The organism is Agreia sp. Leaf283 (genome assembly GCF_001422485.1).
Taxonomy (GTDB): domain Bacteria; phylum Actinomycetota; class Actinomycetes; order Actinomycetales; family Microbacteriaceae; genus Agreia.
Map to the genome: position 1 here is coordinate 454,467 of NZ_LMNF01000003.1, position 57,058 is coordinate 511,524.

At 67.7% G+C, this 57,058-nt stretch carries 56 protein-coding genes (2 of these 56 only partly in view); 43 read left to right on the top strand and 13 right to left on the bottom strand.

Going from position 1 to position 57,058, the window contains the following annotated elements:
• The 4 genes in view from ASF51_RS15800 to ASF51_RS15815 are tightly spaced (at most 2 nt apart) and all read left to right on the top strand, a layout consistent with a single transcriptional unit that may run on beyond the window.
• Positions 1-703 carry the 3' portion of an ABC transporter ATP-binding protein gene (locus ASF51_RS15800; protein ID WP_055931946.1) on the top strand. The gene continues 143 nt to the left of window position 1, outside the view, so the window shows 703 of its 846 coding nt (coding positions 144-846); its start codon lies off the left edge, out of view; its stop codon occupies positions 701-703.
• On the top strand, positions 700-1,386 hold the full coding sequence (locus ASF51_RS15805) for an ABC transporter permease (RefSeq protein WP_055931949.1): 687 nt from the start codon (positions 700-702) through the stop codon (positions 1,384-1,386). Before ASF51_RS15800 ends, ASF51_RS15805 begins: the two co-directional genes overlap by 4 nt.
• On the top strand, positions 1,383-2,120 hold the full coding sequence (locus tag ASF51_RS15810) for an ABC transporter permease (protein ID WP_055931952.1): 738 nt from the start codon (positions 1,383-1,385) through the stop codon (positions 2,118-2,120). Before ASF51_RS15805 ends, ASF51_RS15810 begins: the two co-directional genes overlap by 4 nt.
• A gap of 2 nt (positions 2,121-2,122) precedes the next feature.
• Positions 2,123-3,049, top strand: a complete 927-nt coding sequence (locus ASF51_RS15815) for an ABC transporter substrate-binding protein (RefSeq protein WP_055931955.1) — start codon at positions 2,123-2,125, stop codon at positions 3,047-3,049.
• Positions 3,050-3,110: 61 nt separating this feature from the next.
• On the opposite strand, the gene ASF51_RS15820 is transcribed toward ASF51_RS15815, so the two are convergent.
• The 4 genes from ASF51_RS15820 to ASF51_RS15835 are packed head-to-tail and all read right to left on the bottom strand — an operon-like array spanning position 3,111 to position 5,980.
• Positions 3,111-3,962, bottom strand: a complete 852-nt coding sequence (locus ASF51_RS15820; protein ID WP_055931958.1) for a CPBP family intramembrane glutamic endopeptidase — start codon at positions 3,960-3,962, stop codon at positions 3,111-3,113.
• Positions 3,910-4,593 (bottom strand): DedA family protein, encoded by a 684-nt coding sequence (locus ASF51_RS15825; RefSeq protein ID WP_055931961.1) that lies wholly within the window; start codon positions 4,591-4,593, stop codon positions 3,910-3,912. Before ASF51_RS15825 ends, ASF51_RS15820 begins: the two co-directional genes overlap by 53 nt.
• 58 nt (positions 4,594-4,651) lie before the next feature.
• Complete coding sequence (locus tag ASF51_RS15830) at positions 4,652-5,596, bottom strand: M56 family metallopeptidase (RefSeq protein ID WP_055931964.1); 945 nt, start codon at positions 5,594-5,596, stop codon at positions 4,652-4,654.
• 3 nt (positions 5,597-5,599) lie between these two features.
• A complete protein-coding gene (locus ASF51_RS15835) occupies positions 5,600-5,980 on the bottom strand; it encodes a BlaI/MecI/CopY family transcriptional regulator (RefSeq protein WP_055931967.1) in 381 nt (126 codons plus the stop codon).
• Positions 5,981-6,076: 96 nt separating this feature from the next.
• Between ASF51_RS15835 and ASF51_RS15840 the strand changes: the two genes are divergently transcribed.
• From ASF51_RS15840 to cydC, 4 genes are read left to right on the top strand one after another with little or no spacing between them, the layout of a single operon-like run.
• Positions 6,077-7,513, top strand: a complete 1,437-nt coding sequence (locus tag ASF51_RS15840) for a cytochrome ubiquinol oxidase subunit I (RefSeq protein WP_055931970.1) — start codon at positions 6,077-6,079, stop codon at positions 7,511-7,513.
• Between the two features lie 2 nt (positions 7,514-7,515).
• Positions 7,516-8,526: a cytochrome d ubiquinol oxidase subunit II gene (gene cydB, locus ASF51_RS15845; RefSeq protein WP_055931973.1), complete on the top strand. Its 1,011-nt coding sequence runs from the start codon at positions 7,516-7,518 to the stop codon at positions 8,524-8,526.
• Positions 8,527-8,530: 4 nt separating this feature from the next.
• The gene (cydD, locus tag ASF51_RS15850) at positions 8,531-10,225 is read left to right on the top strand and encodes a thiol reductant ABC exporter subunit CydD (RefSeq protein WP_055931976.1); all 1,695 of its coding nucleotides are present in this window, start codon (positions 8,531-8,533) and stop codon (positions 10,223-10,225) included.
• Entirely contained in the window at positions 10,225-11,880 is a 1,656-nt protein-coding gene (gene cydC, locus ASF51_RS15855) for a thiol reductant ABC exporter subunit CydC (RefSeq protein ID WP_055931979.1), read from the top strand. Before cydD ends, cydC begins: the two co-directional genes overlap by 1 nt.
• Positions 11,881-11,887: 7 nt before the next feature.
• Here the strand turns inward: cydC and ASF51_RS15860 are convergent, their stop codons facing one another.
• The gene (locus ASF51_RS15860; RefSeq protein ID WP_162236970.1) at positions 11,888-12,673 is read right to left on the bottom strand and encodes an aminotransferase class IV; all 786 of its coding nucleotides are present in this window, start codon (positions 12,671-12,673) and stop codon (positions 11,888-11,890) included.
• Between the two features lie 18 nt (positions 12,674-12,691).
• On the opposite strand from ASF51_RS15860, the gene ASF51_RS15865 reads away from it, so the two are divergent.
• Entirely contained in the window at positions 12,692-14,050 is a 1,359-nt protein-coding gene (locus ASF51_RS15865) for an anthranilate synthase component I family protein (RefSeq protein WP_055931982.1), read from the top strand.
• A gap of 12 nt (positions 14,051-14,062) precedes the next feature.
• Here ASF51_RS15865 and ASF51_RS15870 read toward each other — a convergent pair whose 3' ends face one another.
• Complete coding sequence (locus tag ASF51_RS15870; RefSeq protein ID WP_255354446.1) at positions 14,063-14,662, bottom strand: DNA-3-methyladenine glycosylase I; 600 nt, start codon at positions 14,660-14,662, stop codon at positions 14,063-14,065.
• 251 nt (positions 14,663-14,913) lie between these two features.
• Here ASF51_RS15870 and leuS point away from each other — a divergent pair, with 251 nt between their 5' ends.
• The 5 genes from leuS to holA all read left to right on the top strand — a co-directional run bounded on the left by leuS (position 14,914) and on the right by holA (position 22,481).
• Positions 14,914-17,394 (top strand): leucine--tRNA ligase, encoded by a 2,481-nt coding sequence (leuS, locus tag ASF51_RS15875; protein WP_369797326.1) that lies wholly within the window; start codon positions 14,914-14,916, stop codon positions 17,392-17,394.
• Between the two features lie 99 nt (positions 17,395-17,493).
• Positions 17,494-18,153 (top strand): helix-hairpin-helix domain-containing protein, encoded by a 660-nt coding sequence (locus tag ASF51_RS15880; RefSeq protein ID WP_055931994.1) that lies wholly within the window; start codon positions 17,494-17,496, stop codon positions 18,151-18,153.
• Positions 18,150-20,630 carry a ComEC/Rec2 family competence protein gene (locus ASF51_RS15885; protein ID WP_055931997.1) on the top strand — a complete coding sequence of 827 codons (2,481 nt, stop codon included), beginning with the start codon at positions 18,150-18,152 and terminating at the stop codon, positions 20,628-20,630. Before ASF51_RS15880 ends, ASF51_RS15885 begins: the two co-directional genes overlap by 4 nt.
• Before the next feature lie 7 nt (positions 20,631-20,637).
• Positions 20,638-21,168, top strand: coding sequence for a hypothetical protein (locus ASF51_RS15890; RefSeq protein ID WP_055931999.1), 531 nt, complete (start codon positions 20,638-20,640; stop codon positions 21,166-21,168).
• 284 nt (positions 21,169-21,452) lie between these two features.
• Positions 21,453-22,481 (top strand): DNA polymerase III subunit delta, encoded by a 1,029-nt coding sequence (gene holA / locus ASF51_RS15895; protein WP_055932002.1) that lies wholly within the window; start codon positions 21,453-21,455, stop codon positions 22,479-22,481.
• 74 nt (positions 22,482-22,555) lie between these two features.
• Here holA and rpsT read toward each other — a convergent pair whose 3' ends face one another.
• Positions 22,556-22,816 (bottom strand): 30S ribosomal protein S20, encoded by a 261-nt coding sequence (gene rpsT / locus ASF51_RS15900; protein ID WP_055774365.1) that lies wholly within the window; start codon positions 22,814-22,816, stop codon positions 22,556-22,558.
• Positions 22,817-23,029: 213 nt separating this feature from the next.
• On the opposite strand from rpsT, the gene ASF51_RS15905 reads away from it, so the two are divergent.
• Positions 23,030-24,688 carry an aminotransferase class I/II-fold pyridoxal phosphate-dependent enzyme gene (locus ASF51_RS15905; protein WP_162236971.1) on the top strand — a complete coding sequence of 553 codons (1,659 nt, stop codon included), beginning with the start codon at positions 23,030-23,032 and terminating at the stop codon, positions 24,686-24,688.
• 47 nt (positions 24,689-24,735) lie between these two features.
• On the opposite strand, the gene ASF51_RS15910 is transcribed toward ASF51_RS15905, so the two are convergent.
• A complete protein-coding gene (locus tag ASF51_RS15910; protein WP_055932324.1) occupies positions 24,736-25,629 on the bottom strand; it encodes an NAD-dependent epimerase/dehydratase family protein in 894 nt (297 codons plus the stop codon).
• Positions 25,630-25,744: 115 nt separating this feature from the next.
• Between ASF51_RS15910 and lepA the strand changes: the two genes are divergently transcribed.
• From lepA to hemW, 3 genes are read left to right on the top strand one after another with little or no spacing between them, the layout of a single operon-like run.
• Entirely contained in the window at positions 25,745-27,598 is a 1,854-nt protein-coding gene (gene lepA, locus ASF51_RS15915; protein WP_055932005.1) for a translation elongation factor 4, read from the top strand.
• A gap of 3 nt (positions 27,599-27,601) precedes the next feature.
• Positions 27,602-28,255: a DUF1990 family protein gene (locus ASF51_RS15920; RefSeq protein WP_055932008.1), complete on the top strand. Its 654-nt coding sequence runs from the start codon at positions 27,602-27,604 to the stop codon at positions 28,253-28,255.
• Between the two features lie 28 nt (positions 28,256-28,283).
• Positions 28,284-29,507 (top strand): radical SAM family heme chaperone HemW, encoded by a 1,224-nt coding sequence (gene hemW, locus ASF51_RS15925; protein ID WP_055932009.1) that lies wholly within the window; start codon positions 28,284-28,286, stop codon positions 29,505-29,507.
• 16 nt (positions 29,508-29,523) lie between these two features.
• On the opposite strand, the gene ASF51_RS15930 is transcribed toward hemW, so the two are convergent.
• Together ASF51_RS15930 and ASF51_RS15935 are read right to left on the bottom strand one after the other, a co-directional pair.
• A complete protein-coding gene (locus ASF51_RS15930; protein WP_082480281.1) occupies positions 29,524-29,904 on the bottom strand; it encodes a DUF4870 domain-containing protein in 381 nt (126 codons plus the stop codon).
• A 97-nt stretch (positions 29,905-30,001) separates the two neighbouring features.
• Positions 30,002-30,574: a DUF4870 domain-containing protein gene (locus ASF51_RS15935; protein ID WP_055932016.1), complete on the bottom strand. Its 573-nt coding sequence runs from the start codon at positions 30,572-30,574 to the stop codon at positions 30,002-30,004.
• A gap of 180 nt (positions 30,575-30,754) precedes the next feature.
• On the opposite strand from ASF51_RS15935, the gene hrcA reads away from it, so the two are divergent.
• The 10 genes from hrcA to ASF51_RS15985 all read left to right on the top strand — a co-directional run bounded on the left by hrcA (position 30,755) and on the right by ASF51_RS15985 (position 40,600).
• Entirely contained in the window at positions 30,755-31,777 is a 1,023-nt protein-coding gene (gene hrcA / locus ASF51_RS15940; protein WP_055932020.1) for a heat-inducible transcriptional repressor HrcA, read from the top strand.
• 96 nt (positions 31,778-31,873) lie between these two features.
• The gene (dnaJ, locus tag ASF51_RS15945) at positions 31,874-32,980 is read left to right on the top strand and encodes a molecular chaperone DnaJ (protein ID WP_055932023.1); all 1,107 of its coding nucleotides are present in this window, start codon (positions 31,874-31,876) and stop codon (positions 32,978-32,980) included.
• A gap of 2 nt (positions 32,981-32,982) precedes the next feature.
• Entirely contained in the window at positions 32,983-33,723 is a 741-nt protein-coding gene (locus ASF51_RS15950; protein WP_055932024.1) for a 16S rRNA (uracil(1498)-N(3))-methyltransferase, read from the top strand.
• Positions 33,724-33,806: 83 nt separating this feature from the next.
• Positions 33,807-34,169 (top strand): histidine triad nucleotide-binding protein, encoded by a 363-nt coding sequence (locus tag ASF51_RS15955; RefSeq protein ID WP_055932027.1) that lies wholly within the window; start codon positions 33,807-33,809, stop codon positions 34,167-34,169.
• Positions 34,170-34,215: 46 nt separating this feature from the next.
• The gene (locus tag ASF51_RS15960; RefSeq protein WP_082480284.1) at positions 34,216-35,199 is read left to right on the top strand and encodes a PhoH family protein; all 984 of its coding nucleotides are present in this window, start codon (positions 34,216-34,218) and stop codon (positions 35,197-35,199) included.
• Positions 35,196-35,663 carry an rRNA maturation RNase YbeY gene (gene ybeY, locus ASF51_RS15965; RefSeq protein WP_055932033.1) on the top strand — a complete coding sequence of 156 codons (468 nt, stop codon included), beginning with the start codon at positions 35,196-35,198 and terminating at the stop codon, positions 35,661-35,663. Before ASF51_RS15960 ends, ybeY begins: the two co-directional genes overlap by 4 nt.
• Positions 35,660-36,949 (top strand): hemolysin family protein, encoded by a 1,290-nt coding sequence (locus ASF51_RS15970; RefSeq protein ID WP_055932036.1) that lies wholly within the window; start codon positions 35,660-35,662, stop codon positions 36,947-36,949. The genes ybeY and ASF51_RS15970 overlap by 4 nt, the downstream gene beginning before the upstream one ends.
• Positions 36,946-37,863, top strand: a complete 918-nt coding sequence (gene era / locus ASF51_RS15975; RefSeq protein WP_055932041.1) for a GTPase Era — start codon at positions 36,946-36,948, stop codon at positions 37,861-37,863. Before ASF51_RS15970 ends, era begins: the two co-directional genes overlap by 4 nt.
• 48 nt (positions 37,864-37,911) lie before the next feature.
• On the top strand, positions 37,912-38,889 hold the full coding sequence (gene dapA, locus ASF51_RS15980) for a 4-hydroxy-tetrahydrodipicolinate synthase (RefSeq protein WP_055932044.1): 978 nt from the start codon (positions 37,912-37,914) through the stop codon (positions 38,887-38,889).
• A gap of 34 nt (positions 38,890-38,923) precedes the next feature.
• Positions 38,924-40,600 (top strand): ribonuclease J, encoded by a 1,677-nt coding sequence (locus ASF51_RS15985; protein WP_055932047.1) that lies wholly within the window; start codon positions 38,924-38,926, stop codon positions 40,598-40,600.
• Between the two features lie 49 nt (positions 40,601-40,649).
• On the opposite strand, the gene ASF51_RS15990 is transcribed toward ASF51_RS15985, so the two are convergent.
• On the bottom strand, positions 40,650-41,231 hold the full coding sequence (locus ASF51_RS15990; protein WP_055932050.1) for a hypothetical protein: 582 nt from the start codon (positions 41,229-41,231) through the stop codon (positions 40,650-40,652).
• 77 nt (positions 41,232-41,308) lie between these two features.
• Between ASF51_RS15990 and ASF51_RS15995 the strand changes: the two genes are divergently transcribed.
• From ASF51_RS15995 to dapF, 10 genes are all read left to right on the top strand, one after another.
• Complete coding sequence (locus ASF51_RS15995) at positions 41,309-44,173, top strand: DNA translocase FtsK (protein WP_055932052.1); 2,865 nt, start codon at positions 41,309-41,311, stop codon at positions 44,171-44,173.
• A gap of 6 nt (positions 44,174-44,179) precedes the next feature.
• Entirely contained in the window at positions 44,180-44,770 is a 591-nt protein-coding gene (gene pgsA / locus ASF51_RS16000; protein ID WP_055932055.1) for a CDP-diacylglycerol--glycerol-3-phosphate 3-phosphatidyltransferase, read from the top strand.
• Positions 44,767-45,282, top strand: coding sequence for a CinA family protein (locus ASF51_RS16005; RefSeq protein ID WP_235497286.1), 516 nt, complete (start codon positions 44,767-44,769; stop codon positions 45,280-45,282). Before pgsA ends, ASF51_RS16005 begins: the two co-directional genes overlap by 4 nt.
• A 229-nt stretch (positions 45,283-45,511) precedes the next feature.
• On the top strand, positions 45,512-45,820 hold the full coding sequence (locus ASF51_RS16010) for a helix-turn-helix domain-containing protein (RefSeq protein WP_055932059.1): 309 nt from the start codon (positions 45,512-45,514) through the stop codon (positions 45,818-45,820).
• Positions 45,821-45,921: 101 nt separating this feature from the next.
• Positions 45,922-46,146: a DUF3046 domain-containing protein gene (locus ASF51_RS16015; protein WP_055932328.1), complete on the top strand. Its 225-nt coding sequence runs from the start codon at positions 45,922-45,924 to the stop codon at positions 46,144-46,146.
• Positions 46,147-46,408: 262 nt separating this feature from the next.
• Complete coding sequence (gene recA / locus ASF51_RS16020; RefSeq protein WP_055932063.1) at positions 46,409-47,479, top strand: recombinase RecA; 1,071 nt, start codon at positions 46,409-46,411, stop codon at positions 47,477-47,479.
• A 40-nt stretch (positions 47,480-47,519) separates the two neighbouring features.
• The gene (locus ASF51_RS16025; protein WP_055932066.1) at positions 47,520-48,203 is read left to right on the top strand and encodes a regulatory protein RecX; all 684 of its coding nucleotides are present in this window, start codon (positions 47,520-47,522) and stop codon (positions 48,201-48,203) included.
• Between the two features lie 47 nt (positions 48,204-48,250).
• Positions 48,251-49,795 carry a tRNA (N6-isopentenyl adenosine(37)-C2)-methylthiotransferase MiaB gene (miaB, locus tag ASF51_RS16030; protein ID WP_055932069.1) on the top strand — a complete coding sequence of 515 codons (1,545 nt, stop codon included), beginning with the start codon at positions 48,251-48,253 and terminating at the stop codon, positions 49,793-49,795.
• Entirely contained in the window at positions 49,785-50,750 is a 966-nt protein-coding gene (gene miaA, locus ASF51_RS16035; protein WP_157412188.1) for a tRNA (adenosine(37)-N6)-dimethylallyltransferase MiaA, read from the top strand. Before miaB ends, miaA begins: the two co-directional genes overlap by 11 nt.
• Complete coding sequence (gene dapF, locus ASF51_RS16040) at positions 50,740-51,621, top strand: diaminopimelate epimerase (protein ID WP_055932071.1); 882 nt, start codon at positions 50,740-50,742, stop codon at positions 51,619-51,621. Before miaA ends, dapF begins: the two co-directional genes overlap by 11 nt.
• Positions 51,622-51,628: 7 nt before the next feature.
• Here dapF and ASF51_RS16045 read toward each other — a convergent pair whose 3' ends face one another.
• Positions 51,629-52,240 (bottom strand): class I SAM-dependent methyltransferase, encoded by a 612-nt coding sequence (locus tag ASF51_RS16045; protein WP_055932073.1) that lies wholly within the window; start codon positions 52,238-52,240, stop codon positions 51,629-51,631.
• Between the two features lie 41 nt (positions 52,241-52,281).
• Between ASF51_RS16045 and hflX the strand changes: the two genes are divergently transcribed.
• Complete coding sequence (gene hflX / locus ASF51_RS16050) at positions 52,282-53,814, top strand: GTPase HflX (protein ID WP_055932076.1); 1,533 nt, start codon at positions 52,282-52,284, stop codon at positions 53,812-53,814.
• Positions 53,815-53,918: 104 nt separating this feature from the next.
• On the opposite strand, the gene lexA is transcribed toward hflX, so the two are convergent.
• Positions 53,919-54,599: a transcriptional repressor LexA gene (gene lexA / locus ASF51_RS16055; protein WP_055932079.1), complete on the bottom strand. Its 681-nt coding sequence runs from the start codon at positions 54,597-54,599 to the stop codon at positions 53,919-53,921.
• 283 nt (positions 54,600-54,882) lie between these two features.
• Here lexA and ASF51_RS16060 point away from each other — a divergent pair, with 283 nt between their 5' ends.
• The 4 genes from ASF51_RS16060 to hisH form a co-directional block, all read left to right on the top strand.
• Positions 54,883-55,230: a LysM peptidoglycan-binding domain-containing protein gene (locus ASF51_RS16060; protein WP_055932081.1), complete on the top strand. Its 348-nt coding sequence runs from the start codon at positions 54,883-54,885 to the stop codon at positions 55,228-55,230.
• 56 nt (positions 55,231-55,286) lie between these two features.
• Positions 55,287-56,360, top strand: a complete 1,074-nt coding sequence (locus ASF51_RS16065; RefSeq protein ID WP_055932082.1) for a histidinol-phosphate transaminase — start codon at positions 55,287-55,289, stop codon at positions 56,358-56,360.
• Between the two features lie 62 nt (positions 56,361-56,422).
• Positions 56,423-57,031 (top strand): imidazoleglycerol-phosphate dehydratase HisB, encoded by a 609-nt coding sequence (hisB, locus tag ASF51_RS16070; RefSeq protein ID WP_055932084.1) that lies wholly within the window; start codon positions 56,423-56,425, stop codon positions 57,029-57,031.
• Positions 57,028-57,058 carry the beginning of an imidazole glycerol phosphate synthase subunit HisH gene (hisH, locus tag ASF51_RS16075; RefSeq protein WP_055932089.1) on the top strand. Its footprint extends 602 nt past the window's final position, so 31 of the gene's 633 nt are visible here — the first part of the coding sequence; its start codon is at positions 57,028-57,030; the stop codon falls past the right edge of the window. Before hisB ends, hisH begins: the two co-directional genes overlap by 4 nt.

A 57,058-nucleotide genomic window follows, 5' to 3' on the forward strand; every position in this document is an offset into this window, starting at 1 on the left:
CAACCGCATGATCGACCGCACGTCTGGTTCGATCGAGATCGATGGCGAAGACATCGTCGGACTCGACAAGGTGAAGCTCCGTCGGCGCATCGGCTACGTTATGCAGAACTCCGGCCTGCTGCCTCACCGCAAGGTCATCGACAACGTGGCGACCGTTCCCCTGCTGAACGGCGTGCCGAAGAAGCAGGCCCACGCACGGGCCCTCGAACTGCTCGACACGGTCGGCCTCGACCGTTCCCTCGCGAACCGCTACCCGAGTCAGCTCTCGGGCGGGCAGCAGCAGCGTGTGGGTGTCGCGCGCGGGCTCGCGGCCGACCCGAACATCCTGCTCATGGACGAGCCGTTCGGCGCCGTCGACCCCCTGGTGCGCGCCGAACTGCAGCAGGAGCTGATCCGCCTGCAGCGCGAACTCGACAAGACCGTCGTCTTCGTCACCCACGACATCGACGAGGCCTTCCTCCTGGGCGACCAGGTCGTCATCCTGCAGAAGGGCGGCGTCATCGTGCAGAAGGGGTCTCCGACCGAGATCCTCAGCGCCCCGGCGAACGACTTCGTCGCCGACTTCATCGGGGCGACGAAGGGCAAGCGGGCACTGCACATCGACAGGCGAGACGGCCGTGAGGTCGTACTCGACAGCGAGGGCCGCGCGGCCGGGGTGCTGGTAGACGGCCCCACCGGCGGCAGCAAAGACGCGCCCGCATGAACTGGGTCATCGAGAACCTGCCCCTCATCGGCCAGCGCACCCTCGAGCACCTCGCCCTCAGCATCCCGCCGATCGTCCTGAGCTTCGTGCTCTCGGTTCCGCTCGGCTGGCTGGCCAACCGCTACCGACCGAGCCGCGGCGTGCTGCTCACCGTGCTCGGCCTGCTGTACGCGGTCCCGTCGCTGCCCCTGCTCATCGTTCTTCCGATCATCCTCGGAACCGGCGCGCGGGACTCGATCAACGTCGTCGTCGCGCTCACCCTCTACGGCATCGCACTGATGGTGCGCACGACGTCGGATGCGCTCGGCTCGGTCTCGTCGGACATCAGCCAGTCGGCCACCGCGATGGGATTCTCGCCCTGGACGCGCTTCTGGAAGGTCGATCTGCCGTTGGCGGGGCCGGTGCTGCTCGCCGGCATCCGGGTCGTGGCCGTCAGCACCGTCAGCCTGGTGACCGTCGGCGCGGTCCTCGGCATCAAGAGCCTCGGCCTGCTCTTCACCGACGGTCTGCAGCGCAACATCGTGGCCGAGGTGTTCGCCGGCATGGTCGCCACCATCGCCCTCGCCCTGGTGATCGACGCCGTGCTCGTGCTCATCGGCAGACTGGTGATGCCATGGACGCGCGCGACACGCGTCGCCCCGACCCGCCGCGCACGTCTGACTGCAGAGGCGGCCGCATCGTGAACCTCCTCATCGAGGCATTCGCCTGGATCTTCGATCCCGCACATCAAAGCGGTCCGAACGGTATTCCGATCCGTCTGGTGCAGCACCTCACCATCAGCCTCGTCGTGCTGGTGATCTCGAGCGTCATCGCCATCCCCCTGGGCTATCTCATCGGCCACACCGGTCGCGGTCGTAGCCTCGCCGTGAGCCTCACCGGAGGATTCCGGGCGCTTCCGACCCTCGGACTGCTCATCATCCTCGCGCTCTGGCTCGGCATCGGAGTCGAGGCGCCCGTCATCGCCCTGGTGGTGCTGGCAGTCCCGCCCATCCTGGCCGGCGCCTACTCCGGTTTCGAGGCGATCGATCGTCGCACGATCGACTCCGCCAGGGCCGTGGGAATGACGGAGTGGCAGATCGTGCGCAAGGTCGAGATTCCTCTCGGCCTGCCGCTTCTGATCGGCGGCCTCCGTTCGGGCACGCTGCAGATCATCGCGACGGCCACGCTCGCCGACTACGTGGGCGCCGGCGGGCTGGGGCGGTTCATCTTCGTGGGCTTGAAGTCCAACGACTACCCGCAGATGCTCGCGGGTTCTGTTCTCGTGATCGCGCTCGCGTTGCTCAGCGAGGGAATCTTCGCGATCATCCAGAAGTTGGTCGTACCACGCGGCGTCGTCGCGAACCAGAACACAGACGTCCGCACGCCGTCATCCCGACGCGTGGCGGTGGTGGGGTCTCCCACCGAAGAGAGGAAATAACGATGTTCACAGCAAACATTAAGAAGGGCCGGGTCGTCGCAGGCGTTATCGCGGTCGGCGCCGTGGTGGCGCTGGCAGGGTGCGCAACGAGCGATCCGCTGGACGCCGGATCGAGTGACTCGGCCAGCACCGACTCCATCGTCATCGGTTCGCAGGACTACTACTCGAGCGAGATCATCGCCGAGATCTACGCCCAGGCGCTCGAGGCCAACGACTACACCGTCGACCGCCAGTTCCGCATCGGTCAGCGCGAGGTCTACCTGCCCGAGATCGAGGCCGGCAAGATCGACCTGTTCCCCGAGTACACCGGAAGCCTGCTGCAGGCGCTCGAGCCCGACACGACGGCCACGACGAGCGACGACGTCTACACCGCGCTCGAGTCGGCCCTGCCCGACGGCCTGCGCGTGCTCGACAAGTCGGAGGCATCCGACCAGAACTCCTACACGGTCACCGAGGCGTACGCCTCCGAGAACAACCTCACCGATATCGCGTCGCTCAAGAACGTGAAGACCCCGATCGTCGTCGGCGGCAACGCCGAACTCGAGACCCGTCCCTACGGTCCCGCCACGCTGAAGGAGAAGTACGGCATCGACACGACGTTCCAGTCGATCGAGGACTCCGGCGGACCGCTGACCGTGAAGGCGCTCGTCGACAACACGATCCAGCTGGGAAACATCTACACGGCCGACCCCAACATCAAGTCCAACAACCTCGTGGCCCTCACCGACCCCGATGGACTGTTCGTCGCCGACAACGTCGTTCCCGTCGCATCGACCAAGGTCGACGACAAGGCGGCCGACATCATCAACAAGGTCAGCGCGGCACTGACGGAAGACGACCTGGTCGACCTCAACTCGCAGAGCGTCAACGACCAGAAGTCGGCCGAGGTCATCGCCAAGGCCTGGCTCGACGACAAGAAGCTGTTCTAAGCACCGAATCCTGCTCGAGAGGAGCCCGTCGACCCGTGGTCGGCGGGCTCCTCTTCGTGTGTCAGGAGACGGCGAGCAACCCGAGGAGTGCCACGCCGTTGAAGACGGCGTGCGCCACGATTCCCGGCCCGAGCCTGCCCGTCCGGGTGGCCAGAACCGCGTTCGCCAGACCGAGGAGCAGCGTCGAGCTGCCGAGCACGAGGAGCGTGGTCACGTCGGGCGCCTGGTAGAGATGGATGGCCATGAACAGCACGGACGAGGCCACGATGCTGCCCACGAGCGCCGCACGGATGCGCGCAGCGCTCGGCCTGGTCGTGCGGGGGCGCGAGGCCCGTCCCCGGAGCACCCCGTTGCGGATCGCTCGAAGCAGAAGGCCACGGAAGAAGAGCTCCTCGACGACGGGAGCGACGAGAGTGGTGGCGACGACCGTGTTGAGCACGATCCAGACGACGTCGTTCTCGACCGGTACGTTGCTCGTCGGAGCTCCGCCGGTCATCGACACGAGCGGGACGGCCACGACCACGCCCGCGATCTTCGCAGCCACCCCCACGCCGAGTCCGATGGCCAGGTCGACCGGTGCGATACGCAGTCCGAAATCACGGGCGAGCGACCCTGTTCCGTGACGCCGGGACGCGACCAGTACCGTCGCGAACAACGCTCCGTACCCGAGGATCACGGCTGCGAACAGGAGAAACCCCTGGGCTTCCAGCGGCACGAACAGTGAGACGACATTGACGGCGACGACCATCACAACGAAGGCCAGCAGTCCGATCGCGAACTGCGGCAGTCCCCACCGGATCACCGGGCTCGGAAAGTAGTCCGCCGTGCTGTAGTCGACCGAAGCGCGCTCGAGAGGATCCTCAGCGGGGGAGGGTGCGTCCGGCGGCGGAGTCGGAGGGGTCTGCTGCGTCATGCATGTGCCTTTCCTCGCCATGGGCGATGAGCTTCTTCACGATCACGACCACGATGACGAAGGCGACGATCACCCCGACGAAGATGTAGCCGGCGAAGTGAAGGCTGTCGGCGAGCTCGCGGTAGCTTCCGGCGGCGAGCGACCCCGCCGTCACGTAGGCGAACGACCACAGGATGCACGCCGGCAGCGTCCAGGCGATGAAGCGTCGATACGGCATGGGGCTCATGCCCACCGTGACAGGGATGAGGGAGTGCAGCACGGGCAGGAACCGCGACAGGAAGACGGCGATGCCGCCGCGTCTGGCGAGATAGCGCTCCGCCCGCTGCCACTGACGCTCTCCGATGCGCCGTCCCAGCCGAGAGTGTCGGATGCGCGGCCCGAAGTAGCGTCCGAGCATAAAGCCGATGCTCTCGCCGGCCAACGCCCCGATGATCGACGCGAGTGCGAGCGATATGTACTGCACGGGCCCCTGCACCCCGGTGGCGGTGACCAGCAGCACGGTGTCGCCGGGCACCACGAGGCCGAGAAGAATACTGGTCTCGAGGAGCATCGCGACGCCCGCGATCAGCGTTCTCCACACGGGATCGACGCTGGACACCGTGTCCAGGATCCAGGTGAGAATCTCGTTCACGCATCGAGCCTATGACCTGCCGACGCCTTCGAACTGGGGATGAGCCGAACCGGCAGGACTACAGCAGCGTCAGGAGCACCGCGACAGGGCTCGCGATGAGGGCGAACGACACGACGAGCACGAGCGGCCGTGCCCCGGCCGGGAGTGCGGCGGGCGGGGAGACGAGGCGCGAGACACGGGCGCCCAGCGTCTCGGGATCGGCTTCGGGAACCAGCTCGTCGGATGCTGTGCTCGCGGCCGTCGGATCTCCGTCGCGCCAGGGTGAGCCGACGATGGCGATGGCGGTGGCGAGCGAGGCGTCGTCGACCTCCCGCCGCGCGTCGTCGTCGGCGAGCATCTCGACGAGCAGGGCGACGGCCTTCTCCGCCCGGTTCGCGATGGGGAACCAGGGGAGCGCGATGTTCCACGCCTTGAATGCGAGGAGCACCAGGTGGTGGTACTGACGGAGGTGGGCCCGCTCATGGGCCAGCACGGCGCGCAGCTGCGCGGCATCCAGAACCCGCACGAGGCCTTCGGTGAGCACCGTGATCGAGCGGACTCCCGGCAGGCAGTACGCGACCGGCGCGGGGAAGTCGAGCATACGCGTGCCCGGGCTGCCCTGAAGCGGCGAACTCAGCAGGCCGATGAGGGCGCGGTGTCGCCGTCTCTCCCGGTCGGTGCTGACCGCCGTCGAGGCGAGGCTCAAGACGAGGTGCGCGCCCAGCACGACGGCTCCGGCGAGGGCGACGAGCTGGAGCGCGCCGGTCTGCGAGGGGAGCGGCCCCTCGAGGAGGCGGCCGGAGAGAAGACGCGCCGCACTGCCGAGGTCGCCGTCGAACGGCGTCAGCCCGAAAGCGAGCAGTGCCCCGATCATCGAAAGTCCTCCCGAGAGGGCGATCGCCTGCCACAGCGCCAGGGCGGTTCCCGGTGCGCGAGCGGGCCAGGATGCCTTGGCCAGCGCGATCGGGACGGGCCAGGCGAGGGCGAGGGCCAGGATCGCGAGCCCGATCGAGGCTGCGAACACCGGCTACTCGCCGGTGCCGCGGGATGCGAGCAGTCGGCGAAGCGTCTCGGCCTCGGTCGGCGAGACGCCTCCGACGAACCGGGCGAGCGCATCGTCTCGGTCGGGTGCGAGCTGCAGCACCTCGTGCATGAGCTCGGCCGTGTGCTCCGACCGAGAGTTGACCGCGTGGTAGCGGTGCGGCCTCGTGGCGCGGGTGCGTGAGACGAACCCCTTGCTCTCGAGCCGCGAGAGCACGGTGAGGAGGGTGGTGGTGGCGAGTTCGCGTCGTTTCGCCGGGGCCTCGACGGCTACCAGTCGTTCACCGAGCTCGGGTGCGGAGAGGCCGTCGGGCGATTCCCAGAGTGCGTTCATGACGGAACGCTCGAGGACGCCGAGAGTGATCATGGGTCCAGACTACCTTTTCGTTCGAGGATGTTCTACGCTCTGTAGAAGAAGGATTTCTACGTTGTGTAGAAGTCTACTTCCGAAGGGGAATCCCAGATGAACGAGTGGCTCGATCCACTTCTCCTGTCGCGCTGGCAGTTCGGCCTCACGACGGTGTATCACTTCTTGTTCGTGCCGCTCACGATCGGCCTTGCGCTCACCGTCGCGCTCTTCCAGACGGCGTGGGTTCGCACCGACAAGGAGAAGTACCTGCAGCTGACGAAGTTCTTCGGAAAGCTCTTCCTCATCAACTTCGCCATGGGCGTCGTCACGGGCATCGTGCAGGAGTTCCAGTTCGGTATGAACTGGTCGGACTATTCGAGATTCGTCGGTGACGTCTTCGGTGCGCCGCTGGCGATGGAGGGACTGCTGGCGTTCTTCTTCGAGGCGACGTTCATCGGACTGTGGATCTTCGGCTGGGACAAGCTGCCCCGGGGCCTGCACCTCGCCACGATCTGGGCGACGACCATCGGCAGCGTACTCTCGGCCTACTTCATCATCGCGGCCAACGCGTTCATGCAGAACCCGGTCGGCTTCCAGATGAACGAGGAGAAGGGGCGCGCAGAGCTGACCGACATCTGGGCCCTGCTCACCAACAAGGTGGCGCTCGCGGCGTTCCCGCACACGATCTTCGCCTGCTTCATGGTGGCCGCCGGCCTCATCGTCACAGTGGCCGCCTGGCACCTCTCCCGCAACCAGCACCTCGACACCATGCGACCGGCCCTCAAGTTCGGCCTGTGGATGATGATGATCGCCGGAGCGCTCACCGTCTTCACCGGCGACTCGCTCGGCCTCGCCATGGTGCAGACCCAGCCCATGAAGATGGCGGCCGCCGAGGCGATGTACACGACGTCGACGGGAGCCGACGCCTCGTTCAGCATCTTCACCCTCGGAACGCCGGACGGGTCGAGCGAACTGTTCTCGATCCGCATCCCGTACCTGCTCTCATTCCTGTCGACGCACACGTTCGACGGCACGGTCGAGGGCATCAACGACCTGCAGGCACAGTATGTGCAGCTCTACGGCCCCGGCGACTACACGCCGACCATCTGGATCACGTACTGGGCGTTCCGCTGGATGATCGCCCTCGGCGTGCTGCACGTCTTCACCGCGTTCGTCGGCCTGGTACTGACCCGCAAGAAGAGCGTCTTCGGCGCCAAGGTCCTGTCCGGCCGCTGGTCGAAGTGGGTGTGGAAGGCTGCGATCTGGGCGTTCCCGCTCTCGCTCGGCGCCATGATCATGGGGTGGATCTTCACCGAGATGGGCCGCCAGCCCTGGCTCGTCTTCGGCCTGCTCAAGACGGCCGACGGAGTATCACCGAATGTCACAGGACTCGAGGTGCTGATCTCGCTGATCGCCTTCACCCTGATCTACGGCACGCTCGCCGTGGTCGAGTTCAAGCTCATCAAGAAGGCCGCCCAGAAGGGTCCGGACGATCTGCCGCAGCCCGACCCGGAGACCGGCGTCCGCAGAGTAGAAACGACGGTGTACTGACCATGGACCTTCCCACCCTCTGGTTCGGAATCATCGCATTCCTTTTCATCGGCTACTTCGTTCTCGACGGCTTCGACTTCGGCGTCGGCATGTCCATCCCCTTCCTCGGCAAGGACGATGTCGACCGCCGCGTGATCATCAACACGATCGGGCCGATCTGGGATCTCAACGAGACGTGGCTGATCGTCGCCGGAGCCGCGATGTTCGCGGCGTTCCCCGAGTGGTACGCCACGCTGTTCTCCGGCTTCTACCTCGCCCTGCTGCTGATCCTGCTGTCGCTGATCCTGCGCGGCGTCTCGTTCGAATACCGGCACCAGCGCCCCGAGGCCTCGTGGAAGCGTCGCTTCGACGCCATGATCGTGATCGGTTCGGCTGTTCCCGCCTTCCTGTGGGGGGTGGCGTTCGGCAACATCGTTCGCGGTGTGCCCCTCGACGACGGTTTCAACTACACGGGTACCTTCTTCGACCTGCTGAACCCGTATGCGCTGCTCGCCGGCCTCACCACGCTGCTGCTGTTCTTCACCCACGGAACGATCTTCGTCTCGTTGAAGACCGATGGCGCCCTGCGGCAGAGAGCTCGCAGGCTGGCGACGCGATCCGGCGTCCTGACCATCGTCGTCGCGGCATCCTTCCTGCTCTGGACGACCCTGGCCTATGGCAGCTTCCTCTCCGCGGTGCTGTCTGCGGTCGCCGCGGTCACCCTCATCGCAGCCGTGCTCGCGAACTCCCGCGGCAGGGAGGGCGCAGCCTTCGCCTCGATGGCCGCGACCGTCGCGTTCGCCGTGCTGGGCCTCTTCCTGTCGCTGTTCCCCGACGTGATGCCGGCGTCGAACGATCCTGCCAACAGCCTCAATATCGTGAACGCCTCATCGACGCCGTACACCCTCCAGGTGATGAGCTGGATCTCCCTCATCGCGCTTCCCCTGATCCTCGCCTACCAGGGCTGGACCTACTGGGTGTTCCGCAAGCGGGTCACCCGTGCGCACATCGAGAGTGCGCAGGCGGCACACTAGACGAGTGAAACCTCTCGACCCTCGGCTGCTCGCCTACGCCCGGGCGGCCCGGGCATTCCTGGCGGCGGGCGCGGTGATCGGCCTGGCCCAGACGGCCTGCATCGTCGCGTTCGCCTGGCTCCTGAGCCAGGTGATCGTGCGAGCCATCGCCGGCGACGGCCTGGCCGCGCTGGTGCCGATGATCGTCGCGCTCGCGGTCGTCGTGGTCGCGCGGGCCGCGCTGCTCTGGCTCGCGGAGGTCACCAGCACCCGCGGGGCCGCTCGGGTCAAGAGCCAGCTTCGCGCCCGCGTCCTGCGGGCCGTCGTCGACCTCGGACCGGGATGGATGGCCGGGCGCAACGCCACGTCGGTGGCCACCGTCACCGGGCCAGGGCTCGATGCCCTCGACACCTACTTCTCCCGCTATCTTCCCCAGCTCATCCTCACGGCGATCGCCACTCCGGTGGTCGTGCTGGTCATCTTCCTGCAGGACTGGCCGAGCGCCCTCGGGGTCGTTCTGACCCTGCCGATAATCCCCGTCTTCATGATCCTGATCGGCTGGGCGACCCAGACCGTGCAGAAGACGCAGTGGCAGCTGCTCACGAGGCTCTCCACGGGATTCCTCGACATCGTGGGCGGTCTCTCGACGCTGACGCTCTTCGGACGGGCCGCGCGCCAGGCCGGGCGCATCCGGGATGTCACCGAGCAGTATCGCATTCAGACGATGAAGGTGCTGCGCGTGTCGTTCCTCAGCGGATTCGTGCTCGAGCTCGTGTCGAGTCTCGCCGTGGCCGTCGTCGCCGTCTCGGTCGGACTCCGGCTGATCGACGGCTCGCTCGGCCTCTCGGTCGGCCTGTTCGTGCTGCTCCTCGCGCCCGAGGCCTTTCTGCCGATCAGGCAGGTCGGCACCCAGTTCCACGCCGCGGCCGACGGGGTCGCGGCCGCCGACGACGTGTTCGACATCCTCGATGCAGCGGCAGCGGCAGCGGCAGCGAACAAGGGTGTCGTCGATCCGGAGGCCGGGCTCGACGAGACCGTCGGCCCGTACACGGGCCATCTGCGGGAGCCCCAGTCGTCCCGGTCGCTCGTGCTCTCCGGCTTCGGCGCGGGCTACGACGGCCGCGCGGTGATCGGTCCCCTCGATGCGGAGTTCGCCCCCGGCAGGCTGACGGCCGTCATGGGCCCCTCCGGCGTGGGCAAGTCCACCCTCGTCGCCGCCCTGCTGGGATTCGTTCCGCACACCGGCCGCGTCATGCTGGGCGGCACGGACATCGCATCGGGGGAGACGGGTCTCGACTGGATCTCGTGGTGCGGCCAGCGCCCGGGGCTCCTGGCGGGCTCGGTGTTCGAGAACGTGACCCTGGGCAGCGCCGCCCCCGATCGGGCCCGAGCCGCGCGCGCCCTCGAGATCGCCGCGGCAGACGAGATCGACCTCGATCGACCGCTCGGTGTGGCCGGTGCCGGACTGTCGGGCGGGCAGGCGCAGCGCGTCGCCATCGCGCGGGCCGTCTACCGGGCCCTCGAGCGGCGGTCGAGCGTGCTCGTGCTCGACGAGCCGAGCTCGGCCCTCGACGACCAGACCGAAGCGCGGCTCGTGCGGGGGCTCGCGGGCCTCGTCGAGAACACGGGCCTGGCCCTGGTCGTGGTGACACACCGCGAGGCGATCGCCCGCGCTGCGGACGGCATCCTCGCGCTCGAGCCCGCAGCGGTGGTGGCCTGATGCGCACGACAGAGGTGCTGCGCCTCGCTCAGCCGCGCGCGCGCCGATTCGCCCCCGGCGCGCTGCTCGGCCTGCTCAGCGCCCTCTGCGCCGTCGGACTGATCGCCACCTCGGCCTATCTGATCACCCGGGCGGCCGAGATGCCGCCGATCCTCTACCTCAACATGGCGATCGTCGGCGTGCGGGCCTTCGCCCTGGGCAGGGCCGGCTTCCGCTACGCGGAGCGCCTCGCCAGCCACGACGCCGCGTTCCGCACCCTGGCGACTCTCCGTGTGGGCATCTACGAACGACTCGTTCCGCTGGCACCCGACGGCCTGTCGGGCACCCGGCGCGGAGATCTGCTGACCCGCCTCACGGCCGACGTCGACGAGCTGCAGAACCTGCCGCTGCGCGTCGTGCAGCCCCTGCTCATCTCGGGCGCCGTCGCCGCAACCAGTGTGGTCACGGTCTGGATCCTCCTGCCGGCGGCCGGCATCGCCCTCCTCGTCGCCCTCGTGCTGGCCGCTCTCGTCGGCACGGTGGTCAACAGCGTCGTCGCTGCGCGGTCGGAGCGCTCGATCGCCCCGCTCCGGGGCGCGTTCGCCGACGAGGTGCTCGACACCGTCGTCAACCTCGACGTGCTCACCGCGTTCGACGCGACCGGCTCCCGCCTGGCCGCCGTCGAGACCGCCGATCGTCGACTGACCCGCGCCGTGCTCTCGAGCGCCGCCGGGTCGGGGGTCGCCACGGGCATCCTGTCTCTTCTCGCGGGTGCCGCGAGTGTCGCGGCGCTCCTGGTCGGCATCCCCGCGCTCGCAACGCCCGGTTTCAACGGACCGGTGCTGGCGATCATCGCGCTGGTGCCCATCGCGGTTTTCGAGGTCGTGTCGAGTGCGCCCCTGGCGCTCGCGGCGTTGCGCCAGGTGCGTTCGAGCGCCGAGCGGGTCGCCTCCGTCGTTCCCGACACCGTGCCGACCGAGATTCCCGTCGACGGGCCCGGCGTCTCCTCCCGCACCGCCGAGCCGACGGGCACGGTCATCGAACTCCGGGGGGTCTCGGCCACCTGGCCGCAGGCGGCTGCGCCCGCTATCAGGGGCGTCGACCTCTCCATCTCGCCGGGCGACCGCATCCTGGTCACGGGGGCCAGCGGCTCGGGAAAGACCACGCTCGCGCACGTGCTCGTGCGGTTCCTCGAGTTCGAGGGCTCCTACAGCCTGGGCGGTGTCGACGTGCGCAGCCTGCCGCTCGCCGACGTGCGCCGCGTCGTCGGGCTCTCCGAGCAGATCCCGTACCTGTTCGACGAGTCCATCCGCCAGAACCTGCTGTTCGCCCGCGACGACGCGAGCGACGCCGAGCTGCTCGGCGTTCTCGAGAGGGTGGGGCTGTCGGGGTGGGTCGAGGGCCGGGGCGGCCTGGATGCCCGGGTCGGCGAGCGCGGTTCGCTCGTCTCGGGAGGTCAGGCCCAGCGCATCGCCCTTGCCCGGGCGCTGCTCGCCGACTTCCCTGTGCTCGTGCTCGACGAGCCCACGGCCAACGTCGACGCCGACCGGGCCGACGCGCTCCTCGTCGACCTGCTGGCGGCATCCGCCGACCCCGACGGTCGCCGGGCCGTCGTGATCATCAGCCACCTGCCGGTGCCCGACGACCTCGTCACCTCGCGCCTGCGATTGGGCTGAGTCCCCGCTAGGGCAGGGGCCGGACGAGCGCGTCGAGTCGCCGCTGCCAGAGCGCGGCGCGGCGCGGGTTGCGGGTGAGTCTCGGGCCGTTCCTCCACGAGGTGACGACACGGATTCCGTGGAGCGCGTTCACGACCCAGACCTCGCACCCGGCGAGCTGCGCCGCCGTCGCGAACTCCTCGCCCGACTCCGTCGCGGTGGCCGAGGCCAGCAGGCGAATGGACTTCGCCGTCACGCTGTCTACACGGCGGAGGGATGCCGACGGTGCGAACAGCCGGTCGCCCCTCCACCACAGGAGGGCGCTCGTCGCGCCATCGACCACGTGACCCGTGGCCGACACGATCACGGGCTCGTCGACGTCGTCGCGGGCGGCCTCGCTCTTCAGCGCACCGAGGCGCTCGATGTCGGGGCCCTTCACCGAGGCCACCGTCCTCGGGTCGCCCGCGTCGAGAGAGGCGACGCGCACGGAGGCGCCGAGCGGAGGAGCAGGGCGGATGCGCAGGGCCAGGGTCGTCTCGTCGCCCGTCCGCAGCGCGTCGACCCGGGGGAACCAGTCGCCGGTGCGGGGGAGCTCGGCGACCGCCGCGTTCCAGAACCTCTCGGCCGGCGCGGGGTCGATGCGGGTCTCCGACGCGAGCCCGGCCAGGAACCTGTCGTGGTGCAGCTGCAGGGCCCGCACCCCGCCGTTCGCGACCAGCCAGCTGTCGGCGACCTGCACGCCCTGATGGGTCGGCTCGGTCTCGGTCTCGACCAGCGCCTCCCCGGTCCAGGCGAGAAGGCGGGGCGTGATCACACGGCCTACGCTAATACAGTGTCCCGCCGCCTCCTCACCAGAGCACTGCAGCACTGGGTCGATCCCGAGAGGGTGTTCGTCGAGGTCTACTCTCGGCATCCGAACGCCTTCTGGCTCGATTCCGGCGTCGATGCCACCGCGGGAACGAGCTACCTCGGAGCAGGCGAGCCGATCGCGTCGCCGCACGACCTGGCGGGACTCGTCGAACAGCTCCGAGATCGCAGGAGCGAGGTCGCCCTCGCCGAGGGCTCGGCCGACGGATTCGCCCTCGGCTGGGTGGGGTGGCTCTCCTACGAGTTCGGCGCGGCCCAGCATGGCGTCGACACCGAGCCGACCGGGCTGCCCGGTGCCGCCCTGCTCTGGGTCACCCGCGCGATCGCGTTCGACCACGACGCCGGCATCGTCACCCTTCTCGCCCTCGACGGCGAACCGGATGCCGCGGGCTGGCTCGACCGCACGGCCCGGCTGCTCGACACGGCCCGGCTGGGCCGCGACCCCGCCTTCGAACCGTTTCCACTCCCGGGACCCACCGGCATCCGGCCCCTCGAGCGGGCGCCCCGGGCGCAGTGGCGGCACGGCGCCGACGATTACGAGCATCTCGTGCGCGACTGCCAGGAGTCGATCAGGCAGGGCGACGCCTACCAGCTCTGCCTGACGAACCAGATCACCGCGGCCGTGCATCCCGACCCGCTCTCGACCTACCTCGCGGTGCGCGCCTCGAGCCCGAGTCACCACGGCGGCTACCTGCGCATCGACGGGGTGGCGCTCGTCAGCGCGAGCCCCGAGCGGTTTCTGCGGGTCGACGCGGGCGGCTCGGTCGAGACGAAGCCGATCAAGGGCACCCGTCCGCGCGGCGAGACCGACGACGACGACGCCCGCCTGCGCGCCGAGCTCCTCGCCAGCGACAAGGAACGCGCCGAGAACCTCATGATCGTCGACCTGATGCGCAACGACCTCTCGCGGGTAGCGCTGCTCGGCTCGGTCGAGGTCACTCGTCTGCTCGCTATCGAGAGCTACAGCTCGGTGCACCAGCTCGTCAGCACGGTCACCGCGCAGCTGGCGCCGGACGCCGACTCCCTCGATGCCGTCGCCGCGCTGTTCCCCGCCGGCTCGATGACGGGAGCCCCGAAGATCAGCGCCATGCGCATCCTGAACAGGCTCGAGGGCGGACCGCGCGGGGTCTACGCCGGTGTCTTCGGCTACCTCGGTCTCGACGGGGCGCTCGACCTGGCCATGGTGATCCGCAGCATCGTGCTCACCGCCGACGGCGCATCCATCGGCACGGGCGGGGGCATCACGGCCCTGTCGGTGCCCGAAGACGAGGTCGAGGAGACGCGCCTCAAGGCCGCACCCCTGTTGGATGCGCTCGGCCTGTAGGCGGCAGGGCGGCTACAGCGCGCCGGGTTCGCCGACGGCCAGGTGGCATCCCGCCGCATGGTCGTTGACCAGACCCGCGTACTGCATCAGGGCGTACAGGGTGGTCGGTCCGACGAAGCGGTAGCCGAGCTTCTTGAGCGCGGCGCTCGCGGCCGCGGACTCCGGCGTCGACGCGGGAATCGAGGCGTAGGACTCGGGGGCGACCGTGCGCCGCGGGGGAGCGAAGCCCCAGAGGAGGGCGTCGAGAGCGCCCGGGTGGTGCTCGACGAGTCGCTTCGTCGCCCCCGCGTTCGAGATGGCGGCGCTGATCTTCGCCCGGTTGCGCACGATCCGCGCATCCGCCAGCAGCCGGTCGAGGTCACCGTCGTCGAAGGCCGCCACCTTCTCGATGTCGAACGACGAGAACGCGTCGCGGAAGGCCTCGCGCTTGCGCAGGATGGTGATCCACGACAGCCCGGCCTGGAAGGTCTCGAGGCAGAGCTTCTCGAAGAGCGGCTGGTCGCCGTGCAGGGGCCTGCCCCACTCCTCGTCGTGGTACGGCAGCATCTCGGGTGCCGAGTGGGCCCAGCCGCAGCGGGTCGTTCCGTCGGCGTCGGTGATGGTCGCATCCACGCCTTCAACGATACGCGGCGGGCAGGTTTAGTACGATGGATTGCTGCCGCGCCCCGGTGCCACGGAAGAAGTCGTGCGTCCCGGGTGTCCACCGCGGCGATCTTGGCCCCAGCAGCCGAACCCAAGCAAGAATTGAGAGTCGCGTGACCATCGAAACGACGAGCGCCGAGCAGTACGATCCCCGCAACGACCCGGCCCTCCACTACGACTTCGCCGCCATCCAGAACAAGTGGCTCCCTCGCTGGGACGAGATGCAGCCGTTCAAGACCGACCTCGACGGCGACAAGCGCCCGCGCAAGTACGTGCTCGACATGTTCCCGTACCCGTCGGGCGACCTGCACATGGGCCACGCCGAGGCGTACGCACTCGGAGACGTCATCGCCCGCTACTGGCGCCAGCAGGGATTCAACGTTCTGCACCCCATCGGCTGGGACTCCTTCGGCCTGCCGGCGGAGAACGCCGCCATCAAGCGCGGCCTCGACCCGCGCCAGTGGACCTACGACAACATCGAGCAGCAGAAGCGCAGCATGCGCCGCTACGCCGCCTCGTTCGACTGGGATCGCGTGCTGCACACCAGCGACCCCGAGTACTACAAGTGGAACCAGTGGCTGTTCCTGCAGATGTACAAGAAGGGCCTCGCCTACCGCAAGGCCAGCTGGGTCAACTGGGACCCGGTAGACCAGACCGTGCTCGCCAACGAGCAGGTGCTGCCCGACGGCACCTCCGAGCGCAGCGGCGCCGTGGTCGTCAAGAAGAAGCTCACCCAGTGGTACTTCAAGATCACCGACTACGCCGACCGCCTGCTCGACGACCTGAACCAGCTCGAGGGCTCGTGGCCCTCGAAGGTGCTGAGCATGCAGCGCAACTGGATCGGCCGCTCGATCGGGGCCGACGTCGACTTCGCCGTCGAGGGCCGCGACGAGCCCGTCACCGTGTTCACCACGCGCCCCGACACGCTCTTCGGTGCGACCTTCATGGTCGTCGCCCCCGACTCCGACCTCGCCATCGAACTGGCGGCCGAGTCGACCCCCGAGGTGCAGGCTGCCTTCAAGACCTACCTGACCGCAGTGCAGAAGAGCACCGAGACCGAGCGCCAGGCCACCGACCGGCCCAAGACCGGTGTGTTCCTCGAGCGCTACGCGATCAACCCGGTCAACGGAGAGCGCATGCCCATCTGGGCCGCCGACTACGTGCTCGCCGACTACGGAACCGGCGCCGTCATGGCCGTGCCCGCGCACGACCAGCGCGACCTCGACTTCGCCCGCGCGTTCGACCTGCCGATCCGTATGGTCGTCGACGTCACCGCTCCGGCGACCGGCGCCATCCCGATCATCACCGATGAGATGCTCGACGACCCGAACTTCGGCAGCTACGACCCCGCCGTCACGGGCATCGCGCTCGCGGGCGACGGCCGACTCATGAACTCGGGACCGCTGAATGGTCTCTCCAAGGTCAACGCCATCAAGAAGGCCATCGAGGTCCTGCAGCAGCAGGGCGCAGGCCGGCCGGCCAAGAACTACCGGCTGCGCGACTGGCTGATCTCGCGCCAGCGCTACTGGGGCACGCCCATCCCGATCATCCATGGCGAGAACGGCGAGGAGATCCCCGTTCCCGAGGACCAGCTCCCCGTGCTGCTGCCCTCGAGCGACGGTCTCGACCTCAAGCCGCGCGGCAGCTCGCCGCTCGGCGCCGCGGAGGACTGGGTCAACGTGACCAATCCTGTCGACGGAACGCCGGCGCTGCGCGACGCCGACACGATGGACACCTTCGTCGACAGCTCGTGGTACTTCCTGCGCTTCCTCAACCCGCACGACAGCGAGAAGGCGTTCGACCCGAAGGACGTCGACAAGTGGGCGCCCGTCGACCAGTACGTGGGCGGCGTCACGCACGCGATCCTGCACCTGCTCTACGCCCGCTTCATCACGAAGGTGCTGTTCGACCTCGGCCTCGTCTCGTTCACCGAGCCCTTCAGCGCGCTGCTGAACCAGGGCATGGTGCTCATGGACGGCTCGGCGATGTCGAAATCAAAGGGCAACATCGTGCAGCTGAGCGACCAGCTCGACGAGCACGGCGTCGACGCGGTGCGCCTCACCATGGCGTTCGCCGGCCCGCCCGAAGACGACATCGACTGGGCCGATGTGTCACCCGCCGGCTCGTCGAAGTTCCTGGCACGCGCGTGGCGCCTGGCGGGCGACGTCACCAGTCGCCCCGAGGTCAACTGGCGCGACGGCGACATCGCCCTCCGCCGAGTCACTCACCGGTTCCTGGCCGAGGCTCCCGGCCTCATCGAGGCGTTCAAGTTCAACGTGGTCGTGGCCCGCATCATGGAGCTCGTAAACGTGACCCGCAAGGCCGTCGACTCGGGCCCCGGCGGCGCAGACCCCGCCGTGCGCGAGGCCGTCGAGACCGTGGCCCTGGGGCTCAGCCTGTTCGCGCCCTACACGGCGGAGGACATGTGGGAGCGTCTCGGCTACCCGGCCTCCATCTCGGCGTACGGCTGGCGCGGAGCCGACCCGGCCCTGCTCACCGAGGAGTCGGTGACCGCGGTCGTTCAGGTCGACGGCAAGGTGCGCGACCGCCTCGAGGTGGCGCCCACGATCGCCGGCAGCGACCTCGAGTCGCTGGCGCGAGCATCCGCCGCCGTGCAGCGGGCGATCGGCGACCGGCAGATCGTCAACGTCGTGGTGCGCGCGCCGCGCGTGGTGAGCATCGCGACGAAGCCGGCCGAGTAGCGGCCCACCCCTCCTCACCAATCGCCCCGGTGCGCGCGCTGTTCACAGTGCGCACACCGGGGCGATCGTCGTCGGTGGTCGCGCGCCTAGCGTGGTCGCATGGATGCCGAATCGCCGCCACCGGCGCGGGCTCGGCTCGGCATCGGGGTCGGCGCAGGCATCGTCATCGTGCTCGCGGTGCTCGTCGTGGCCGTGCTGGTGTCGGCGCTGGCGCCGCGGGGCAGCAGCGAGGTCCTCGTGACGAATCCGGGTGGCGCCACGATCGACTCGATCCCCGACAGCGCGGCTCCGCCGGCTCCGGATGCCGATGGCCAGGCGGCCGCATCGGTCATCTTCGTGCACGTGCTCGGCCAGGTGGCGAAGCCCGGGCTGTACGAGCTGCGCGAGGGCGCCCGAGTCGTCGACGCCGTTGCCGCAGCCGGGGGATACACGGCGGAGGCCGACCAGGCGCAGCTGAATCTCGCCCGGGTCGTCATCGATGGAGAGCAGCTCTATGCGCCGGCGGTGGGCGAGGTTCTTCCGCAGCCGCCAGGGGATGCGGCGACCGGTGCGGGTGACTCGGCGCCCGCCGCGGTCGATCTGAACACCGCCGACGCGGCTGCCCTCGAGACCCTGCCCCGCATCGGGCCGGAGACGGCGAAGAAGATCATCGACTACCGAGACGAGCACGGGCCGTTCACCTCGCTCGACCAACTGCTCGAGGTTCCGGGAATCGGGCAGAAGACGCTCGACGGTCTTCGCGATGCGGCGGTCGTATGACCGGGTCGGCGGCGGAGGAGCAGCGTTCGACGGGCTCGCGATTCGCCGATCATCGCCTCACAGTTCCGGCCGGTGTCACCTGGGCTGCGGCATTCGTGATCGTCGCACGACCGCGCGACGCGGCCGCCGCGCTGCTGGGGGCCGTCGCCGTGCTGCTCGTCTGCCTGCTGCTCCAGCGCGGACTGGCTGCGAGACGCCGGCTGTCGCCGTCGGGCCGTGTCGGCGAGGGTCTGCGCCGAGTGCTTCCCACTATCGCGGTCTGCGCCGCGCTCTGCTCGTGCGTGGCGGCGGCCGTGCTCGTCATGCAGCCGGCCCGGGAGCCCCCTCTGCTCGTCGACTCGGCGCAGAGGGCGTTGACCGCCCAGCTCTCGGTCACGGGTACTCCCTCCGAGACGGCGCACTCGGGATTCGGCGGAGAGGCCGTGTCGGGCGTGCGGTTCGAGGCGACCCTCGAACGCATCGACGACGGCCGCGGTCGCAGCGACGTGACGTCGACGCGGGTTCTGCTCTTCGTCGACGGCCTCGACACGGCCGACGCCCCCGCGATCGGGTCGACCATCCGCGTCGAGGGCCGTTTCCGCGCCACCGACGACGGGTCGCAAACATCCTGGCTCGTCTTCGTCGAGGGTCATCCCCAGATCATCCGGCAGCCGGGCTGGCACCTCGCCTGGGCGGCGGGACTCCGTGCAGGGTTCGCCGACGCCGCGCGTAGTCTCCCGGGCGACGGTGCCCACCTGGTTCCCGGGCTCGCGCTGGGCGACGATTCGCTCGTCGACGCATCGCTCGATCAGGCGATGAAAGACAGCGGGCTCAGCCACCTCACGGCCGTGTCCGGTGCCAACTGCGCCATCGTCATCGCTGGCGCGCTGCTGCTCGCCGGATTCGCCGGACTCCGTCGGGTGGCGCGGCTGTGCGCGGCCGGGGCCGTGCTCGTGCTGTTCGTGGTGCTCGTGACTCCGCAGCCGAGCGTCGTGCGGGCGGCGGCCATGGCCGCGATCGTGCTGTTGTCGATCGGTGCATCGAGATCGGCGCGGGGGGTGCCCGTGCTCTGCCTTGCCGTCGTGAGCCTCATCGTCACCGATCCGTGGCTCTCGCACAGCTTCGGCTTCGCCCTGTCCGCTCTCGCCACCGCCGGCCTGCTGGTGCTCACTCGTCCGCTCACGACCTTGCTCCGACGGTGGATGCCCTCCTGGCTCGCCGCCGTCATCGCCGTTCCGCTCGCGGCCCAGATCGCCTGCCAGCCGGTGCTCGCCCTGCTCACGCCCACGATCGCGCCCTACAGCATCCCGGCGAATCTGCTCGCGGCTCCGGCGGCGCCGGTCGCCACCGTCGTCGGGCTGCTGGCCTGCCTCCTCGGCGCGATCGTGCCTCCGCTCGCCGTTCCGGCGGCCTGGCTGTGCTGGCTTCCCGCCGCCTGGATCGGGGCGGTCGCCCGCTTCTTCGCCGACGCGCCCGGCGCCCGGTTGCCCTGGGTACCGGGCGTAGTCGGCGCCCTTCTCGTCGTCGCGCTCACTGGGTCGGCGCTCTGGGTCGTGCTCTCCTCCCACGCACCGCGACTCCGTCGTGCGGCGGGCGTGCTGCTGGTGACCGCGATCGTGGGGGTCTACGGCGGCGTGCTCGTCGGAGGCACGATCGCCCTGCGGCTCTCCGTGCCGCAGAACTGGCGCATCGCGGCCTGCGATATCGGTCAGGGCGACGCGGTGCTCGTGAGAAGCGGAGACTCCGTCGCCCTCATCGACACGGGCCCGGAGCCGGAGGCCCTCCGATCGTGCCTCGACAGGATGCAGATCGACCGCATCGATCTGCTGGTGCTCACGCATTTCGACCTCGACCACATCGGCGGTGTCGCCGCGGTGGCGGGAATGGTCGACACCGCACTGATCGGGCCGACCGATGGGCCCGCCGACGAGGCCGTGGTGCGACGGGTGATCGAATCCGGTGCGGCCGTGCACGAAGCCGTGCGGGGAGATCATGGGACGCTCGGTGCCCTGACGTGGGGCGTGCTGTGGCCTCTCGAGCGCACGACGCTGCGAGGCAACGGGGCGAGCGTCACCCTTCGCTTCTCAGGCGATCTCGACGCCCTCTTCCTGGGCGACCTCGGCGAGAGCGATCAGCTGCAGCTCCTGGCCGAGGGGCCGCTCGCTCCGGTCGACGTGGTGAAGGTCGCCCACCACGGCTCGGGCGACCAGAGCGCCGAGCTCTACGATCGTATCCACGCCCGCGCCGGCATCATCTCCGTGGGCGCCGACAACGACTACGGGCATCCGAACGACCGCATCCTCGAGATCCTTGCCGGCACCGCCACCCGCGTGTTCCGCACCGACCAGCTAGGGCTGATCGTCATCTCCATCGAGGGCGACGAGACAATCGTGTGGAGCGAGAGGACGGCATCCGCTACTGTGGCGAGTCTCTTGTCTGCACCCTGTGCGACTCCTTGGCATCGACAAGTCTCTTATGGATCAAGCGCGTGCATATGATGTCTACATGAGCAGCGACGACGACCGTTGGTCGCCCGTCGATGTGGTGATATTCACGCTCGCGTCGCTTGCACTGGTCGGCGTGATCACGGGCAGCGTCCTTGTTATGACGGCCAAGCGCAGCAGCGCCTACCTCGCGCCCCTCGAGGTCGGTGCATATCCGGGCAGCGTGACCGCCCTCGTGTGCGCCGCGGTGGTTCTGCTGGGGGCTGTACTCCTGCGCCATCCTGCAGCGATCGGCTGCATGGCCCTGTTCAGCGGACTTCTGTTCGCGCTGCCCGCGTACGCCTCATTCATCACGACGAGACGGGCGTCATCGGCAGTCGAGACGCCGAGCGGCGACGTGTATACGGCGCAGAGTTTTTACCTTGTTGCGTCTGGACTGGTGTTGATAGCGACCCTGGCCGGAATCGTGAAGTATCACGTACTGAAGCGACGGCACCTACGTGCAACCACTCCGCGCAGGCCTCCGCCCAGACGCAAGAGGTTGGGGGCACGGAAGTCTCAGCCGAAACGTCGCCCCGGTACTCGCTCGTGACACGAGGTGAAAAACCCTATGTCCCGCTCAGGGCGTGGCAGATCGTCGTCGGCCTGGTTCTCGGATCAGGGCTCGTCATCGTGTGCAGCATCGCCCTGCGCCAAGGGGGTACTCGCTTGGTGTTCACCGGCATCGTCGGGGGAGTAGCGATCCTTAGTTCTCTTCTCGTCGACCTCGTCAAACGACGCCGCTCATAGCCGGCAGTTCTCCGCCGCTGATAGCGCGTCCGCTGTGTCGGCGCCGCCGAGTAGGCTCGATAAGAGAATCGACGTAAGTGAGGACACGTGGCGACTGCACGCGGCGCAAAACCAACGGCGAAGGCCGCCATCCCGCAACTCTCGTGGGAGCAGGTGCGCCCTGCGCCGGTCGTTCTGGTGTCCGGCACGGAGTCGTTCCTCGCCGAGCGCAGCATCCGTCAGCTGCGAGACCTGCTGAAGCTCGAAGACCCCAGCATCGAGGTCTCCGACATCGACGCGTCGTCGTATGCTCCCGGCGAGCTCCTCACCATGGCCAGTCCCTCGCTGTTCGCCGAACCGCGCATGATCCGCGTGTCCTCCGTCGAGAAGTGCACCGACGACTTCCTTCTCGAGACCATCTCGTACCTCGAAAACCCCGCCGACGACACCTACCTCGTTCTGCGGCACGGCGGTGGAGTGCGGGGCAAGAGGCTGCTCGACGCCATCCGATCGGGTTCAGGCGGCGGTATCGAGATCGTCTGCGCCGAGCTCAAGAAAGACGCCGAGCGCTACGAGTTCGCCGCCTCCGAGTTCCGCGCCGCCGGTCGTCGCGTCTCGGCCGGGGCTCTCAGGGCGCTCGTCGCCGCATTCTCCGACGACCTCGCCGAGCTCTCCAGTGCCTGCCAGCAGCTCGTCGCCGACGCGTCGGCCGAGATCACCGAGGCCACCGTCGACCGCTACTACGGCGGCAGGGTCGAGGCCAGCGCGTTCGCCGTGGCAGACATGGCGATAGCGGGCCGGCATGGCGAAGCGCTCGCCCTCGCCCGGCACGCCCTCGCATCGGGGGCCGACCCCGTGCCCATGGTCGCCGCGTTCGCCATGAAGCTGCGCACCATGGCGAAGGTGCTCGGTACGCGCGGCGGATCAGGCCAGCTCGCCGGCCAACTGGGCCTCGCACCCTGGCAGATCGACCGGGCCCGCCGCGACCTGGCCGGATGGTCGGGCGCGGGTCTCGGGCGAAGCATCCAGATGCTCGCCGAGACCGACGAGAACATCAAGGGCGGCAGTCGCGACCCGGTCTACTCGCTCGAGCGCATGATCGGAGTCATCGCCGAACGCGGCGAATCGCCCCGCTGAGTTTCAGGCACGAATGAGCTTCAGGCACGAAAAAAGCCCCGCAATCGCGGGGCTTTTTTCGTGCGGGTGCCTCTTTAGAGGGAGGCGACCGTCTTCGCGAGAGCCGACTTGCGGTTCGCGGCCTGGTTCTTGTGGATGACGCCCTTCGAGGCAGCCTTGTCGAGCTTCTTGCCCGCTGCGGTCAGCGCGGCGAGGGCCTTGTCTTTGTCGCCCGTGGCGACAGCGGTCTTGGTGGCGCGGATGGCGGTCTTCAGCCCACTCTTGACGGCCTTGTTGCGCTCCTGGGCCTTCTTGTTGGTGCCGATGCGCTTGATCTGCGACTTGATGTTTGCCACGAAATAACCTCTTGTATGTGTTCGGATGAATGCAATGCGATCGACCGGCGACCGCGAGTTCGCTCCGCATAGTAGGACGGAAGCGTAAGCCAACAGGCAACGTTACCAGACGGGTGCCGTCTCGACAATATCGAGGCGACCCGAAAGGCGTGCTGCATGTGCGGACTGCGGCGTTTCACCGTACCCCGACCGAGGCGTAGCGTTAATGGTCTCATGCCACAGCTCGCATCCCACATCGATTCCGTTCCCGCGTCGGGAATCCGCCGCATCTTCGAGATGGCCCTGTCGCTCGACGACGTGCTGATGCTCGCCGTGGGGGAGCCCGACGTCGACGTGTCGGCCGAGATCCTCAAGGCGGGGTCCGACGCCTGGCTCGCCGACGAGACCAATTACGGGCCCAACGGCGGCCTGCTGCCCCTGCGCGAGGCGCTCGTGCGCAAGCTCGCCCGCGAGAACGACGTCGTGGTCGACACCGAGCAGGTCTGGGTCACCTGCGGCGGCATGCAGGCCCTCTACCTCGCCATGAGCCTTACGCTCGCCCCGGGCGACGAGGTGCTCATCCCCGATCCCGGGTATTCGACCTTCGCGATGAACGCCGCCATGATCTCGGCCGTCTCCATTCCCTACCCCCTGCGACGCGACAACGCGTTCCTGCCCGATCTCGACGAGCTGCGACGACTCGTCACCCCGCAGACCCGCATGATCATCATCAACTCGCCGTCGAACCCGCTCGGCGCGATCTTCCCCGTGGAGACGCTGCGGGCGCTCGTCGACTTCGCCCGCGAGCACGATCTGTGGATTCTGAGCGACGAGGTGTACGAGGCGTTCAGCTACGAGGCTCCCCATGTCTCGGTCGCCAGCCTCGACGCCGACGACAGGGTCTTCTCGGTGTTCTCCCTGTCGAAGACCTACGCGCTCACCGGCGCCCGGGTGGGGTACCTCGTGACGCCTCCCGGCCTCGCGACCACGATGCGCACGGCGCAGGAGGCGATGATCAGCTGCGTCAACACGCCCGCCCAGCTCGCCGCCCTCGCAGCCGTCGAGGGCGACCAGTCGCACGTGGCGGCCGCCGGCCTGCACTACAGGCAGAACCTCGAGGCCGCCACCGCCCTGCTGCAGCAGCGGGGCATCGAGTACCTCCAGCCCTCGGGCGCGTTCTACCTCTGGATCAACGTCGGCTACGCGACCGGAGGCGACGTCGCCGGATGGGCCGAGCGCTTCCTCCTGGAGAAGCGCGTCGCCGTCGCGCCCGGCAGCGCGTTCGGCCGCGGGGGAGAGGGCTGGATCCGCATCTGCGTCGCGGCGGGCCTCGACGACCTGCTCGAAGGCATCCGGCGCCTGCCCGAGCCCGTGAGCCGCCGGTCGGATGCGCACGCGGCCGAACGCGAGGGCGTCACGGTGCGCCTCGCCAGACCCGACGAGCACGACCTGATCGGGCGCCAGCGTCTCGACGCCTACAAGCTCGAGTTCACGATCGGCGACGACTATGCCGTGCAGATCCTCGACGTGCCGCACCACGCGACCGTCGGCGAGGTCTGGGTCGCCGTCGACGACGCGACCGGCAGCATCCTCGGGTCGGTCACGACGCCGCGGCCCGGCGAGCTTCTCACCCCGCTTGGACGACCGGGCGAATTCGACTTCAGGCTGCTCGCGGTCGACCCGGCGGCGCGCGGTCGCCGGATCGGCAGCATCCTCACCGACTTCGTGATCCAGCTCGCGAGGCAGCGCGGGGCCCGGCGCGTGGTGATGAACAGCGGAACCGAGATGACGACGGCCCACGGGCTGTATGAGCGGCGCGGCTTCTCGCGCATGCCGGATCGCGAGAACCCTCCGGGGATCGAGCCGTCGCGCGCCTACGGCCTCGACCTCTGAGGCGTCGCTCAGAGAAGTCGCGGCCGCAGGCGCGTGTGCGAGGTCGGCTAGCCCTTCGACGCGTACGAGCCGGTGCGCAGCTCGTCGAGGATGCTCGGACCGTTCGGCTCCCAGCCCAGATCGATGCGTGCCGCGCTTCCGCGCGCCTGCTGGTCGAGCAGCAGCGCGTCGGCGAACGCCTCGCCGAGGCGGGCTCGGGTCTCATCGACGGAGCGCTCCTCGACGCGGGAGTCGAGGTTCTGGCCGACCGCGGCGGCCTCGCCGATCTCGCGCACGGTGGGGTTCTCGCCGCTGGCGCCGATGTAGGTGGAGCCGGACTCGCCGAGATCGAAGGCGAGGATGTACAGCTCGGCCAGGTCGTCGACGTGCACCGTCGTCCAGTGCTGCGAGCCGTCGCCCACGAGCTGCACCGCTGGCGCCGTGCCCTGCCCGTACTGACCGTCGGTGAAGATGCTCAGGATGCCCGCACCATGCCCGAAGACGATGGCCGGCGCGATGAGGGTGGTGGAGACGCCCTGCGCCTCGAGCACGCGCTTCTCGATCTCCCAGCGCCACGCGGTGATGGGCGGGGCATTGCGGGGTGAGTCCTCGGTGATGTCGGGGTTGCTGCCCCACACCCAGATGCCGCCCGTGTGCACGTAGCGCTTGTCGCTGCCCTCGAGTCCGGCGAAGACGGCCGTCACGAATGCGTCGTCGACGTCGCGGCTGGAGTCGTCGCCGGGGGAGGCGAGGTGGATGACGCCGTCGCTCGCGATCGCCAGTTCCGTCACCAGCTCCGAGTCGGTGATGTCGCCGATCACAGCCGTGGCTCCGAGAGCCTCGACCTTGGCGGCCTTCTCGGGCGAGCGCACGATGGCGGTCACGTCGCGCCCCTGCAGTCGGAGCTGGCGGAGGACTGCGGAGCCGATGAACCCGGAGGCGCCGGTAAGGAGAATAGTCATGACCATATTCAACCGCGCCGGAGAACCGACCGCCTCCTCTCCATGACGAAAAGCGTCGGCCTCGAACAACGTGAGAGAATGGGCGCTTACCTGCCGTACGACACAAGAGGAACGTGTGAGCCCGCTAGCTACGAAGGCCCTGGAGCCGGCATCCACCGACCCCGCGTTCATTCGCAATTTCTGCATCATCGCCCACATCGACCACGGCAAGTCCACGTTGGCCGACCGCATGCTGCAGATCACCGGTGTGGTGAGCGACAGAGACATGCGCGCCCAGTACCTCGACCGCATGGACATCGAGCGCGAGCGCGGCATCACCATCAAGAGCCAGGCCGTGCGCATGCCCTGGTCGCTCGACGGCCAGACCTACGCGCTGAACATGATCGACACCCCGGGCCACGTCGACTTCACCTACGAGGTGTCTCGATCGCTCGCTGCGTGCGAGGGTGCCCTCCTGCTCGTCGACGCCGCGCAGGGCATCGAGGCGCAGACGCTGGCGAACCTCTACCTCGCGCTCGACAACGACCTCACGATCATCCCGGTGCTCAACAAGATCGACCTGCCCGCTGCAGACCCCGACAAGTACGCCCAAGAACTGGCGAGCCTGATCGGAGGCAAGCCCGAAGACGTGCTGCGTGTCTCGGGCAAGACCGGCGTGGGCGTGCCCGAGCTGCTCGACCGCCTGACGGCCCTCGTTCCCGCGCCCCAGGGCGATCCGGATGCCGCGGCTCGCGCCATGATCTTCGACTCGGTGTACGACTCCTACCGCGGCGTCGTCACCTACGTGCGCATGATCGACGGCAAGCTGTCGCCGCGCGAGAAGATCCAGATGATGTCGACGCGGGCCACGCACGAGATCCTCGAGATCGGCGTCTCCTCGCCCGAGCCCACTCCCAGCAAGGGTCTCGGCGTCGGCGAGGTCGGGTACCTGATCACGGGTGTGAAAGACGTTCGCCAGTCGAAGGTGGGCGACACGGTCACCACGCACGCCAAGCCCGCCACTGAGGCGCTGCCCGGATACACCGAGCCCCTGCCGATGGTCTTCTCGGGTCTGTACCCGATCGACGGAACCGACTACCCGGCGCTGCGAGAAGCCCTCGACAAGCTGAAGCTCAGCGACGCTTCGCTGGTGTACGAGCCCGAGACCTCCGTGGCGCTCGGCTTCGGCTTCCGCTGCGGCTTCCTCGGCCTGCTGCACCTCGAGATCATCAACGAGCGGCTCGAGCGCGAGTTCGGCCTCGACCTCATCGCCACGGCTCCGAGCGTCATCTACGAGGTGACCACCGAAGACAAGAAGACCGTCACCGTCACCAACCCGAGCGAATTCCCGTCGGGCAAGATCACCAGCGTGCAGGAGCCGATCGTCAAGGCCGCCATCCTGGCGCCCAAAGACTACGTCGGCGTCATCATGGAGCTCTGCCAGAGCCGTCGGGGAACCCTCCTGGGCATGGAGTTCCTCGGCGAGGACCGCGTCGAGATCCGCTACACCATGCCGCTCGCCGAGATCGTCTTCGACTTCTTCGACAGCCTCAAGTCGAAGACCGCGGGCTATGCCTCTCTCGACTACGAGCCCGTCGGAGACCAGGAGGCCGACCTGGTGAAGGTCGACATCCTGCTGCAGGGCGAGCAGGTCGACGCGTTCAGCGCGATCGTGCACCGCGACAAGGCCCAGGCCTACGGCGCCCTCATGACCGAGCGCCTGCGCAAGCTCATTCCGCGCCAGCAGTTCGAGGTGCCCATCCAGGCGGCCATCGGCGCCCGCATCATCGCCCGCGAGTCGATCAGGGCCATGCGCAAAGACGTTCTCGCCAAGTGCTACGGCGGTGACATCAGTCGTAAGCGCAAGCTCCTCGAGAAGCAGAAAGAGGGCAAGAAGCGTATGAAGATGGTCGGCCGCGTCGAGGTGCCGCAGGGTGCCTTCATCGCCGCGCTCTCGGGCGACACGGAGACGAAGAAAGACAAGAAGTAGCCGATGGCACAGCGCTCCACGCACACCGGCGAGTCCCTCACCTACGCGGCCGTCGGTGCCTCGCAGGCCGCCGACCTCATGTTCTACCCGCCCAAGGGGTACAGGCCGGCCGAGGACAGCATCCGCATCGGCTCCGGTCGCGACCGCTTCGAGGCCGCTGCGGCCACCCTGCTCGCCTGGGGCGTGCAGAAGAACAGCGGCATCGTGGTGTCGAACATCGAGCTGCCCACGCCCAGCGACACCGACTACGCCGGACTCGTCTACGACGCCGACGGCACGCCGCTCGCCCCGCGCGACGTCAACCCCGAGCTCACCTACTCCGAAGACGGCACGCCGCAGATCTCGGCCGGGGTCACGGCCGACCTGCGCATCCGGGCCTATGGCCGTCAGGTCACGGCGCCCGTGCGCGTGGTGCTCGTGATCGACGAGCCGAACGAGGCGGGCTTCGCCTACGGAACCCTCCCCGGGCATCCGGAGGAGGGCGAGGAGAGTTTCGTCGTCACCCACGAGCCCGACGATTCGGTCTGGTTCACCGTTCGCGCCTTCTCCAGAGGCAGCACGCCGTTCTATCGAGCGGTATCGCCGCTGCTCCGTCGCCAGCAGCGGCTGATGACGAAACGCTACCTGCGGGCTCTTCTTCCCGGACGCGCGGCGTGAGCAGCGCCCGCGTGTCTGCGACGCTCTGATGGGTGCCGCACTTCCCCTCGGCGATCCCGCCCCCCTCGACGGCATGCTGCCCGCCGATTCCGCACGGGATGCGGCCTCCCGCAACTTCGGCGTGTACCTGCACGTTCCGTTCTGCCGGGTGCGATGCGGCTACTGCGACTTCAACACCTACACGGCCACCGAGCTGCGAGGAGCCAAGCAGTCCGACTACGCGTCGCAGGCCGTGGTCGAGGTCGAGCTCGCCCGTCGTGTTCTCGACGAGTCGGGCGTGCCGGCCCGGCCTGTATCGACGGTCTTCTTCGGGGGAGGCACGCCGACGCTGCTGCCCGCCGAGAACCTCGTTCGCATGCTCGCCTCCGTTCGCGACGCCTGGGGGCTCGAGCCGGGCGCCGAGGTCACGACAGAGGCGAACCCCGACAGCGTCGATGCCGACTACCTGAAGACCCTCGCCGACGCGGGTTTCACCCGGGTCAGCTTCGGCATGCAGTCCGCCGTTCCCCACGTGCTGCGCACCCTCGACCGCACCCACGACCCCGAGCGGGTTCCGCTGGTCGTGCAGTGGGCGCGCGAGGCCGGGCTCCAGGTGAGCCTCGACCTCATCTACGGAACGCCGGGGGAGTCGCTCGAGAACTGGCGCACGTCGCTCGAGAGCGCCCTCGCATCGGCTCCCGATCACCTGTCGGCCTACGCCCTCATCGTCGAGCAGGGCACGAAGCTCGCGCGGCAGATCAAGTCGGGAGAGGTTGAGGAGCCGGACGACGACCTCGAGGCCGACATGTACGAACTGGCCGACGCCATGCTCGCCGAAGCCGGATACTCCTGGTACGAGGTCAGCAACTGGGCCGCAGACGAGAGCTTCGTATCGCGGCACAACCTCGCCTACTGGCTGGGGCACGACTGGTGGGGCGTGGGCCCCGGTGCCCACAGTTACGTCGGCGACACCCGGTGGTGGAACGTCAAGCATCCGGCCGCGTACGCCGAGCGCATCGCCGCGGGCCACTCGCCCGCCGCCGGCCGAGAGACACTGGATGCCGCGACACGCGAGACCGAGCGCGTCCTGCTCCTGACGCGCATCCGGGAAGGCCTGCGCGTGGACTCGCTCGCGGCGGAGCCGAGACGAGAGGTCGCCGGCCTGATCGCCGACGGCCTCATCGACGGGCGCTCCGCGATCGCGGGCACCGTGGTGCTGACGCTGCGCGGTCGGCTTCTCGCCGACGCCGTCGTGCGCCGACTCACCGATTAGCGAGCCGGCGAGACGGCTACTTGACGAAGCGGAAGATCAGCGGGTAGCGGTAGAACTCGCCCGCGTTCGACTTGACGGCGGCGATGATCATGAAGATGATCGCAGCAATTCCCAGGGGCAGGGCGAGGATCGTGCCGATGAAGAACGTGGGAATGCCGATGAGCACGAGGGCCGCCATGTAGATGGCCAGGGAGATCTGGAAGTTCAGCTCCTCGAGGGTGTGCTGCCGGATGAACTCGCCCCGGCTCTTCAGCACGAGGTATCCCACGAGCGCGGGCAGGAATCCGAACAGGATTCCCCCGAGGTGGATGAGCGTCGACCAGAGGCGCTGGTCTTGCGGCGTCATCGGCGGCTGGGGCTGGTATGCGGTCTCGAACGGAGGCGGGGCTGCAGTCATGTCACCCATTAAACCAAGAAGCGCCGACCGACACGAGGTGTCGGCCGGCGCTCGGTGCTGAACGGGCTACTTGATGGGGGATTACTTGACGAGGGGATTACTTGATGAGGCGGATGGCGAAGGGGTAGCGGTACGTGCCGCCACCGTTCACCTTCACGCCGCCGATGATCGGGAAGACGATCTGGGCGGCCCAGATGGCCAGAACCAGGATCAGGGCCAGAATCGGACCGAGGATGGGGATGAACGCCAGGATGGCGCTCACGATGGCGTACGCGACCCACGCGATGGCGATCGTGATCTGGTAGTTCAGCGACTCCTTGCCCTCCTGGTTGACCAGGGGGCCGCGGTCTTTGAAGACCAGCCAGATGATGAGGGGAGGGATGAAGCTCAGTACGCCACCGAAGTGGGCGAGCGAAGCCCACAGCTTGTCGTCGGACTGGCTCAGCGGTGCGCCCGGCGCTGTGGCCGGCTGCGGCGTGTAGCCGGGAGGCGGCGTCTGGCCTGGAGGCGGCGTCTGGCCTGCGGCCGGCGAGCCGTACTGCGGTGGAACGGAGCCGCCGGCTGGCGTTCCGAAGTCTGGTGGCACCTGCCCTGCCGGCGGGGTGTACGGGGGAGGTGTCGGCTCGCCCGAGCCCGGATTGTTCTGCGGCGTCGAGTTGGGATCGGACATGAGTCGCGGCCTTTCGTCACTGGATGTGGGCTTCAGCACAAGATACTGCGGAACGGGTTCGGCGGGCAATGATCCCCATGCTCTGTGGGCGAGATATAATTGGCACTCAGGATCTCGGAGTGCCAATCGTTCGCGAGCCTGTGCGGGTGATCGATGTGCAGACGAGAGAGAGGTGACGACATGGTCTCGGACCGCAGCCTCGAGGTGCTCCGCGTCATCGTGCAAGATTATGTGGCCTCACGCGAGCCCGTCGGGTCGAAGTCGATCGTCGACCGGCACTCCTTCGGCGTCTCGGCCGCGACCATCCGCAACGACATGGCCCTCCTCGAAGAAGAAGAGCTGATCACCGCCCCGCACACCTCGTCGGGCCGCATCCCCACCGACAAGGGATACCGGCTCTTCGTCGACCACCTCGCCGATCTGAAACCGCTCACCCCGGCTCAGCGGCAGGCCATCGAGACGTTCCTCGGCGAGTCCGCCGACCTCGACGACGTGCTCGCGCGCACCGTGCGCCTCCTCTCCCAGCTCACCCGGCAGGTCGCCATGGTGCAGTACCCGTCGCTGCAGCAGGCCCGTTTCCGTCATCTCGAGGTGGTGGCCCTCGCCCCCCAGAAGCTGCTTCTCGTCGTGATCACCGACTCCGGCCACGTCGACCAGCGGGTCGTCGATGTGCCCGGCGAGGTCGACGTCGACTTCATCGGCGAGATTCGAGCCAAGCTCAACACCGCGCTCGCGGGCGTCGGCGTCGTCGAGGCGGCGGCCCGGCTCGCAGACATCCCCGGTATGTTCGCCGCGGCCCGGATGCCCGTGGTGCGGGTCATCGTCGCGGCGATCGCCGAGCACGTGGCGGCCACGCGACACGACAAGCTCGTGATCGCCGGGGCATCCAACCTAGTTCGCACCGAGAACGACTTCCACGGAAGCATCCTGCCCGTGCTCGAAGCGGTCGAGGAGCAGGTTGTGCTGCTTCGGCTGTTCAGTGAGCTCGAGGCCGACCAGCGCGGAGTCTCCGTGAGTATCGGGCGTGAGAACGCTCCGTTCGGGCTGGCCGAGACGTCCATTCTGGCGAGCGGGTACAGCGCGCAGGGCGGATCGCTCGCCCACCTCGGTGTGCTCGGCCCGACACGAATGGACTACTCGAGCAACATCGCCGCGGTGCGCGCGGTGGCCCGATATCTCTCCCGAGCACTCGGGGAGAGTTGATCCTGTACTTTCTCGCGCCGATCCGGCGACGACCCGATCCGACAGAACGCTGCCGTCCCACGGCCAGCGAATCCCGAATCATAAGGAGACGCCCGCGTGGCTGACCATTACGACGTGCTGGGTGTGGACAAGAGCGCCACGCCCGAAGAGATCAAGAAGGCCTATCGACGGCTTGCCCGAGAGCTGCACCCCGACGTCAACTCGGCGCCGGATGCCGAGGAGAAGTTCAAGGCGGTCACCCACGCCTACGACGTGCTCAGCGACCCCGGCCAGCGGCGCGACTACGACCGCGGCCCCCAGCAGGGCTTTCCGGGCGGGGCCGGCGGTTTCGGCGGCTTCGGTGACATCTTCGAGACCTTCTTCGGCGCACAGGGCGGCTCGCGAGGTCCGAAGTCCCGTGAGGAACGCGGCCAGGACGCGCTGCTCCGGGTCGAGATCGACCTCGGCGAGGTCATCTTCGGAACGCACCGCGACCTCGAGGTCGACACGGCCGTGGTCTGCGAGACCTGCAACGGGTCGTGCTGCCAGCCCGGCACGTCTCCCGTCACCTGCGACATCTGCGGCGGCAGCGGCCAGATCCAGCGCGCCGTGCGCTCGCTGCTCGGCAACGTCATGACGAGCGCACCCTGCGGAACCTGCCGCGGCTACGGCACCGTCATCCCCGCGCCCTGCGTCACCTGCCAGGGCCAGGGTCGCGTGCGCGCCCGGCGATCGATTCCTGTGGACATCCCCGCCGGCGTCGACACGGGTCTGCGGTTGCAGCTCATCGGCCAGGGAGAGGTCGGCCCGGCGGGTGGCCCGAACGGCGACCTGTACCTCGAGATGAAGGTGCGCCACCACGACGTCTTCAGCCGCAACGGCGACGACATCCTCTGCACGCTCGAGGTGTTCATGTGGGATGCGGTGCTCGGCACCACGTCGACGGTCACGGCGCTCGACGGCGACATCGAGGTGGAGATCAAGCCCGGCATCCAGAGCGCCGAGATCATCACGGTCAAGGGCCGCGGCATCACGCATCTGCGCGGGCAGGGCAGGGGAGACCTGAAGATCGGCGTGCAGGTCACCACGCCGACCAAGCTCGATCACAAGCAGAAGGAGCTCATGAAGCAGCTCGCCCAGGCCCACAAGTACCCGGCTCCCAACCTCGGGCACTTCCAGCAGGGTCTGTTCGCCAAGCTGCGCGACCGCTTCCTCAACGTCTGAGCATGAGTTCGCTCTTCCTCCGCTCCGACCTGGCTGCCGTCCCGCACGCGGTCGGCGACGGCGTGGCGCTGGCGGGTCCCGAGGCGCGGCATGCCGTGACCGTGAATCGTCTCCGCGTCGGAGAGGTCATCTCGATCGGAGACGGCGCCGGGCTCGTGGTTCGTGGGCCGATCACGGCCGTCGAGGCGGGAGCGCTCGAGATCCGGGTCGAGTCGTCGGCCCGTGACGAGGCCCCGGTTCCCGAGGTCTGGCTCGCCCAGGCCCTCGCCAAGGGCGATAGAGACGAGCTCGCCGTGCAGGCCGCGACGGAACTCGGCGTCTCCGGAGTCATACCCTGGGCCGCAGAGCGCTCGATCTCGAAGTGGTCCGGCGCGAAGATCGCCAAGGGCATGGAGCGCTGGGGCGCGATAGTGCGCGAGGCGGCGAAACAGTCGATCCGGTCGTGGGTGCCGTCCGTCGAGCAGCACATGACCACCAAGCAGCTCGCCCGGCTGGCCGAGGACGCCACCGTTCTGGTGCTCGATCCCACGGCCGAGGCGCGCCTGTCCGAGGTCGTGCTGCCGCCGGATGCGCGCATCCTCGTTCTCGTGGTCGGTCCCGAGGGCGGCATCGCCCCCCACGAGCTCGACCTCTTCGAGCGCCAGGGCGCCATCCGGGTGCGCCTCGGCGGCGAGATCCTGCGCACCTCCACGGCCGGCCCATCCGCGCTCGCGGTGCTCAACGTGAGACTGAAACGCTGGTGACCAGCCTGCCGGTGGACTGTGCCGAGAGCGAACGTGCCGGTCGGCACCCGCGACGGCGGGCCTCGCGCTCTTAAGATAGAGGCATGTCACCCACAGCCGACTCGCCTTCGATCTTCTCGCGCATCGTCGCGCGCGAGATCCCTGCCACCATCGTGGCCGAGACCGACACCGTGATCGCCTTCGAAGACATCGCCCCCAAGGCGCCCGTGCACGTTCTCGTGGTTCCGAAGACCGAGGCGTACCGCAACGTCGTCGAACTGGCCGAGGGCGACCCGGCCCTGCTCGCAGAGGTCGTGGCACTCGCATCCCGCATCGCCGACGAGCGCGCGGGCGGCGAATTCAGGCTGGTCTTCAACACCGGCGAGGCAGCGGGCCAGACCGTGTTCCACGTGCACGCGCACGTTCTCGCGGGCGGGCTCGGAGAGGACTCCCTTGCCGACGGCTGAGAATTCCACACCGGGCGAGGCCAGACTCTTCATCGACGGCATCGCCATGGTGCGCCTGCTCGGTCCCCAAGACAGACTCCTGTCCACGATCGAGAAGCAGTATCCGGGCGTCGACGTGCATGTGCGCGGCAATGAGGTCACCCTCACCGGCGATGATGCAGACGAGGTCGAATCGGCCCGACGCCTCGTCGACGAACTCCTCGTGATGATCAAGAACGGACAAGATTTGACCTCCACCGAAGTCACGTCGAGCGCAGCGATCCTCGACGCCGACAAGACCGCGAGCCCTGTCGACCTGCTCGGCCAGGCCATCCTCTCGACGCGGGGCAAGAGCATCCGGCCCAAGACCGCCGGTCAGAAGGCATACGTCGACGCGATCGACCTCAACACCATCGTCTTCGGCATCGGCCCGGCCGGCACGGGCAAGACGTACTTGGCCATGGCCAAGGCCGTTCAGGCCCTGCAGCGCAAAGAGGTCAACCGCATCATCCTCACGCGGCCGGCCGTCGAGGCGGGGGAGCGCCTCGGCTACCTGCCCGGAACGCTCACGGACAAGATCGATCCCTACCTGCGACCGCTCTACGACGCCCTGAACGAGATGCTCGATCCGGAGGTCGTTCCGAAGCTTCTGGCGGCCGGCACGATCGAGGTCGCCCCCCTCGCCTACATGCGCGGCCGAACGCTGAACGACTCGTTCATCGTGCTCGACGAAGCGCAGAACACGAGCCCCGAGCAGATGAAGATGTTCCTCACGCGACTCGGGTTCGGATCGCGCATGGTGATCACCGGCGACATCACCCAGGTCGACCTCCCGGTCGGAACGAGCGGGTTGCAGCTCGTCACCCGGGTGCTCGGCGATATCGACGACATTCACTTCGCCACCATGACGAGCGCCGACGTCGTCCGACACACCCTCGTGGGTCAGATCGTCGACGCCTACACGAAGTACGACCAGATCCAGATGGCACGGAAGGCCGGCGAGAAGATCGGCGCCTCCGAGCGAGACCAAAGGTATAAGAAGCAGCGATGACGATCGAGATCAACAACGAGTCCGCGATCGAAGTCGATGAGACGGCGATTCTGAGGCTCGCGACCTACGCGCTCGACCAGCTGCACGTGCACCCCGACGCCGAACTCGCGATCGTGCTCGTCGACGAGGCCGCCATGGAGCAGCTCCACGTGCAGTGGATGGACGAGCCGGGTCCGACCGACGTCCTGAGCTTCCCCATGGACGAGTTGCGCCCGGGAACAGAAGACGCCCCCACCCCTCCCGGCCTGCTCGGCGACATCGTGCTGTGCCCCCAGGTGGCGGAGGTGCAGGCGGTCGGCGCGGGTCACTCCACTCTCGACGAGCTCCAGCTCCTGACAGCCCACGGCGTTCTCCACCTCCTCGGCTTCGACCACGCCGAACCCGACGAGGAGAAGGAGATGTTCGGTCTGCAGCGAGACATCCTCACCGGGTTCGCGGCCACTGAGCGCCGCCGCCGTACATGATCACAGCACTCTTCCTGGTCGCGGCATTCATGCTCGTTGCCATGGGCGGGCTGTTCGCCGCGACGGACGCGGCCCTCGTCGTGCTGTCGCGCGCCGATATCGCCGAACTCGCCGAGAAGTACCGGGCGAAGAGGTCGCTCCGCGCGATCGCAGCAGACCCCAGCCCCCACATGAACGTGGTCAACTTCGCCCGTGTCGTCTCCGAGACGACCGCCGCGGTGCTGGTGACCATCGTGCTGTCGGTGTGGATCGAAGGCCCGTGGCTCGTTCTTCTGTTCGCCGCGCTCATCATGACCGTCGTGTCGTTCGTGCTCGTGGGGTCGAGCCCGCGCAGCGTGGGCAGGGCGCACCCCCAGGCGGTCGTGGGACTCACCGCGCTGCTCGTGCACAGCCTGCGGGTCGTGCTCGGCCCCATCGCGGGCGCGCTCGTGGCGTTCGGCAATCGCGTCACTCCCGGGCGTCCCCGTTCCGCAGCGTTCACCTCGGAGCAGCAGCTTCTCAGCATGGTCGACGAGGCGACCGAGCTCGATGTGCTCGAAGAGGAGGACAGGGAGCTCATCCACTCGATCATCGACTTCAGCGACACCGTCGTGCGCGAGGTCATGATCCCGCGAACCGACATGGTGACGGTCGACGCCACGGCCACCGTGGGCCAGGGCATGGGGCTCTTCCTCAGCACCGGAGTATCCCGCATGCCCGTCGTCGCCGATGACGTCGACGAGATCGTCGGCATCCTGTATCTGCGCGATGTGGCCCGTCTCGCCTATGAGAAGCCCGCCGCGCTCGACAAGCGCACCGTGGGCAAGCTCGCGCGCCCCGCCCTCTTCGTTCCCGAGTCGAAGAAAGTTGACGACACGCTGCGACAGATGCAGCTCGACTCCAATCACCTCGCCATGGTTGTGGATGAGTACGGCGGAATCGCCGGTCTTGTGACCCTCGAGGACTTGATCGAGGAATTGGTCGGAGACATCTCCGACGAGTACGACCGAGAGATCGTGGAGGTGGAGAACGTGTCGGAAGGCGTCTATCGCGTCAGCGCGCGTCTTCCCGTCGACGAGCTCGGCGAACTCTTCGACCTCGAGCTCGACGATGACGACGTCGACTCCGTGGGAGGGCTCCTGTCGAAGGAGCTCGGACGCCTGCCCTCGAGCGGCTCCCAGGTCACGACGTCGGGCCTCGTCCTCACCGCCGAACGCACCGAAGGCCGCCGCAAACGAATCAGCACCGTCCTGGTGCAGCGAGACCAGTCGGCGCAGCCGCTCGTCTCAGAGAGAGGACCCGAGTGACCGACCCCGGCACCGACAGCCCGACACACGACTTCCGGGCGGGATTCGTCTCGTTCGTCGGTCGTCCCAACGTGGGAAAGTCGACCCTGACGAACGCCCTCGTGGGCGAGAAGGTGGCGATCACGTCATCCAAGCCGCAGACGACGCGTCGCGCCATCCGCGGCATCGTGCACCGCGAAGACGGACAGCTGATCCTCGTCGACACCCCGGGCATGCACCGGCCGCGCACCCTCTTGGGCGAGCGGCTCAACGCGATCGTGCAGACCACCCTGGGCGACGTCGACGTCATCGGTTTCTGCATTCCGGCCAACGAGAAGCTCGGCCCTGGCGACCGCTTCATCAACGAGCAGCTCGACAGCTTTCCCAAGGCCAAGAAGGTCGCGATCGTGACGAAGATCGATGCGGCCTCGCGGCCCGCGGTCGCAGAACAGCTTCTCGCCGTGTCGGAGCTGCGTGACTGGGAGGCCGTGGTTCCCCTGTCGGCCCAGAGTCGCATCCAGCTCGACACCCTCTCGACCGAGCTCATCCGCCTCCTTCCCGTCTCGCCCCAGCTGTACCCGGCTGAACAGACCACCGACGAGGGGCTCGAGGCCCGCATCTCCGAGCTCATCCGGGAGGCCGCGCTCGAGGGGGTGCACGACGAACTGCCGCACTCGCTCGCCGTGACCATCGACGACATCATCGAGCGCGACGACCGCGAGCTGGTCGAGATCTACGCCAACGTGTTCGTCGAACGCGACAGCCAGAAGGCCATCATCATCGGCAAGGGCGGGTCACGGCTCGGCGCGGTGGGCGCCACCGCCCGCGAGCAGATCGAGCCCCTGATCGGCAAGCAGGTCTTCCTCAGCCTGCGTGTCAAGGTCGCCAAAGACTGGCAGCGCGATCCGAAGCAGCTCGGGCGGCTCGGATTCTGAGCACTCCCTGTCGGCGCGTATGCCGACGCGACCGGTAGCCTGTAACCCGTGATAACGAAAGAGAATCCGTTCGGCCAGGTGCTCGTGGCCCTCGTCACCCCGTTCACCGCCGATGGCGAGGTCGACTGGCCCAGTGTCGAGAAGCACATCGACAACGTCATCAGCCATGGAGCCGACGGCATCGTGGTGTCGGGAACGACGGGGGAGACCTCGACCCTCACCGACGCCGAGAAGCTGCAGCTCGTGCAGGTCGCGAAGTCCGTTTCGGCGGGTCGGGCGAAGGTGCTCACCGGCGGCGGATCGAACGAGACGGCCCACGCCATGCAGCTCGCCCGCCAGAGCGAGAAGGCCGGCGCCGACGGCAACCTCGTCGTCACGCCCTACTACAACAAGCCCACCCAGGCCGGGCTCCTCACGCACTTCCGCATGATCGCGGACTCGACCGACCTCCCGGTCATCCTCTACGACATTCCGGGCCGCACCGGCGTGCCGATCAAGTACGAGACGATCCTCCGCCTGGCCAAGCACCCGAACATCCTCGCGATCAAAGACGCCAAGGGCGACTTCAGCGAGGTGAGCAGGGTCATCAACCAGACCGACCTCATGTACTTCTCCGGCGACGACGCCAACGTGCTGCCGCATCTCTCCATCGGCGCCACCGGGCTCATCGGGGTCACGAACAACATCGCCTCGGGTCCGTACCGAGTCATGGTCGACGCGGTCAACGCCGGCGACCTCGCCACGGCGACAGCGGCGCACCAGGCGCTCGAGCCGCTCGTGCGCGCCGTCATGACCCACGTTCCGGGCACCGTCGCGGCCAAGTACATCCTGCACGGCCTCGGCCGCATCTCGAGTCCCCGGGTGCGACTGCCGCTCGTCGGTCCCGAGGAGTGGGAAGCCGCGCAGATCGAGAACGAGATCGACCTGGTCAAGGGAATCCCCTCGATCGACTTCACCAACTTCCGCCCCGACCGCAATGCCGCCGCCGGCGGCGCACTGCCGAAGGTCGCGGGCACAACACGCTGACCCTTCGGGTCGGCACCACGAGCTAGGAGGGCACATGCCCAACATCGCATACGAACCGCGCGCCCTCGCCCCTGACACCCTCCGGATCATTCCGGTCGGTGGCCTCGGCGAGATCGGCCGCAACATGACCGTCTTCGAGATCAACGGCAAGCTGCTGATCGTCGACTGCGGCGTGCTCTTCCCCGAAGAGCACCAGCCCGGGGTCGACCTGATCCTCCCCGACTTCTCGATCGTGCGCGATCGACTCGACGACGTCCTCGGCATCGTGCTGACGCACGGTCACGAGGATCACATCGGCGCCGTGCCCTATCTGCTGCGCCTGAAGCGCGACATCCCGCTCATCGGTTCGGGCCTCACTCTCGCGCTCATCGAGGCGAAGCTCAAAGAGCACCGCATCAAGCCCTACACGCTGACCGTCGCCGAGGGCCAGATCGAGCAGTTCGGGCCGTTCGAGCTCGAGTTCGTCGCCGTCAACCACTCCATCCCCGATGCCCTGGCCGTGGCGATCAAGACGGTCGCAGGCACCGTTCTGCACACGGGCGACTTCAAGATGGACCAGCTGCCGCTCGACAACCGGCTCACCGACCTCCGTGCGTTCGCCCGCCTCGGCGAAGAGGGCGTCGACCTCTTCCTGGTCGACTCGACCAACGCCGACGTCCCGGGATTCACGGCGCTCGAGCGCTCCATCGGTCCCGTGCTCGACGACGTCATCCGCCGCGCTCCGCGTCGGGTCGTCGTGGCCAGCTTCTCCTCGCACGTGCACCGCGTGCAGCAGGTTCTGGATGCCGCGCACAACAACGGCCGTCGGGTCGCCCTCCTGGGCCGGTCGATGGTGCGCAACATGCAGATCGCGGCCGAGCTCGGATACCTGCGGGTGCCCGAGAACGTGCTCATCGACTTCAAGAAGGCGGGGGACATCCCCGACAACAAGATCGTCTACATGTCCACGGGCTCGCAGGGCGAGCCGATGGCCGTGCTCAGCCGCATGGCGAACGGCGAGCACCAGGTCGAGATCGGCGAGAACGACACCGTCATCCTCGCCTCGAGCCTGATCCCCGGCAACGAGAACGCCGTCTACCGCATCATCAACGGACTCATGAAGCTCGGCGCCAACGTGGTGCACAAGGGCAACGCTAAGGTGCACGTCTCCGGTCACGCGGCCGCCGGCGAGCTGCTCTACTGCTACAACATCCTGAAGCCGAAGAACGTGCTGCCCGTTCACGGCGAGCAGCGCCACCTGGTCGCGAACGCGAAGCTGGCACAGCAGACCGGCATCCCCGAAGAGAACACGATCATCGCCGAAGACGGCACGGTCATCGACCTCAAAGACGGCGTCGCCTCCGTCGTCGGCCAGTACGACCTGGGCTTCGTCTACGTCGACGGCTCGAGCGTCGGCGAGATCACGGACGCCGATCTCAAGGATCGTCGCATCCTCGGCGAAGAGGGTTTCATCTCGATCATCGTGGTGATCGAGGCGCAGACCGGTCGTGTCGTGGTCGGCCCCGAGATCCACGCGAAGGGCTTCGCCGAAGACGAGTCCGTCTTCGACGATGTGAAGCCGAAGATCGTCGCGGCCCTGGCCGAGGCATCCAAGAACGGCATGCACGACCAGCACGCGATGCAGCAGGTCGTGCGCCGCACGGTCGGTCGCTGGGTCAACACGTCGTACCGTCGTCGCCCCATGATCGTGCCGCTCGTCATCGAGGCGTAGAGCACCGCTTCACTGTGGGCCCGGCGATCGTCGCCGGGCCCTCGGTCGTTCACGGCGTATCGGCCGCGCGCCTCGTGGGTGCGACCTCGACGGCGAGTGCCACGAGCCCCGCGGCGAGCAGAAGCATGGCCAGGGTTCCGAGACCCGGGTAGATGTGTCCGGGCTGCACGAGCACGGCGCCCGCGACCGCGAGAACGCCGCCGGGGAGTGCGCGCAGCCGTCGCCGCACGAAGACCGCGACCGTCGCCGCGAGGCAGGCGATCACGAGCGAGACGACGCCGATGAGGCCGACCTCGCGGGCGATCTCGTAGACCGGAGCCTTGCCTTCCGTCACGCCGGCCAGCTGGAGCGTGCCGGCCGCGACGCCGGCCAGGAGATCGAGCGACGTGTAGAACGTGGCGAACCCGTAGCCGGCCACGGCGGCGACGATGCCGAGCACTCTGCTCGTGCGACGCGCGATCAGCCACGGGGCGAAGCCGATCAGCGGAAAGACGGGGATGAGCACCAGGTGCATCAGCTGCCAGCGCGCCGCCGTGTCAGCCGTCAGATGGTGCGGATGCAGCAGGCCGATGAGCGCGCACGCCAGGGCTGGAGTCGAGACGAGCAGCACGAGACGGAGGCGAGGCGACATGGCATGAGGGTACGCCGAAATCAGACACCCGGCCCGCGCAACCGGCGATCGTCGGCACCCCCGGGTAGCGTGACACCATGGCTACGAGTACCAAGTCGACCTCCCGCGCACGCGGTGCATCCTCCGGTCGCGCGGGTGCGTCCACGGGCGCACGAAAGACGCCCACGCGCGCTGCGGCGACCCAGAAGACCGTGCGCCTGAACCCGGCCGCGAAGGACGATCACGGCCCCGGTCTCGTGACCCGCGCCTGGCTGGGCATGGCCCACGTCGTCGGCGGCGCGTTCCGCGCGTTCTCTCCGGCAGAACTCGACAAGGCCGAGCGGCGCGACGGACTGCCGTTCCTGCTCGTGCTGCTGGCGATCGCCGGCGCGGTCGTCGAGTGGTTCCTGGTCTCCAACACCGTGGCCGTCGCCGTCGAGGCGTGGACTTTCGGGCTGCTATTCGGGCGCGTCGCCTACGCCCTCCCGGTGGTGCTGCTCCTGCTCGCGGCCTGGCTGTTCCGGCATCCCAGCTCCGTGCACAACAACGGCCGCATCGGCATCGGGCTGGGTCTCATGCTCATCACGGTGTCGTCGCTCTGTCACATCTACGGCGGCCAGCCCAACCCGTCGGGCGGGCAACTGGCTACGGGAGGCGGCATCCTGGGATGGGTCCTCGCGGCGCCCTTGGTCGCACTGATCACCCCCATCGGCGCGACCATCGTCGTGTCGGCCCTCCTGCTGTTGAGCGTCTTCATCCTCACCAAGACTCCTCCGAACCGCATAGGATCGCGGCTCCGCGAGCTGTACGCCTACCTGTTCGGAGCAGCCTTCCCCGACGAGGCGGAGCACCGCGAGGCGAAGAAGGCGGCCAAGGCCGAGAAGGCGGCGAAAGCCGCCGAGGCCGACGTGCTGACGACCGAACAGATCGATCTCGCCGCCCGCGAGGTCGGCTCCGACGGTCTGCCCTGGTGGAGGCGCAACTCGTCCCAGCGTGAAGAAGACCCCGAGTTCGACGCCCCCGCGATGGCGCCCCGTGTCGAAGACCGCACTCCGGCGTCAGACGAGCCGTTCGCCAGCGCCGCAAGCGTGGCAGACCCCGACGACGACGAGGCGCAGGCCGCACTGCTCAATGACATGAAGGCGGCCGAACGCGCCGTCCGACGGTTCACCGGCGAGGTCCGACCCGGCGCCGCTCCGCAGACGAGCCTCCTCGACGACGCGGCCACCGAATCGTCCTCGGCGTATCCGCCGCCCCCCGTGCGCGTCGTGCAGCCGGAGCTCGAACTCGACGACGACTCGGTCGGGTCCGGCATCGAGATCGACACGCCCGCCGCCGACTACAGGCTTCCCGCGGCGGCCAGCCTCAAGGTGGGCGGACCGTCGCTTGCACGGTCGGCCGCGAACGACGAGATCGTCGCCGCGATCACCGAGGTGCTGAAGCAGTTCTCCGTCGACGCGACCGTGACCGGCTTCTCGCGCGGCCCCACGGTCACCCGCTACGAGATCGAACTGGGCCCCGGTGTCAAGGTCGAGCGGGTCACGGCCCTGTCGAAGAACCTGTCGTACGCCGTGGCGAGCAACGAAGTGCGGATCCTCTCGCCCATTCCTGGCAAGAGCGCCATCGGCGTCGAGATCCCCAATACAGACCGGGAGATCGTCTCGCTGGGCGACGTGCTGCGTTCGTCGAAGGCCGCGTCCGACAACCACCCCATGACCATCGGTGTCGGAAAAGACGTCGAAGGAAAGTTCGTCATGGCGAACCTGGCCAAGATGCCCCACCTCCTCGTGGCCGGCTCGACCGGTTCCGGAAAGTCGAGCTTCGTCAACTCGATGGTCACGTCGATCCTGATGCGCGCGAAGCCCAGCGAGGTGCGCATGGTGCTCATCGACCCCAAGCGCGTCGAACTCACCGCCTATCAGGGTGTGCCCCACCTCATCACACCCATCATCACGAACCCCAAGAAGGCCGCCGAAGCGCTGGCCTGGGTGGTCAAAGAGATGGACATGAGGTACGACGACCTCGAGAGCTTCGGCTTCAGGCACATCGACGACTTCAACAAGGCCGTCGTCAACAACGAGATCATCCTTCCTGCGGGCAGTCTCCGGCAGCTGAAGCCCTACCCCTACCTGCTCATCGTCGTCGACGAGCTCGCCGACCTGATGATGGTGGCTCCCCGCGACGTCGAGGATTCCATCGTGCGGATCACACAGCTGGCGCGCGCCTCGGGCATCCACCTCGTGCTCGCCACGCAGCGGCCGAGCGTCGACGTCGTCACCGGACTGATCAAGGCGAACGTGCCGAGCCGCCTGGCCTTCGCGGTCACGAGCGTCACCGATTCCCGAGTCATCCTCGACCAGCCCGGCGCCGACAAGCTCATCGGCCAGGGCGACGGACTCTTCCTCCCGATGGGCTCCTCCAAGGCCATCCGGGTGCAGGGCGCGTGGGTGAGCGAGGCCGAGATCGCGACCGTCGTTCAGCACGTCACCCACCAGGCTCGACCGGAGTACCGCGACGACGTGGCCGTCGAGGCCGTCAAGAAGAACATCGACGCCGATATCGGCGACGACCTCGAGATCCTTCTGGCTGCGGCCGAGCTCGTTGTGAACACCCAATTCGGGTCGACCTCCATGCTCCAGCGCAAGCTGAAGGTCGGCTTCGCCAAGGCCGGGCGCCTGATGGACCTGATGGAGTCGCGCGAGATCGTCGGCCCGTCCGAGGGCTCGAAGGCCCGTGACGTGCTGGTGACCGCCGAGCAGCTGCCGGAGATCCTCGCGATGCTGCGTGGTGCGCCCACAGCAGCTGCGCCCGCAGCAGCTGCATCCCTCGCCCCCTCGGCGCCGGCGGGAGGCGCGGCCGACGACCCCTACGCCGACGACCCCGTGGCGAGAGGCCTGGAACGGTACCCTGAGGAAGAGGGCGACTCAGACGAGGATGCCTGGGGCCTGACCGGCAGAGAGTAGACGAACGTGACCGAGGCCGCTCCGCGAGTGAGCAACTGGAATCTCCCGAACATCATCACGGTCGTCCGCATCCTGCTGGCGCCGGTGTTCTTCTGGATGCTGCTGGCCGACGGCGGTGCCGACACACCGCTGCGCTATGCCGCAGCGGCCCTGTTCATCGTGGCGATCGCGACCGACGGCATCGACGGACACATCGCTCGATCCCGCAACCAGGTCACCGACCTGGGCAAACTCCTCGACCCGATCGCCGACAAGGTTCTCACAGGCGCTGCCCTCGTCGGGCTGTCCATCCTGGCCGAGCTTCCCTGGTGGGTCACAGCGATCATCCTCGTGCGCGAGGTGGGCATCACCGTGTTCCGCTTCGCCGTCCTCAGCGACCGGGTGATTCCGGCATCGCGCGGGGGAAAGCTGAAGACGCTGGCCCAGTCCATCGCCATCTCGCTCGCCCTCGTGCCGTTCCCTTCGCTGTTCGGCAGCTGGTTCGACTGGGTCAACATCATCACGATGTCGATCGCGTTCGTTCTCACGGTCATCACGGGGATCGACTACCTCGTGCAGGCGCGCCGCCTCAGCAGGTCGGCCAGAGCAGCGTCGTGACCGACACCGCCGCGCCCGACGAGACCCGCAGACTGATCGAGGAGCTCCGTGAGCGGCGGCTCACGGTGGCGGTGGCCGAGTCACTGACCGGCGGTCTCCTGGTCGCCGAGCTCATCCGCATCCCGGGCGCATCGCATGCGGTGCGCGGGGGAGTGGTCGCCTACGCCACCGACCTCAAGAGCACGCTGCTCGGCGTCGACGCCCGTCTCCTCGCCACCCGCGGACCGGTCGATCCCGACGTGGCCGGGCAGATGGCATCCGGCGTGCGCGACCGCCTCGGGAGGGAGCAGCCCGCCGATTGGGGGCTGTCGACCACGGGGGTGGCGGGCCCCGGCGCCCAGGACGGCCATGAGGCCGGCACCGTCTTCATCGGCCTGGCCAGCGACGGCACGGTGTCCTCCCACAGGCTGCAGCTTCACGGAGACCGCGACGCCGTGCGGCAACAGACTGTCGCGGCGGCCATCCGGCTGCTTCTCGACGCGGTGCTCGCGACACCCTCCGTTGAAGCCTGATCTCGGGGTGTTCAACCAATCCGTCTGCCCGACCGCCTCGAATTCCTCATAAGAACTATCCGGATGCGGTGTCGAAGTCGGGAATGAACGGCATTTCCATCTCGTTACAACTGATGTCATTCACAGAAAAGACGGTTCAGTGTCGTTTAGAGTTTCAGACAGTACCGGTCGGGCTTTGTCCGATCGGTCGCATCGTATTGACGCAAGACAAACAGCAAGGAGGGGTCCAGTGATTTTAGTTCGCCAGGAAATCGGCGACGTGCTGCGAGACTTTCGTCTCCAGAAGGGTCGCACCCTTCGGCAGGTGGCCAGCAAGGCGAGTGTCGCCCTGGGTTACCTCAGCGAAGTCGAGCGTGGACAGAAAGAGGCGTCGAGTGAGATCCTCGCGTCGGTGGCCGAGGCCCTCGACACGCCAATCTCCGTCATCATGCGCGAGGTCGGAGACCGCCTCGCCGTGATCGAGGGGATCGACACGATTCCCGACACCGTCCCCGACGAATTCGTCGCGGGCTACGATTCCAAGCTTCTCGCCCGGTAGTTCCACTCCGGCACGAGATCGACCATGCGAGGGCCTCGTCACGATTGATGTGACGAGGCCCTTCGCTATGCCCGTGGGTGCAGCCGGGCAGTGAGGACACCATGAGACTGAGCGAATTCCGACAGGCGGTCGCCGACGAGTTCGGCGTGGCATACGGCCGTGTGGTCACGGGTGACCTCGTCATCGCCGAGCTCGCCGACAGAACAGCCGACGATGCGTTGAATCAGGGTGTGGCGGTGCGGCAGGTCTGGCTGGCTCTCTGCCGTGCCAGCGGGGTTCCCGAATCACGCTGGCACGGTGTCGGCCTGCCCGCCCCGCGCTCCTGATTTCTCGTCGATTCGAAGCGACACGCCCCGTGCCGCTCGAATATATGTTCTAGACCTGTGTAGTCTCCTTCACAGCAGAAGTGTTGGCCGTGTTGTCCACTGTCCGACGCCGCCCCGACCCCCGTGTCGGTGGTCGTGTCTACAGTCGGATCACACGCACACCACGATGCGAACGCCTTGTCGACACCCGGTTCGCCGGCGCGACAGCCTATAGGCGAAAAACTCACGCGACGGATTCCGCGCACGACAGAAGGAGACAGCAATGCCATCAGATGCCACACGAGAAAAGGCACTCGAAACCGCACTTGCACAGATCGACCGACAGTTCGGCAAGGGGTCCGTCATGCGCCTCGGCAGCGACGATCGGGCGCCGGTCGAGGTCATCCCCACGGGGTCGATCGCCCTCGACGTCGCGCTCGGAGTCGGAGGGCTCCCCAGGGGCCGCATCGTCGAGATCTACGGCCCGGAGTCCTCGGGAAAGACCACCCTCACACTCCACGCGATCGCCAACGCCCAGAAGGCCGGCGGAATCGCCGCGTTCATCGACGCAGAGCACGCGCTCGACCCGGCCTATGCACAGAAGCTCGGAGTCGACATCGACGCACTCCTCGTGTCCCAGCCCGACACCGGTGAGCAGGCGCTCGAGATCGCCGACATGCTCGTGCGAAGCGGCTCCATCGACCTCATCGTCATCGACTCCGTCGCAGCCCTCGTGCCGCGTGCAGAGATCGAGGGCGAGATGGGCGACTCCCACGTCGGTCTGCAGGCACGACTCATGTCCCAGGCTCTCCGCAAGCTCACGGGTGGCCTCAGCACCACGAACACCACCATGATCTTCATCAACCAGCTGCGCGAGAAGATCGGCGTCTTCTTCGGCAGCCCCGAGACGACCGCGGGTGGCAAGGCGCTCAAGTTCTACGCCTCCGTCCGCCTCGACATCCGACGCATCGAGACCCTGAAAGAGGGAACAGACGCCGTCGGTAACCGCACCCGGGTGAAGGTCGTCAAGAACAAGATGGCGCCGCCCTTCAAGCAGGCAGAATTCGACATCCTCTACGGCATCGGCATCTCCCGCGAGGGCAGCCTCATCGACTTCGGTGTCGAGCACGAGATCGTTCGCAAGTCCGGTGCCTGGTACACCTACGAGGGCGAGCAGCTGGGCCAGGGCAAAGAGAACTCTCGCCGGTTCCTCACCGAGAACCCCGAGGTCGCTGCAGAGATCGAGACGAAGATTCTCACCAAGCTCGGTATCGGTGCAGACAAGGCCGCCGCCGCCGCTCCGGCTGCGCCCGTGGCCCTGGCAACGAAGACACCTGCGCGCAAGGGCGCCTGACCCTTCGTCGTTCATCGAACCGAACAGAAAGGCCGCGATCGTGGTCAGATTCACCCCATCCCCCGACGAGACAGTCGATGGTCCCGAGGGCGACGTCCCCGAGAAGACGATGGCTCCGGTCGCCTTTCTGTTCGGTTCGCCCGACGAACAGCCCCAGGCAGGTCGTCACCCTTCCGGCCCGGTCGCCGTGCCTGTTCTCGACACTGCCGGGCTCACGCCCGAGCAGGTCGACGAGCAGGAGCTGCAGCTCGCAGATCTCGAGAATCTCGTTGTGCGGGCCCTGGCGCGAAAAGACCTGTCCGAATGGCAGGTCACCGAGATCCTCGCGGCGAACGGGGTGCATTCCTCGGCATTCGAGGGCTTCCTCACGATCTATCGGTCGAAGGGGTATGTCGACGACTACGCCTTCGCAGAACGCGAGATCGAGCGCCTTCACCGGCGCAAGGGATTCGGCCGCAGCCAGATCCAGCGCGAACTCGGCGCCAAGCGCATCAGCCAGGAGATCGTCTCCGACCTGCTGACCTCCCTCGACGACGACGATGAACTCGCCCGCGCGCTCGAGCTCGCAGAGAAGAAGGCTCCCAGCCTTCTGCGTCTCGACCGGGCGACGGCGGAGCGCCGTCTCAGCAGCTTCCTGCAACGCAAGGGATATCCGTCCAGCGTTGTTCGTGACGCCGTCTCCAAGACGCTGGTGGCCGGCACGAGCACGGTTCGCTTCCGCTGAGAAGGCCCGGGGCCTGTCGCGTCCCGCGTCGAACGTAAACTGACACCATGAGCAGCGTCACCGCCCCGCCCCGCACACGAACCTACGAGGTTCGAACCTTCGGGTGCCAGATGAACGTCCACGACTCCGAGAGGCTGTCGGGGTCGCTCGAGGCGGCGGGCTATGTGAAGGCCGACCCCGGAACCGAGGCCGACACCGTCGTCATCAACACGTGCGCTGTGCGCGAGAACGCCGACAACAAGCTCTACGGCAATCTCGGCTATCTGGCCAGCGTGAAGCGCCGCCACGACGGCATGCAGATCGCGGTCGGCGGGTGCCTTGCCCAGAAAGACAAGAACACCATCCTCACCAAGGCCCCCTGGGTCGATGTCGTCTTCGGCACGCACAACATGGGATCTCTGCCCAGCCTGCTCGAACGCGCCCGGCACAACGGTGAGGCGCAGATCGAGATCCTCGATTCGCTCGAGACCTTCCCCTCGACCTTGCCCACGAAACGTGAGTCGACCTACAGCGGCTGGGTGTCGATCTCGGTCGGCTGCAACAACACCTGCACCTTCTGCATCGTGCCCGCGCTGCGAGGCAAGGAGAAAGACAGACGTCCAGGAGACGTGTTGGCCGAGATCCAGGCCCTCGTCGACGACGGCGCCATCGAGGTGACCCTGCTCGGACAGAACGTCAACTCCTACGGCGTCGAGTTCGGCGACAGGTTCGCCTTCTCCAAGCTCCTGCGGGCGGCAGGAGCCATTCCCGGCCTCGAGCGCATCCGCTTCACCAGCCCGCACCCCGCGGCGTTCACCGACGACGTGATCGACGCGATGGCCGAGACTCCGTCGGTCATGCCCCAGCTTCATATGCCGCTGCAGTCCGGCTCGGATCGAATCCTCAAGGCGATGAGGCGTTCCTACCGCTCGGCCAAGTTCCTGGGCATCCTCGACCGTGTGAGGCAGCAGATTCCGCACGCGGCGATCAGCACCGACATCATCGTCGGGTTCCCGGGGGAGACAGAAGAGGACTTCGCAGAGACGCTGAGGGTCGTCGAAGAGGCGCGGTTCGCCACGGCCTTCACCTTCCAGTACTCGGTGCGTCCGGGAACTCCCGCGGCGACGATGCCCGAGCAGGTTCCGAAGGCGGTGGTGCAGGAGCGTTACGAGCGACTGGCCGCCCTGCAGGATCGCATCTCCTGGGAGGAGAACCAGGGGGTCATCGGCCGTGAGGTCGAGGTGCTCGTCGCCAACGGCGAGGGTCGCAAGGACTCCGACACCCATCGGCTCAGTGGCAGGGCCGAGGATTCCCGTCTCGTGCACTTCGAGGTCACGGCCGAATCGACCGTTCCTCGACCCGGCGACATCGTCACCGTCGTCGTGACAGAGGCAGCACCGTTCCACCTGATCGCCGACTCCGACGGGCGGCCGCTCCGGGTCCGTCGCACGAGGTCGGGAGACGCGTGGGATCGCGCGGCGGCAGAGTCCTGCGGTGTCCCGGCACAGCCCAGCGGGTCCGCCTCGGCCGGGCCACGGCCCGTCTCGCTCGGCCTTCCGACGCTCCGCGTGGGCACCGTCCCCATCTACGACCTCGCCGACGGTGAGCGGTAGCCGCCCGAGCGGTGACTCGACCGTCGCAGACGTGATCGCGGTCGTCGGGGCGACGGGCACGGGAAAATCCGGCCTCGCACTCGACCTCGCAGAGGGTCTCGCGCATCGTGGCCTGGTCGCCGAGGTCGTCAATGCCGATGCGATGCAGTTGTACCGCGGCATGGACATCGGAACGGCCAAGCTGTCGCTCGACGAGCGCCGGGGCATCCCTCATCACCTGCTCGACGTGCTCGACGTCACCGCCGAGAACTCGGTCGCCGACTACCAGGCGGCTGCTCGCACGGCGATCGACGCGATCCTGGCGAGGGGGCACGTTCCGATCCTGGTGGGCGGTTCGGGCCTGTACGTGTCGAGCGTCATCTTCGACTTCACCTTCCCGGGAACGGACGCCGTGATCCGGGCGCGCCTCGAGGCAGAACTCATCTCCCACGGTCCGGGAACGCTGTACCGGCGGCTTGCCGAGCGCGACCGGCCCGCGGCCGAAGCAATCGGCTCGCAGAACGGGCGTCGCCTGGTGCGAGCTCTCGAGGTGTTCGAGATGACAGGAAGCACGCTGACGGGAACGCTACCCGCGGCTCCCGTTGCCTGGCGCAGCTCGACCATCATCGGCCTCGAGATGCCGCGACCCGAGCTGGTCCTGCGCCTCGACGAGCGTGTGCAGGGCATGTGGCGAGACGGGATAGTCGAGGAGGCGCACCAGCTGCTCTCGGCGGGCCTCGACCCCCGAACCACGGCGGGCAAGGCGATCGGATACGCCCAGGCCCTCGCACAGCTTGCAGGAGACCTCTCGGCCGACGAGGCCATCGAGTCGACGCAGGCACTCACGCGCCGATACGCGCGCCGACAGGTGGGCTGGTTCCGGCGGTACGACTCGGCGCTGACACTGGATGCCCGTGACCCGGCCGCGTCGGCCCGGGCGCTCGACGAGACCTTAGGCTTGCATGATGGCGACTGAACTCCACTTCACCAAAGGGCACGGCACCGGCAACGACTTCGTGCTCTACACCGACGCCGACGGCACCAACGACCTGACCCCCGCCCAGGTCGCGGCCATCTGCGATCGGCACTTCGGCGTCGGCGCCGACGGGGTGATCCGTGCGGTCCGGTCACAGAACGTCGCAGACGGCCAGGCCGCACTCGCCGAAGATCCTGCCGCCGAATGGTTCATGGATTACCGCAACGCCGACGGGTCGATCGCAGAGATGTGCGGCAACGGCATCCGGGTCTACGCCCGCTACCTCATCGACAACGGGCTCGTCGAGCTGAATACCGGTGACACGCTCGCGATCGGCACGCGGGCGGGAGTCCGAGACGTGCAGCGCAGCACCACCGGATTCCAGGTCGACCTGGGGCGGTGGCGACTCGAACAGGGCGAACCCCTCGTGCGCGCCCGCAACCTGGCCGTGGCCCGTCCAGGGCAGGGCGTCAACGTGGGGAATCCGCATATCGTCGTCGCCCTCGCCGACGCCGACGAACTCGCGTCGGCCGACCTGACCTACATTCCGCAGGTCGACCCGGAGCCACGCGACGGAGCGAACATCGAGTTCGTTGTTCCCCACGAGCCCCTTGTCGCCGACGGCGTCGGACGCATCACGATGCGCGTTCACGAACGGGGTAGCGGAGAGACGCTCTCCTGCGGCACGGGAATCGCCGCTGCGGCCCTCGCCACGAGGCATTGGGCCGGGCGTGGAGCGCCGAACATCTGGCGAGTCGACGTGCCGGGCGGAACGGTGGGCGTTCGCATGTTCGCCGCGGAGGACGGCGAGCACGTCTCGCTGTCAGGGCCGGCCGAACTCGTCTTCGAGGGCGACCTGTCGCTGGCGTGACGTCCGGTCAGGACGAGGCGCGAGCCCGAAGGACCCGGTAGCCCTTGTTCGTGGCGGCTCGGGTCACCTGGAGATCGTCGGGGAACTCCGCCTGAAGCCAGCGCTGGAGCGAATCGGAGCCGAGGTTGCGCTGCACGACGAGCCAGGCATCCGACCCGGTCTCGAGCCGGGGGAGCCACGTCTTCATGATGTTGTGCAGCTCGGCCTTGCCGACGCGAATCGGCGGATTCGACCAGATCGTCATGAACCGCACGTCGTCGGGAACATCCGGCGCGAGGACGGCGTTGACATTGGTGAGGCCGAGGCGCTCGGCGTTCGCACGCACCAGATCGAGAGCCCGCTCGTTCACGTCGACCGCCCAGACCTGAGCCCGGGGCGACAGCAGGGCGAGCGTCAAGGCGACGGGTCCCCATCCGCAGCCCAGATCGAGCAGATTGCCACCGGGCGGGGGAGCCGGGGTGTTGGCGAGCAGCACCTGCGTGCCGGCATCGATGCGGTCGGGGCTGAAGACGCCGCCGGCGGTGACGAGCGAGTAATCCGTATCGGCGAGGCGCACCGAGATCTCTCGTGGGATGAGCGGGCTCCCCGGGGTGGCCGAGAAATAGTGCTCATTCGTCATAGAGGGACAGTAGCAAACGGGGAGGGATATCCTTGAGTCAGATGACCGAAAACACTGAAGCAACAACAGAGGCTCGCGACACCGACGACGTGGTCGCGAGAGTGCTCGCCAGGGCGGAGACGCGGGCGGCCGGCTATTCGCTGTTCACCAACTCGGCCGCCCAGGCCCTGCAGCGTGACACCACGGGCCGGGAGTCCGGATTCGACGGCGACCAGAGCGAGCGCGAGGACCGCCAGGCGCTTCGTCGTGTCGTGGGTCTCTCCACAGAGCTCGAAGACGTCTCAGAGGTCGAGTACAGGCAGCTCCGCATCGAGAATGTCATTCTCATCGGCGTATACACCCAGGGCAGTTTGACCGATGCCGAGAACTCCATGCACGAACTGGCCGCGCTGGCCGAGACCGCCGGAGCCGTCGTGCTCGAGGGTCTCCTGCAGCGCCGTCCGACACCCGACCCCAGCACCTACTTCGGCAAGGGCAAGGCGCAGGAGCTGCGCGACCTCGTACAGTCTCTCGGCGCTGACACCGTCATCGCCGACAGCGAGCTCGCTCCCAGCCAGCGTCGTGCGCTCGAAGACGTGGTCAAGGTCAAGGTGATCGACCGCACGGCCGTGATCCTCGACATCTTCAGCCAGCACGCCAAGAGCCGCGAGGGCAAGGCGCAGGTCGAACTCGCGCAGCTCGAATACCTCCTGCCGAGGCTCCGAGGCTGGGGTGACTCCATGTCGCGCCAAGCCGGTGGCCAGGTGGGAGGCGCGGGCGCCGGAATGGGATCCCGCGGACCCGGTGAGACGAAGATCGAGCTCGATCGTCGCCGCATCCACACGCGCATGTCGAGGCTGCGCAAGCAGATCGTCGAGATGAAGCCGGCGCGCGACGCGAAGCGGGCGAATCGCAAGCGCAACGCCGTGCCGTCGGTGGCGATCGCTGGTTACACCAACGCCGGAAAGTCGTCGCTGCTCAACAGGGTGACCCGCGCCGGTGTCCTCGTCGAGAACGCCCTGTTCGCCACGCTCGATTCGACCGTACGCAAGACCACGGCGAAAGACGGTCGGCAGTACACCTTCGCCGACACGGTCGGCTTCGTGCGCAATCTGCCCCACCAGCTCGTCGAGGCCTTCCGGTCGACCCTCGAGGAGGTCGCAGACGCCGACGTCATCATCCACGTCGTCGACGGCGCGCATCCTGACCCCGCGAGCCAGCTCGCGACGGTGCGCGACGTGATCGGCGAGGTCGGGGCGCGGGGCATCCCCGAGATCGTGGCCTTCAACAAGAGCGACCTGATCTCCGACAGCGATCGAATCGTGCTGCGCGGCCTCGAGCCACGCAGCGTGTTCGTGTCTGCACGAACCGGCGAGGGCATCGCAGAGCTGCTCGAGATGGTCGAGCAGGCGCTGCCACGGCCGACCATCACGGTCGACGTGCTGCTTCCGTACGAGCGAGGCGACCTGGTCGCGCTGCTTCACGACCACAACACCGTGCTGAGCACCGACTACGAAGAAGGCGGAACCCGGGTGCGCGCGCTCGTCAACCCGGAGTACGAGCAGGCCCTCGAGGAGTTCGCGGTCGCCCGCTGATCCGCAGAACCCATGAGGTCTCCCTCAGACCGAACACCGAGAAAGGGCCCCGGGCGAATGATCGCCTGGGGCCCTTTCCGTGTGAAGGGGGAGTCGCGTCTGCCTCAGCGAACCGAGCGAAGAACCGACACGACCTTGCCGAGCACCTGCGCGTGGTCGCCCACGATCGGTTCGAAGTTCGAGTTGCGGGGCAGGAGCCACGTGTGGCCGTCGCGCTGCCTGAACACCTTGACGGTCGCCTCGCCGTCGAGCATGGCCGCAACGATGTCGCCGTTCTCCGCCGTCTGCTGTGACCTGACCACGACGAAGTCTCCGTCGCAGATGGCGGCGTCGATCATGGACTCTCCCACGACCTTCAGCATGAAGAGGTCTCCGCTGCCCACGAGCTGGCGGGGGAGAGGGAACACCTCCTCGACCTGCTGTTCCGCCGTGATCGGAATACCTGCGGCGATCCGACCCACCAGGGGCACGAGGGCCGCGTCGCCCATCGGCGCCGAGGACTCGGACGGTTCGCTGGTCTCCGTGGCCGAATCGGGCGTCGGGACGTCGATCAGCACCTCCATGGCGCGTGGCCTGTTCGGGTCGCGCCGAAGGTAGCCGCTCAGTTCGAGCTGGTTGAGCTGGTGCGTGACGCTCGACAGCGACGCCAGGCCGACCGCGTCTCCGATCTCGCGCATGCTCGGCGGATATCCGCGCTGACTGACGGAGCGCTGCACGACCCCGAGGATGGCCAGCTGCTTCTCCGAGAGACTCTTGCGTCGTCTCGTTCCACGTTCCGTGGTCATTTCTCCTGCTTTCCGGGCGGGTCGTTTGCGGGTGTGCCGGTCGCCGTCGACGAGCGATGTCGGTGGCTGCTGATGCACTGTCGGTGGCTGGTGATGCAATTCATATCGACAGTCGAAACTGTATCCAACTCAGGGTGCAAACAAAACACATGTTCGAGTGTGTCGCGATATTTCTCGGCTTTCGAACTTGATCTATCGAACATTCGAAGCTATATTCGGAACACAGCTTCGTATCCGGTGCTCCCGGCCGAGCACCGGATACGAATTTCTCCTGGAGGTTGCCATGACCGCTCTACCCGCTCCCACGACGAACACCGTCCACCTGCGCATCACGCGCCGTGGTCGCATCGTGCTCGCGGCGCTGGCGTCGCTTCCCCTTGTGGCCGCCTTGGTCGCCCTGGCCGTGTTCGGTGCGAACAGCGCCGTCGCCAGCGGCGCCGAGTCGTCCGCCGTTTCGCAGTCGTTCGACTACGTCACGGTGCAGGCGGGCGAGACCCTCTGGGGCATCGCAGAAGAGATGGCGCCGACGGCCGACCCGCGCGATGTCATCGCAGACATCGTGAGCCTGAACCAGCTTCCGTCTTCCGAGGTTCAGCCCGGCCAGCGTCTCGCCGTTCCCGGCAAGTACTGATCACCGTCGGCGCCGGGGCGCGTGGCGGGGTGGAGTAGTCGCACTAAAATCGTCACGTGACCTCTCTCGAAGACCTCCCGATCCGTGACGACCTCAGGGGCAAGTCCCCCTACGGCGCACCGCAGAAGCACGTGCGCATCGAGCTGAACGTCAACGAGAACACGCACCCGATTCCTGAGCCGGTCGCACGAGACATCATCGAGTCCCTCGCCCGAGCGATTCTCACGATCAATCGCTACCCCGATCGCGAGTTCTCTCAGCTTCGCGACGGCCTTGCAGAGTATCTCGGACAAGGACTCACGCGAGACAACATCTGGGCCGCCAACGGATCCAACGAGATCCTGCAGCAGATCATGCAGGCCTTCGGCGGTCCGGGCAGGTCGATACTGGGCTTCCCGCCCACCTACTCGATGCACTCCATCATCGCCTCGGGAACGGGCACGACGTGGATCGGTGCCGAGAGGGACGCCGACTTCGAGATCTCTCCGAGCACGGCGGTCGCGGCGATTCGCGAGCACGATCCCGACATCGTGATCTTCTGCTCTCCGAACAACCCCACGGGCACCCCGCTGTCGCTCGAGACGATCGAGGCCGCCTACGACGCCACAGACAAGATCGTCATCGTCGACGAGGCCTACGCCGAGTTCGCGCCCGCCGGTGCTCCGTCGGCGCTCACTCTGCTGCCGGGTCGTCCGCGACTGATCGTCTCCCGAACGATGAGCAAGGCGTTCGCGTTCGCGGGTGCGCGGCTCGGCTATCTGGCCGCCGACCCCGCGATCGCCGACGCGCTGCGCCTCGTTCGGCTTCCGTATCACCTGTCATCGCTGACGCAGGCGGCGGCGGTGGCCGCGCTGCAGCACTCCGCCGAGATGCTCGCCATGGTCGACGACATCGCGCACGAGCGCGATCGCATCGTCGAGCGGCTCACGGAGCTCGGCTACCACCCCTGGCCCACGTGGTCCAACTTCGTGCTGTTCGGGGGCGTCGAGAATCCCTCGGAGGTCTTCGAGACCCTGCTCGAGAAGGGCATCATCATCCGCGACCTGGGCATCCCCGGTCACCTGCGGGTGAGTGCAGGCACGCACGCCGAGACCACGGCCTTCCTCGACGCGATGGCCGCGTTGTCCTGACTCCGGGCTCCGCCTGTCGGCAAGAACGGCAGGTGCGTCGTCGTCGTCGGTAAACTGGAGACATGGCACACCCTTCCCGCACCGCCCGCCTGCAGCGTGCGACCAGTGAATCCAGCATCGACCTCTCGCTCGACCTCGACGGCACCGGCGAGAGTTCGATCTCGACCGGGGTGCCGTTCTTCGACCACATGCTCACGGCCTTCGCGAAGCACTCACTCACCGACCTGACGGTGACGGCCACGGGCGATATCGCCATCGATGTGCACCACACGGTCGAAGACATCGGCATCGTCCTGGGCACGGCGATCAAGCAGGCCCTCGGCGACAAGTCGGGGATCTCGCGCTTCGGCGACGCGCTGGTGCCCCTCGACGAGGCCCTCGTTCAGGCGGTCGTCGACATCTCCGGCCGGCCGTTCCTTGTGCACACCGGGGAGCCTGCCGGCTTCGAGTTCCACCTCATCGGCGGCCACTTCACCGGATCGATGGTGAGGCACGTCTTCGAGGCGATCACGTTCCACGCAGGGCTGACCGTGCACGTCACGGTGCTCGGGGGCCGCGACCCCCACCACATCGCCGAGGCCGAGTTCAAGGCATTCGCCCGCGCCTTCCGTCAGGCCAAGGCCTTCGACTCTCTCGTCTCGGGAATCCCGTCGACAAAGGGAGCCCTGTGACCCGCAAATCCGTCGTCGTCCTCGACT

Coding starts and splice junctions, on each gene's coding strand:
- ASF51_RS15910 (WP_055932324.1), bottom strand. CDS start 25,629: ATGACTATTCTCCTTACCGGCGCCTCCGGGTTCATCGGCTCCGCAGTC.
- ASF51_RS15885 (WP_055931997.1), top strand. CDS start 18,150: ATGACCGGGTCGGCGGCGGAGGAGCAGCGTTCGACGGGCTCGCGATTC.
- ASF51_RS15920 (WP_055932008.1), top strand. CDS start 27,602: ATGGCACAGCGCTCCACGCACACCGGCGAGTCCCTCACCTACGCGGCC.
- ASF51_RS15840 (WP_055931970.1), top strand. CDS start 6,077: ATGAACGAGTGGCTCGATCCACTTCTCCTGTCGCGCTGGCAGTTCGGC.
- hemW (WP_055932009.1), top strand. CDS start 28,284: ATGGGTGCCGCACTTCCCCTCGGCGATCCCGCCCCCCTCGACGGCATG.
- recA (WP_055932063.1), top strand. CDS start 46,409: ATGCCATCAGATGCCACACGAGAAAAGGCACTCGAAACCGCACTTGCA.
- hrcA (WP_055932020.1), top strand. CDS start 30,755: ATGGTCTCGGACCGCAGCCTCGAGGTGCTCCGCGTCATCGTGCAAGAT.
- ASF51_RS15960 (WP_082480284.1), top strand. CDS start 34,216: ATGGTGCGCCTGCTCGGTCCCCAAGACAGACTCCTGTCCACGATCGAG.
- ASF51_RS15970 (WP_055932036.1), top strand. CDS start 35,660: ATGATCACAGCACTCTTCCTGGTCGCGGCATTCATGCTCGTTGCCATG.
- ASF51_RS15950 (WP_055932024.1), top strand. CDS start 32,983: ATGAGTTCGCTCTTCCTCCGCTCCGACCTGGCTGCCGTCCCGCACGCG.
- cydC (WP_055931979.1), top strand. CDS start 10,225: ATGCGCACGACAGAGGTGCTGCGCCTCGCTCAGCCGCGCGCGCGCCGA.
- ASF51_RS15955 (WP_055932027.1), top strand. CDS start 33,807: ATGTCACCCACAGCCGACTCGCCTTCGATCTTCTCGCGCATCGTCGCG.
- ASF51_RS15995 (WP_055932052.1), top strand. CDS start 41,309: ATGGCTACGAGTACCAAGTCGACCTCCCGCGCACGCGGTGCATCCTCC.
- ASF51_RS15935 (WP_055932016.1), bottom strand. CDS start 30,574: ATGTCCGATCCCAACTCGACGCCGCAGAACAATCCGGGCTCGGGCGAG.
- ASF51_RS15880 (WP_055931994.1), top strand. CDS start 17,494: ATGGATGCCGAATCGCCGCCACCGGCGCGGGCTCGGCTCGGCATCGGG.
- hflX (WP_055932076.1), top strand. CDS start 52,282: ATGACCGAAAACACTGAAGCAACAACAGAGGCTCGCGACACCGACGAC.
- ASF51_RS15905 (WP_162236971.1), top strand. CDS start 23,030: ATGCCACAGCTCGCATCCCACATCGATTCCGTTCCCGCGTCGGGAATC.
- ASF51_RS16060 (WP_055932081.1), top strand. CDS start 54,883: ATGACCGCTCTACCCGCTCCCACGACGAACACCGTCCACCTGCGCATC.
- ASF51_RS15805 (WP_055931949.1), top strand. CDS start 700: ATGAACTGGGTCATCGAGAACCTGCCCCTCATCGGCCAGCGCACCCTC.
- ASF51_RS15990 (WP_055932050.1), bottom strand. CDS start 41,231: ATGTCGCCTCGCCTCCGTCTCGTGCTGCTCGTCTCGACTCCAGCCCTG.
- ASF51_RS16045 (WP_055932073.1), bottom strand. CDS start 52,240: ATGACGAATGAGCACTATTTCTCGGCCACCCCGGGGAGCCCGCTCATC.
- ASF51_RS16015 (WP_055932328.1), top strand. CDS start 45,922: ATGAGACTGAGCGAATTCCGACAGGCGGTCGCCGACGAGTTCGGCGTG.
- leuS (WP_369797326.1), top strand. CDS start 14,914: ATGCAGCCGTTCAAGACCGACCTCGACGGCGACAAGCGCCCGCGCAAG.
- ASF51_RS15820 (WP_055931958.1), bottom strand. CDS start 3,962: ATGACGCAGCAGACCCCTCCGACTCCGCCGCCGGACGCACCCTCCCCC.
- hisB (WP_055932084.1), top strand. CDS start 56,423: ATGGCACACCCTTCCCGCACCGCCCGCCTGCAGCGTGCGACCAGTGAA.
- ybeY (WP_055932033.1), top strand. CDS start 35,196: ATGACGATCGAGATCAACAACGAGTCCGCGATCGAAGTCGATGAGACG.
- miaB (WP_055932069.1), top strand. CDS start 48,251: ATGAGCAGCGTCACCGCCCCGCCCCGCACACGAACCTACGAGGTTCGA.
- cydB (WP_055931973.1), top strand. CDS start 7,516: ATGGACCTTCCCACCCTCTGGTTCGGAATCATCGCATTCCTTTTCATC.
- dapF (WP_055932071.1), top strand. CDS start 50,740: ATGGCGACTGAACTCCACTTCACCAAAGGGCACGGCACCGGCAACGAC.
- ASF51_RS15815 (WP_055931955.1), top strand. CDS start 2,123: ATGTTCACAGCAAACATTAAGAAGGGCCGGGTCGTCGCAGGCGTTATC.
- ASF51_RS15930 (WP_082480281.1), bottom strand. CDS start 29,904: ATGACTGCAGCCCCGCCTCCGTTCGAGACCGCATACCAGCCCCAGCCG.
- ASF51_RS15835 (WP_055931967.1), bottom strand. CDS start 5,980: ATGATCACTCTCGGCGTCCTCGAGCGTTCCGTCATGAACGCACTCTGG.
- lexA (WP_055932079.1), bottom strand. CDS start 54,599: ATGACCACGGAACGTGGAACGAGACGACGCAAGAGTCTCTCGGAGAAG.
- ASF51_RS15890 (WP_055931999.1), top strand. CDS start 20,638: ATGAGCAGCGACGACGACCGTTGGTCGCCCGTCGATGTGGTGATATTC.
- ASF51_RS15985 (WP_055932047.1), top strand. CDS start 38,924: ATGCCCAACATCGCATACGAACCGCGCGCCCTCGCCCCTGACACCCTC.